Genomic DNA, 56,103 nt, shown 5'->3' with positions numbered 1-56,103 from the left:
CCGGGTGGAACGCGTCGCGGAGTGCATGAATAATCTAAAGAATTCGCGCCAAGCCATTGTTGCGTTTGGGCTTTTGGCTGCGCTCGGCATGGCCCCGGCGCAGGTGCAGGGCTTGGCGCTGGAACTGTTCAGCCGCAAGGCCACGGCGGTCGCGACCAATGTGCCGGGGCCGCAGCAACCGCTGTACCTGGCCGGCTGCCGGCTCGACGGGATGATGTTCTGGGTGCCGCAGACCGGCTCGATCGGGATCGGCATTTCGATCCTGAGCTACAACGGGCGCGTGCATTTCGGCCTGATCGCCGACGGCAAGCTGATCCCGGATCCGGACGCGGTGATCCAGCGCTTCGGCAGCGAGTTCGACAAGCTGCTGTATCTGTCGCTGATGGGCAATTGGGACGTCGCCCTCAATGCCGAGGCCGCCGACGCCTTGATGCCCGCGCTGTGACCGCCCGGTCCGCTGATGCGGGCCGCTGTCCGACCGGACTCCGCTGGTACGGACCGCTATCCGACCGCCCCTCGGAGGCGGCCCGCTATCGGGCCAAGCTCGGTGGATGTGGACCTTGGCCGACTGCGGCCTGAATGTGGCCGGTTCTCGTCACTCGTCCGCGACGGGGGCGTGATTAGCTTGTCGGGGCCCCGCAACACAGACGAGGATTCCCCATGAACACCCAGATCAAGCTCGCCCTGGCCGCCGCCAGCATGACCGTGTTGCTCGCCGGTTGCGCCACCGGCGGTGGCGGCTACTACGGCGGCCAGCAGCAACCGTATCCGGGCCAGAACCCGCCGCCGGAACAGCAGGGCGGCATGAACCGCACCCAGAAGGGCGCCCTGATCGGCGCGCTCGCCGGCGTCGCGGCCGGCCTGCTCAGCGGCGACGACGCCACCGAACGCCGCCAGCGCGCTCTGATCGGCGCCGGTGTCGGCGGCCTCGCCGGCGGCGCCATCGGCAACTACCAGGACCGCCAGGAACGCGCGCTGCGCGACCGCATGGCCGGCACCGGCGTCGACGTGGTCCGCCAGGGCGACAACATCACCCTGAACATGCCGAGCAACATCACCTTCGCCTTCAACAGCGCCAACCTCGATCCGCAGTTCTATTCGGTGCTCGACAACGTCGCCAGCACCCTGACCGAGTACAACCAGACCATCGTCGAGGTCGCCGGCCACACCGACAGCATCGGCACCGATGCGGTCAACCAGCGTTTGTCCGAGCAGCGCGCCGCCAGCGTCGGCAATTACCTGATGTCCAAGGGGCTGGTGCGCGACCGTTTCATCCTGACCGGCGCCGGCAAGACCCGTCCGATCGCCAGCAACGAGACCGAAGCCGGACGCGCCCAGAACCGCCGCGTCGAGATCACTCTGGTGCCGGTGCGCTCGTAATCGTCCAGGCCAGGCGCCGCCGCCGAGGCGGTCGCTTCAGCCTTGCCGCATAAAACGAAACGGGCCGCATCGCGGCCCGTTTCTTCGTCTCCGGCCCGGTGTCGCCTCAGCCGGCACGTTCGAACGAGAACAACCTTGCGAGCGGATGCGGCCGGCGCTCGATCGCCGCGCGCAGCAGGCCGGCGCCGATCATGCAGTAGGTGATGCCGTTGCCGCCGTACGCCATCGCGAACTGCACGCGCGGGCCGTATTGCGGGTGCGCGCCGAACCAGGGCAGCCCGTCGGCGGTTTCGGCGAAGGTGCCGGCCCAGGCGAAGGCCGGTTGCAGCTGCAGGCCGGGAAAACGCCGGCCGACCTGGCGCACCAGCTTGCTCGCGCGCGACTCGACCCGGCGGTCGCGCCGCGCCGGCAGGTCGATCGCATCGTCGCAGCCGCCGACCACGAGGCGGCCGTCGCCGGTGCCGCGCAGATACAGATACGGCCGCGCCGATTCCCAGACCAGGGTCTTGCCGAGCCGCCCCAATTGCTCGGGTTCGAGCGGATCGGTGACGAAGGCATAGCTGCTGCGATTGCGCGCCAGGCGTTGCTTGAGCCAGTGCTGGCCCGCGTAGCCGGCCGCGATCACGAGGTGGTCGGCGCGAACGCGCAGGCCCTGTTCGGTGCGCAGTTCGATCGACCGCGAGGTCGCACGCAGTCGCTCGATGCGGGTGCGGTCGTACACGCCGACCCCGCGCCGCTGCAGGCGCGCCAACAAGCGCAAGGTCAATCGATACGGATCGACCGACGCGGCGCAGGCGCTGAGGATCGCGCCCGGCGCCTGCAGCCCGTAGTCGCCGGCCAGTTGTTGCCGGTCGAGCCAACGCAACTGCAGGCCGTGCGCTTGACGCAATGCGGCCTCTTTGCGCAGCAGCGGCAGGTGGCCCGGCTTGCTGGCGAAATACAGGCTTGAGCAGCGACGGAAGTCGACATCGCGCAAGCCGCGTGCGACCGCCTGCAGCGCCGGGATGGCTTCGGCGCAGGCGCGATAGGCGAGGGCGGCCTGGTCCTCGCCGTATTGCCGGCACAGGTCGACCAGATGCGTGTCGATTTCGTATTGCAGCAGGGCGGTGCTCGCGGCGGTGCTGCCCCAACCGGCGTCGCGTTGTTCGAACACGGCGACGTCGTGGCCGTGCGCGGCGAGTTCGTCGGCGATCAGCGCGCCGCTGATGCCGCCGCCGATCACCGCGACCTCGCAGCGCAGGTCTTCGCCCAAGCGTGGAAACGCATGCATGAGACCGTTGCGGATCGCCCAGAACGGGTAGCCGCTTTTCAGGTCCATGGGTAGGCGAGCCGGGGCGACATGCGCCTAGCAGAACCGTTGCGGTGTCGTCGCCGGGTGATCGTGAGATTCACAGCAGGCGATGCAAAGCCGGCGCCGCAGGGCAGGCCGCGCGGAAACTCAGTGACGGACTTCGCTGGCCTCGTGCAGGCCGCCGAATCCCGGCTGCGGCTCGATCGCAAGTTCCTTTTCCAGCTCGACCCGGAACTCCTCGAAGCTCAGGCCGCGTTCGGCCACTTCGGTCTGCGCCGCGGTGCGCAGCGCGGCGGAGCAGCCCAGGCTGACTTCGCGCCCTTCGCCGCGGTGCAGCGATGCGGCGCGTTCGAGCAGGGCGAGGACCCGCGCCGCGCTTTCCGAACCGCCGACGATGCGGCCGCCGAGACCGAGCGTCCATTCGCCCTCGCGACGCACGATGCCGCCGAGCAGACGTCCCTGCGCGTCGCGCAATTCGGCGTGCGGCTCGATGCTAGGGCCGGGCAGGGGCGCGTTGCGGGCCTTGGCGATCTTGCGTTTCTTGGCGTCGCGGCGGGCCTTGGAATTGATCGACATATGCTCCTCGCTCAGCCGGTTCGTCCTGGAAAGATCATAGCCTGTCGACGCGATGAGGCCATAGCGCCGGGGCGGGCGCGACCCGCCCGAGCTTCAGGCCGCAGCCAGGCTGCGGAGCGGGCTTGCGCGGTGGCCTGCAGCCCGGGCCGTACCGGCCCGCTGCGACGGCGCGCCCGGCGCGGTTGGCCGAGCGCGCTCGCTGGCATGCGGGGACCGTCAGGATCGCTGCGCGCTCAGAACCACAGCCGCAGGCCGGCGACCAAGCGGGTGTCTTCGACCTGTTCGCCGGCAGCGCGGCGGTAATCGGCGGTGCCGCCGAAGGCGTGTTCCCAACCGACCCCGACATAGGGCGCGAATCGACGAGTGATCTCGTAGCGCAGGCGCAGCCCGGCCTCGACGCTGCTGAGGCCGGAACCGATGCCGCGTTGCGGATCGTCGCGGCCGGACAGCTCGACTTCGACCAGCGGCTGCAGGATCAGCCGATTGGTCAGCAGCAACTCGTATTCGGCTTCGAGGTTCAAGGCGGTGCGTCCCGACTCGCCGATGTAGGCGGTCGCGGCGACTTCGAACTTGTACGGCGACAGTCCCTGCACGCCGATCGCCGCCCAGCTCTGCGAATCCGCTGGTGCGAAGTCGTGCTTGAGGCCGGCGACCAGATCCCACCATGGCGATATCGCGCGTCCGTACAGGACTTCCAGGTCGGCCGACTCGGTCCGGCCGTGTTCGCGTTCGCCTTCGCTGCGCAGCCACAGGCGATCGGTATCGGTGCCGATCCAGGCTTGGCCCTCCCAGGCATGGGCGCTGCCGTGTTCGACCTCGACCGCCTCCAGGCGGTTGAGCACGAAATAGCTGTTGACCGCCGGGGCGTGGCGCATGTCGTGCGACACCGGCGGAAACGCCGCGGCGCGGTCGGCGTCGGTCGGGGGCGGGATCGGCTCGCGCGGCTCGCTCGCGGGCGGCGCACCGATCGCGCGGGGCATGCCCGAGTGATCCGTCTTCGAATGATCCATCTGCGAGTGGCCCATCGCCGAGTGATCCATCCTGGAATGATCCGCGGGCCGAGACGCGACGGGGGCCTGCGTCGGCGGCCGGTCCTGCGCCGTCGCATGGCCCATCTGCGAGTGATCCATCTGCGAGTGATCCATCGACGAGTGATCCATCGACGAGTGATCCATCGACGAGTGAGTCATCGGCGAGTGAATCATCGACGAATCCGCCGGCACCTTCGCATCGGCCGCGGCGGGCGCGGCCGCGGGCCGGCCGCCGACGGGCTGCGCGGCATGCGCGCGGTGATCGGTACGATCCATCGTCTGGGCGCCGACGCCGCCGGCCCACAGCAAGGCCAGGGTCAGCGCGGAGCCGCGCAAAGCGGTCGAGGTCTTCATTCTTCGACCCTCACTTCGCGCATCATCCCGGCTTCCATGTGATACAGCAGGTGGCAGTGATAGGCCCAGCGCCCGAGCGCATCGGCGCGCACCCGGTAGCTGCGCCGGGTGCCCGGCGGCATGTCGATGGTGTGCTTGCGTACCTGGAACTCGCCTTGCTCGTTCTCCAGGTCGCTCCACAGGCCGTGCAGGTGAATCGGGTGGGTCATCATGGTGTCGTTGATCAGCACGATGCGCAGGCGTTCGCCGTAGGTCATGCGGATCGGTTCGGCGCCTTCGAATTTCTGGCCGTCGAAGGACCAGGCGAATTTCTCCATGTGGCCGGTGAGGTGCAGCTCGATTTCGCGGCCGGGCTCGCGACCGTCGGGGTCGTCGAACAGGCTGCGCAGGTCGGCATAGGTCAGCACCTTGCGGCCGTTGTCGCGCAGGCCGATGCCGGGGTCGTCGAGCTTCGCCGAAGTCGCCATCGCGCGCATGTCGATCAGGCGTTCGTCGCCCGTCGCCGGCTTGCCCGCCGGGCTGCCGTGCGCCGAATGATTCATGCCGGCCATGCCCATGTTCGCGCCGCAGCCGCCTTCCATGCCCTTCATCTGCGACATGCCGTGGCCGCTGCCGTGCATGCCGCCATGCTGCATGCCGCCGTGGCCCATGTCGTCCATGGTCAGCAGCGGACGCGGGTCGTTGCGCGGCACCTCGGCCTGCAGGCCGTCGCGCAGCGCCAGGGTGCCGCGCGCGTGTCCGGTGCGGGCGTTGTCCTGGGCGAATATGGTGTAGGCGTCCTGGCCCGAGGGCTCGACCAATACATCGAAGGTCTCGGCGACGGCGATGCGGAACTCGTCGACCGTGACCGGGTGGATGTACTGGCCGTCGGCGGCGACCACGGTCATCTTCAGGCCGGGGATGCGCACGTCGAAGTAGGTCATCGCCGAGCCGTTGACGAAGCGCAGCAGCACTTTCTCTCCGGGACGGAACAGGCCGGTCCAGTTGCCCGCGGGCGCGACGCCGTTGAGCAGATAGGTATAGGTGTGGCCGTTGACGTCGGACAGGTCGGTCGGGGTCATGCGCATGCGGCCCCATTCGCCGCGGTCGCGCAGGGTCGCGGCGAGGCCGCGCTCGCGCGCATCGCGCATGAAGTCGCCGACCGTGCGCTTGTAGTAGTTGTCGTAGCTCGACATCTTCTTCAAGCGCCGGAACAGCGCGCCCGGGTCGAGGTCGGTCCAGTCCGACAGCAGCACCACGTGCTCGCGATCGAAATGGAAGGGCGCGGCCTCGCGCGGGTCGATCACGATCGCGCCGTACAGGCCGGCCTGTTCCTGGAACAGCGAGTGGCTGTGGTACCAGTAAGTGCCCGACTGGCCGACCCGGAAGCGATAGGTATAGGTCTCGCCGGGATGGATGCCGTCGAAACTGAAACCCGGCACACCGTCCATGTTGGACGGCAGGATCAGGCCGTGCCAGTGGATCGAGGACATGCCCTCGGCCAGGCGGTTGGCGACGCGCAAGGTGACGGTGTCGCCCTCGCGCCAGCGCAGGATCGGCGCCGGCAGGGTGCCGTTGACAGTGATCGCCGGGCGCGTGCGGCCGGTGAAATTGACCGGTGCGGCGCCGATCGAAAGATCGAACTCGGTGCCGCGCAGGGTCTGAGCGGTACCGGCCAGGCCGGTCGAGGCGAATGCGGAATGCCACAGGCCGCTGCCTGCGGCGAGGCCGCCCGCGGCCAGGCCGGTGACGAAGCGGCGGCGGCCGGCATCGATCGGCGCGGCGCCGTCGAAGCGGTTGTATCGGTTCATGGTGTTCTGCCTGTTGGCGGAAGAGTCGCAACGGTGTTGCGAAGCGCGCAATCCGTGCCGGCCGGTCGAACCGGCCAGGAAGAGGCTTGCGCGGTCGGGTGGCGAGCGCGCTCGACGAGCGTCGGGCCACGGGCCGGGCACAGCCCCGGCCGAGCGATTCAGGCGATCGGAGGCCGGATCGGCAGGCTCGACACGCCCTTGGGCGCGGCGGCTTCGACCGGCAAGGCCAGCAAGCTGTCGGACAGCTGCGGCGCTATCGGCAAGGCGATGCGGACGATCGCGACCGCCTGCAGGCAGTCGCACTGGCAGCGGTACTTGCCGCAGCAGTCCTCGTCGGGTGTCGGGTCCGGCGCGGCCGGCGCTTGCGGCTGCGCGGCGAGGGCAGGGGTCTCGTCCATTTCCCCGTCCATCTCATGGCAATCGCCATTCATGGTCATGCCAGGTTCGACGTCCGCCATCGTATCCGGCTGAGCGTTCATCGCCATCGTCGGCCCGGCCATGCTCGTCATACCGGCATGCATGGCATGGGCACCGCCCACCGACATCGCGGCCGCGGCATAGCCGTTGAGGCTGATCGCGACGATCAGCAGCAGGCGCAGCAGGAGCGGGAAATAGGCCATGGAGCGTCGGACCGGAGACGGTACAGGATGGGGCAGGAGGCGCGTCAGTTTCAACGGTTTTCGGTATCGCCGCGTTAACCGTTCGTGAGAGCCGCGGCCGACACGATGGGAAGGTTGCCGCGCGGCGAACCCATAACCTCAGCGGGCGAGGTCGCTGTACTCGGTATACAGCACGCGCTCGACCGTCGCGCCGCCGATGCGGTCGCCGGCCTTGAGCTCGCCGCTGCTCGCCGCGGCGCGGGGTTCGGCGATCACGCGCTCGCCTTCGCCGTGCGGTGTCGCCACCTGCACGACCTGGTCCATGTCGGGCGCGCCTTCGATCCGATGAGCGACGAAGTGCTCGCGGCCGCGGCCGAAAGCGATCCATTGCCGCGGCTGCGGCTTGCGTCCGGGCTCGAAACGGCGGAAGTGCACGATCCGGCCGACCTCGACCTCGATGCCGGTGAGGATCCGCGTCCCGCCGCGTTCGAAATGGCCGCGGTACAGATCCGCCTTGAAACGGCCGTCGCGACGGATGGTATCGGGCAGGACCCATCGTTCGCTCGGCGCCAGGGTGTAGTACTCGCCCGGATGCGAGTTGGCATCGGCGCGGTATCGCTGCAGCGCTGCATCGGGCAGGCCGCCCTCGAAGATCAACTGGTAATCGTGCGGGCGATGGAACATCGGCAGGTGCGAGAGATAGACCACATCGGTGCCGACGACCAGCATGCCGTGGGTGTTCGGTCGGTCGGCGAACTCGCCGGGTTGAGCGATGCGCGCCAGGACGAACTCGTCGTCCACTTCTTGATGGAGGAAATCGCCGAGCCCGGCGCAGACCCGCTGCCATCGCGCCAGGCTCGAGGCATCGAGGGCGAGCGCGCGTTCGTCGGGCTGATAGGCGCTGCCGAGCGGGTAAAACTGGCCGGGTCGGGCGCTCATCTCGATGTGCGCGCCGAGCACGCGCTCGACGCGGTGGCGTTGCGCGAAGGACGCCAGGCGCGCCGCGCTGGCCCGATAGGCGGGCCAGTCGCGTACGGTCAGCAGACCCGGATACAGGCTGTCCCCGCTGAACAGGCTCGCGGTTTGCGCATCGTAGATCGCGATGTGCGCGGGCTCATGGCCCGGCAAGGGCAACACGGTGAGCGCGCGGCCGCCGAGGTCGAAGCCGGCCTCGCCCTCGGGCCAGCGGTCGAGGCCGAAGAACGCGGCGACCTGCTGCGGCCGGGTGCCGACCACCTGGGTGTCGGGACGGTCGCGGAACTGGGCATCGCCATGGACGTGGTCGCGATGAGCGTGGCTGTGCGCGACCACCAGCGGCAGGGTGTCGAGCCGGTGCCGGCGCTGCCACTCGCCGAGCAAGCGATCGACGGTCGCGCGCAGGGGCAGCTCGCTGCCGGCACCGGGTTCCGCGCCGGAGTCGAGCAGCAAGGCCCGTCGATCGCCCGCCAACAGGTACAGGAACGGCGCTTCGAAATTGCTGGTCTTGGACTGGCGCAGGATCCAGAACCCGGGCGCGGCCTCGTGCACCTGCAGGCTGGGTTCGCCGGGCGCGCCATGAACCCAGCGCTCCGGCAGGGTGACCTCGCGCACGGCCGCGTAGCCGGCCGGACCGGCGGTGGCGAGGACGAACAACAGCAGCAGACGGTGCAAGACAGGCATGCGCAGGCGACGGAACGGCGAACCGGCGGGGATTATCCGGTATCGCCGGGTTTCCTGCCGCGGCATGTCTGCCGTCGCCCGTGTACAGATGGGAGGGCAAAGGCTGGTGAACGATGTCGCGGTGAGGCCTTGGAGCCCGCCAGCGCGGGGAGGAGGGGCAGAAGCGAGCAGCCTCGACGCATGTGAACCGCATCATTCGGGCAGCCGACGTTGCTCCCATCGTCACCCCCGCGAAGGCGGGCATCCAGAGACCTTAGAGTCTTATCGCGGCTGGAGCCGATCATGAATCTCGCACGCGTGCCGGCATTCCGTTCAGCGCCTTCCACGAGCTCGGCTGCACGCGGTCAAACAGATGTACGCGCTGATGCCGGGTCCGCCGGCGGCGAACGTCGACGTGCTGATCGACAACATCCATGACCAGGATCGTCGACGGAGAACACCGAGGCGCACCGGTTGTGACGCGCGTCGCAGGCCGGCATTCCCGCCGTGCGACGCGCAGCTGCGCCGGATCGTGTGAAAGCGTGCGCAGTACGCCGCTTTTCATATGCGGCGACGCCGAAAGTGGACGATGCGATCGCAAACCCACCTTGCCAACGCAGGTGGCCCGGCGTACTTTAATCCGCAGCCGGCGACTCGCCGGCGCACGACGATTCCATGACGGGCACGATGCCCGTCATCATTCAGCCAGCCGGCGTTCCTGCCCGCAAGCTCGATCCCATCCAGAGCCTGCAGGTAATCACAGTGAACGTATACCGAGGCGCGGCTTGCGCGTCCCCCCGTGTCCGATCGTCTGCCGCGTCGTCGCGACGGTTCGTTTTCGTCCCTTGCCATGCCGTGTCCATGCGGGCGGGAGGCGGGCGATGAGCGGCGAAACGCTTGCCCTGGCGGCGGTGGAAGCGCCCAGCCACGGCGCACGCTCGCCGGCGACGCCGGCGTTGTTGTCGAGCTATCTGGCGCACGATTCGTTGTTCTCGTCGGCGACGCATCAACTGCATGCGCGCGGCGTGCTGGAAACTCTGGTGCACTCGATCGACGCCGGCCTGGCCAGCGAATCCGAGCGCTTGCTGGCGCGGGTGGCCGTCGATATCGGGCGCCTGCCGTTGATGGGCGCGGTGCCGTTCAGCGCCTCGGAAGCGTCCTGCCTGTGGGTGCCGTCGCAGGCTGCGTTCGCCGTAGGACGTGCGCGTCATCGCGGCGCCGCCTTGAGTTCGCTGCCGCCGGATCAGAAGTCCGCGCCGCGGGTCGAGTCGGTGCCGGCGCCCGCGCAGTTCAAGCGCAACGTCGAGCGCTCCCTCGACCGCATCCACGACGGTGGCATCAGCAAGGTGGTGATGTCGCGCAGCCTGCGCATCGCTGCACGGGTCGACGTGCCGCAGTTGCTCGCGCAATTGCTGACGCGGGCGCCCGGCGCCTACACCTTCGCGATGGATCTGGCCGGCGCGGCCGGGCCGAAGGCCTGTCTGATCGGCTCCAGCCCGGAGCTGCTGCTGTCCAAGCGCGGCACCCGGGTGGTGTCGAACCCGTTGGCCGGTTCGATCCCGCGCGTCGCCGATGCCGAGGAAGACCAGCGCCGTGCGCGCGGCCTGCTCGAATCGGCCAAGGACCGCTACGAGCATGCCCTGGTCGTCGATGCGGTCGCCGCCGCCCTGCGCCCGTACTGCCGGACTCTGCGGGTGCCGAAGACACCGTCGCTGGTGGCGACGCCGACCATGTGGCATCTGTCCAGCGTGGTCGACGGCGAGTTGATCGATCCGAATACGAACTCGCTGCGCCTGGCGCTGGCCTTGCACCCGACCCCGGCGGTCTGCGGCTATCCGACCGAGCCGGCGCGCGGCGTGATCCACGAACTGGAAGGCTACGACCGCGGCCTGTTCACCGGCCTGGTCGGCTGGTGCGACGCCGAAGGCGACGGCGAGTGGGCGGTGACGATCCGCTGCGCCATGGTCGAGGAAGACCGTGCGACGGTGTTCGCCGGCGCCGGCATCGTCGCCGGCTCCGAACCCGATGCCGAACTGGCCGAGACCACCGCCAAGCTCGGCACGATGCTCAATGCGATGGGGCTGGCGCAGGCGGTGGAGGCGAGCGGCGCGGAGGGCAGGGCATGAGCGGCATGGATTTGCTCGAGGGCTGCACGCCGTGGCCGCGGGAGTTCGCCGAGCGTTACCGCGCGCTCGGCTACTGGGCCGGGATCGGCCTGTATCAACGCCTGGCCCAGGTCGTCGCCGAGCACGGCGAGCGCATCGCGGTGGTCTGCGGCGAGCGGCGTTGGAGCTACGCGCAATTCGACGACAAAATCCGTCGCTTCGCCGCCGGCTTGACCCGCCTGGGCATCGGCCCGCGCGACCGGGTCGTGCTGCAACTGCCGAACCTCGGCGAGTACTACGTCGCCTGCTACGCCTTGTTCCGCATCGGCGCGATACCGGTGTTCGCCTTGCTGGCGCATCGCCGCTCGGAGATCGCTTATTTCGTCGAGCACACCCAGGCCCGGGCCTGCGTGATCGCCGACCGCGAAGCCGGTTTCGACTACCGCGAACTGATGCGCGAGGTGCGCGCCTCGCAGCAATGCCTGGACGAGGTGATCGTGGTCGGCGAGGCGCAGGAATTCCACGCCTTCGACTCCTTGTACGACACGCCCATCGAGCAGCCCGGACCGGCCGCGAGCGAGATCGCGTTCCTGCAGCTGTCCGGCGGCAGTACCGGAGTGCCGAAGCTGATTCCGCGCAGCCACGACGATTATCTGTACAGCATCCGCGCCAGCGCCGAGATCTGCGGCCTGGACCGGGACTGCGTGTATCTGTGCGTGCTGCCGTGCGCGCACAATTTTCCGATGAGTTCGCCCGGTGCGCTCGGGGTGTTCGAGGTCGGCGGCCGGGTGGTGCTCGCACGCCAGGCCGAGCCGGATGTCTGCTTCGGCCTGATCGCCGCCGAACGGGTGACCCTGACTTCGCTGGTGCCCTCGCTGGCCCTGGCCTGGCTGGAGTCGCGCGCGCGCGAACGCTACGACCTGTCCAGCCTGCGCAGCATCCAGATCGGCGGTGCGCATTTGGCCGACGAGGTCGCACGACGGGTGCCGGGCGCGTTCGCCTGCCGCCTGCAACAGGTGTTCGGCATGGCCGAAGGCCTGGTCAACTACACCCGCGACGACGATGCCGAGGAACTGGTGCTGAGCACTCAGGGCCGCCCGATCAGCGCCGACGACGAAATCCGCATCGTCGACGACGACGATCGGCCGGTGGCCGAGGGCGAAACCGGCCATCTGCTGACCCGCGGACCGTACACGATCCGCGGCTACTACCGCGCCGAGGCGCATAACGCCCGCGCCTTCACCGAAGACGGTTTCTACCGCACCGGCGACCGTGTGCGGCGCCTGGCCTCGGGGCATCTGATCGTCGAAGGCCGAGCCAAGGATCAGGTCAACCGCGGCGGCGAGAAGATCGCCGCCGAGGAAGTCGAGAGCCATCTGCTCGCGCATCCGGCGGTGTTCGATGCCGCATTGGTGGCGATGCCGGACCGCTGGCTCGGCGAAAAGTCCTGCGCCTTCGTGGTGTTGCGCGAGCCGGCGCCGAGCCCGCGCGAGCTGCAGCGCTTCCTGCGCGACCGCGGCATCGCCGCGTTCAAGATTCCCGACCGCATCGAGCCGATCGAACGCCTGCCGCGCACCGCGGTCGGCAAGATCGACAAGAAACTCCTGCGCATGCGCTTCGTCGCTCCGCCGGACGCCGCCTCGGTTCCCACCCAATCACTTCTCGCCGAAACGCTGTCATGACGATTCCGACCATCGCTGCCTATCCCATGCCGGGCGCCGCCCGGTTGCCCGCCAACCGCGTCGACTGGCGCCCGGACCCGTCCCGCGCGGTGCTGCTGATCCACGACATGCAGGAGTACTTCCTCGCTTTCTACGACCGCGCCCGGGCGCCGGTGCCGGATCTGCTGGCGAACATCCGCGCCTTGCGCGACGCTTGCGACGATGCCGGCGTGCCGGTGGTCTATACCGCGCAGCCGACCGAGCAGAGCGCGCTGCAACGCGGCCTGCTGCAGCCCTGGTGGGGCCCGGGCATCACCGCCAGGCCCGAGCTGGCGCCGGTCGCGCCGGAAATCGCGCCGCGCCCGCAGGACGTGGTGCTGACCAAATGGCGCTACAGCGCCTTCGTTTCCAGCGACCTGCGCGAGCGCATGCGCGAGCAGGGCCGCGACCAGCTGATCGTCTGCGGCGTCTACGCCCACATCGGCTGCATGATGACCGTCGCCGACGCCTTCATGCACGATATCCAGCCGTTCCTGGTCGCCGATGCGGTCGCCGACTTCTCGGCCGAGGAACATGCGCTGGCGCTGGACTATGTGTCGCGCCGTTGCGGCGTGGTGCTCGACCGCGCCGCCTGCATCGACGCGCTCGGCACCGGCCTGGGCCTGCCGCGCAGCCTGATCGCCTTGCGCACCGAGCTGGCGCAGATCATCGAGGTGCCGCTGGCCGAGATCGCCGACTCCGATAATCCATTCGAGGCCGGCCTCGACTCGATCCGCTTGATGACCTTGCTCGAACGCTGGTCGAGCCGCGGCGAGCGCATCGGCCTGGTCGAATTGGCCGAACGCGGCAGCGTCTCGGAATGGTGGCAGTTGATCGAATCGCGACGGGCGGCCTGATGGAACCGAACCGCGATGCCTTGCCGTTGACCGGCCCGCAGTACGGCATGTGGGCCGGGCAACGGCTCGACCCCGACAGCCCCTCGTTCTGGACCGCCGAAGCGATCGAACTGCGCGGCCCGCTGGACCTCGCCGCGCTGGAAACCGCGGTGCGCGAGACCTTGTCGGCCTGCGACGCCCTGCACATGCGTTACCGCGAGCAGGACGGCGAGGTCGTGCAAAGCCTGGACCCGTCCCGGCCGGTGACGATCGCGCGGCTGGATCATTCGCACTGCGAGGAGCCCTGGCGCCAAGCCCGCGCCTGGATGCAGGAGGACCTGCAGCGCAGCGCCGACCTGGCCCGGCGGCCCTTGTTCGCGACGGCGCTGATCGCGCTGGGCGAAGATCGCCACCTGTGGTATCTGCGCGCCCACCATATCGCCCTGGACGGCTTCGCTTATCTGCTGCTGATTCATCGCGTCGCCGAGTTGTATTCGGCGCAGGTCGGCGGGCGGGCGGCGGCGCCGCCACGCGACTGGTCCTTGGCCGCGACCGTCGCCGAGGAGGCCGGCTATCGCACCTCGCCGCGATACCTCGCCGACCGCGATTACTGGACCCAGCGCTTCGGCGACGTCGGCGAGCCGGTCACCCTGGGCCCGAAGTGCGCGCCCGGCGACAGCTCGCATTCGCAACGCAGCCTGTTGGCGCCGGCCGAGTACGCGCGTTGGCAGGCGGCGGCGCGCGGGCTCGGCGTCGATTGGGCGGCCTGGCTGATCGCTTCGATCTTCGCCTGGCTGCATGCGCGCAGCGGCGCCCGCGACCTCAGCCTGGGCCTGTTGGTGATGAACCGGCTCGGCACGCCGGCGCTTGCGGTGCCGTGCATGGCGATGAACGTGGTGCCGCTGCGCCTGCGCATCGACCCGCAGCAGGGTTTCGACGGCCTGGTCCGCGCAGTGGCCGCCGAACTGCGCGCACTGCGCCGCCATCAGCGCTACAACTACGAGTGGATGCGCCGCGACCTCGGCCTGGCCGACGGCCACGCGCAACTCTACGGCCCGGTCGTCAACCTGATGCCGTTCGACCGCGGCTTCGTGTTCGAGGGCCTGCACAGCCGCGCCCATCCGATCTCGGTCGGCTCGGTCGAAGACCTCGACATCACCGTCTCGCCGATGGCCGACGGCATCCGCTTCGACATCGAGGCCAATCCGCGGGCCTACGATGCGACGACCCTGCAGGCGCACCACGCCGCGCTGTGCGAGCTGCTCGATGCGGTGATCGCCGAGCCCGCGATCGCTATCGCGACACTCGCCGGACGGTTCGCCCTGTCGCCCGCGGCGGAGGCGGCATGAGCGCCGCACGCCCGCGCCCGCGCCCGCGCTTGCTGCGGGTGCTGCGCACGGTCGAGCTGACCCCGCAGATGCGCCGCTTCACCCTCGGCGGCGACGACCTGGCCGGGTTCCCGGGCGGCAGCGAAGGCGCGCACATCAAGTTGTGGTTTCCCGATGCGGCCGGCGAGACGCCGCTGCTGCCGGGCATCGGCGAACGAGGCCCGGCCTGGCCCGAGCACGCGCCGCGTCCGCACGTGCGTACCTATACGGTGGCGCGCATCGACCCGGACGCGAACGAAATCGACGTCGACATCGTCCTGCACGGCGACGACGGCCCGGCCTCGCGCTGGGCCCTGCGCGCCAGCGTCGGCGACCCGTTGGGCCTGGCCGGCCCCGGCGGCCCCGATCTGATCCAGGGCCATGCGCAACGTTTTCTGCTGATCGGCGACCCGAGCAGTTATCCGTTGCTGTGCGCGGTGATCGCCAAGTTGCCGGCCACGGCGCAAGTCGATGTGCTGATAGAAGTGCCGGATGCGAGCGAAGTGCAGCCGCTGCCGCCGCACCCGCGCGTGAACGCGCAATGGCTGTCGCGCCACGGCGCCGCCGCCGGTGCGAGCCGCCTGTTGTTGGAGGCGGTGCGCCGGTTGCCCTGGAACGAGGCCGAGAGCGTATCGGTGACCCTGGCCGGCGAAAGCGCCCAGGTGGTGGCGATCCGCGATTTTCTCGCCGCCGAGCGCGGCGTGCCGCGGCGGATGATGTACGCGGTGCCGTACTGGAAAGACCGCTGGGACGAAGACCGTTACCACGACGAACGGCATCGGATCATGGACGCCTTCGACGAGGCCGCGGTTTGAGCGCTGTCGTAGCGAAACCCGGCGACTTCGCCGGCCGCACCGTGCTGGTGACCGGCGCCGCCCAAGGCATCGGCGCGGCGACCGCGCAACGCCTGGCGGGGGAGGGCGCGCGGCTGGCCCTGATCGATCGCGACGCCGATTCGCTGCAGGCCCTGGCCGCACGGTTGCGCGGCCAGGGCGTGCAAGTCCACGCCATCGTTCTCGATCTTGCCGATGTCGCCGCGGTCGATATGGCGGTGGCCGAGATCGAAGCGGGTTTCGGCGGAATCGAACACTTGGCCCATGTCGCCGGCATCCTGCGGGTCGGCGAAACGCTCGAGCTCGACCTCGACGACTGGGAAGCGTGCATGGCGGTCAACGCCCGCGCCGTGTTCGCGACCACCCGGGCGGTCGCGCGGCGAATGGTCGCACGCGGCGGCGGCAGCATCGTCCTGGTCGGCTCGAACGCGGCCTCGGCGCCGCGCTGCGGCATGTCGGCGTATGCCGCGTCCAAGGCGGCGGCGAGCCAGTACTTGCGCTGCCTGGCGCTGGAGCTGGCGCCGAAGGGCGTGCGCTGCAACATCGTCTCGCCGGGCTCGACCGACACCGCGATGCAGCGCGCCTACGTCCGCGACGACGCGGCGCGCCGCGAGATCCTGCATGGCGCCGCCGGTCGTTTCCGCCTGGGCATTCCGCTCGGTCGCATCGCCGACCCCGACGATGTCGCCGAAGCGGTCTGTTTCCTGCTTTCGGACCGGGCGCGGCATATCACCCTGCACGACCTGCGCGTGGACGGCGGCGCCACCTTGGATGCTTGATCTGCGGCAGATGCCTGGGCTGCGGCCGGAGGTCTGAGCTGCAGCGCCAGCGGCCGCCGCGAACGGCCGCTGGGGCCTTCACACCGAACGCATGCGCTCTTGTCGTGGCGATGACGTCGGCCCGACTAGGCTGCCTCGCATGTCCGACGATCTGATCGTGGTGTGCCCGGAAGGCCTGTATTGCCCGCGGGGCGACTTCCATATCGACCCCTGGCGGCCGGTGGCGCGGGCGGTGGTGACCCATGGCCACGGCGATCATGCGCGCGTCGGCATGGGCGAATACCACAGCACCGTCGAGGGTCTGCCGATCCTGCGCTGGCGGCTCGGCGAACAGCATTATCGGGCCCATGCCTATGGCGAGGTGTTCGAGCTGGGCGGTGCGCGGGTCAGTCTGCATCCGGCCGGTCACGTACTCGGATCGGCTCAGGTCAGGATCGAGGCGGGCGGGCAGGTCTGGGTGGTGTCGGGCGACTACAAACGCGAACCCGATCCCACCTGCGCGCCGTTCGAGGTCGTGCCGTGCGACGCGTTCGTCACCGAATCGACCTTCGCCCTGCCGATCTATCGTTGGCCGGATACGGTCGACGTGGTGCGCGACATCCTCGAATGGCGCCAGCGATGCGCCGACCGCGGCGAGGCCGCGGTGGTGTTCTGCTACGCGCTCGGCAAGGCGCAGCGCCTGCTGGCCGAACTCGGGGCACTGGATTCGCGCGTGGTCGCCTTGCACGGCGCCATCGCGAGCGGGGTCGAGGTGTATCGCCAGGCCGGCATCGCGATGGCGCCGACGCGGCTGGTGAGCGAGGACGCGCCACGCCACGACTACGCCGGCGAGCTGATCCTGGCGCCGCCTTCGGCGATGGGCTCGGCCTGGATGCGCCGGTTCCGCCGGGTACAGACCGGTTTCGCCTCGGGCTGGATGCGGATCCGCGGCAATCGCCGCCGCCGCAACGTCGATCGCGGCTTCGTCGTTTCCGATCACGCCGACTGGCCGGCCTTGCTGGCGACGATCCGCGCGACCGGCGCCGGCCGCGTTATCGCCCACCACGGCCGTTCCGAGGCCTTGCTGCGCACCCTCGCCGAACAAGGCCTGCAGGTCGACGCGTTCCGCGGCGCCGCGTTCCCCGGCGAGCACGAGGAGGCCGGCGCATGAAGGGCTTCGCCGCGCTGTATCGCGAACTCGACCGCAGCACCGCGACGACCGACAAGCGCGCCGCGCTGGCCGCGTATTTCGCCGCCGCCGCGCCGCGCGATCTGGCCTGGGCCCTGTGGTTGCTGTCGGGCAACAAGCTCGGCCGCATCGCCAATACACGCGAGCTGCGCGAATGGGTCGCGGCCGAGGCGGCGCTGCCGGCGTGGCTGGTCGACGAGAGCTACGACCAGGTCGGCGACCTCGCCGAAACCCTGACCCTGCTGCTCGACGACCCGCCGAGCCGCGTCGACGACACCCCCTTGCACGAATGGATCGAGCAACGGCTCGCGCCGGTCGCCGGCGCCGATCCCGAGTCGCGGCGCGAAGCGGTGGTCGCCGGCTGGCGGGTGCTGCCGGCCGACGAGCGTTTCGTCTTCAACAAGCTGCTCACCGGGGCCTTGCGGGTCGGCGTTTCGCAGCGCCTGGTGCAGCAGACCCTGGCCGAATGGTCGGGAGTCGACATCGCCCTGATCGCCCAGCGCATGCTCGGCGCGTGGCAGCCCTCGCCGGGTTTCGTCGAACAGCTGCTGTCGAAGCAGGCACGTGCGGAAGACCGCCTGCAGCCGTATCCGTTCTTCCTGGCCTCGCCGCTGGAACAACCGGTCGAAGCCCTTGGCGCGCTTGCGGATTGGCTATTGGAATGGAAATGGGACGGTATCCGTCTGCAGTTGCTGCGCCGCCGCGGCGAGACGGTGCTGTGGTCGCGCGGCGAAGAACGGCTCGACGGCCGGTTTCCCGAGATCGAAGCCTCGGCGCGGCGGCTTGCGCGCGACTGCGTCGTCGACGGCGAGCTGCTCGGCTGGAACGAGAGCGAGGACAGTCCCTTGCCGTTCACCGCGCTGCAGACCCGCATCCAGCGGCGCAAGCCCGGGCCCAAGGTGCTGGCGTCCACGCCGGTGCGGGTCCTGGCTTACGACCTGCTGGAACTGGACGGCGAGGATTGGCGCCCGCGGCCGTTGGCCGAGCGCCGCGCGGCGCTGGCCGAGCTCCTGGACGCCCTTGGCGACCCTGCGATCGCGCTGTCGACCGAACTCGCCGCAGCGGACTGGAGCGAAGCCGCAGCGGTGCGCGAACGCGCACGCGGGCTCGGAGTCGAGGGACTGATGCTGAAGCGGCGCGGATCCGCCTACCAGAGCGGCCGCCGCCGCGGCGACTGGTGGAAGTGGAAGATCGATCCGCTGACCATCGATGCGGTGTTGATCTATGCCCAGTCCGGGCATGGCCGGCGCAGCACCTTGTACACCGACTACACCTTCGCGTTGTGGGACCGGGGCGCGCTGGTGCCGGTGGCGAAGGCCTATTCCGGCCTCGACGACCAGGAAATCCTGGCCCTGGACCGTTGGATCCGCGCGCATACCCTCGAGCGCTTCGGGCCGGTGCGTTCGGTGCCGCCGCAGCACGTGTTCGAACTCGGGTTCGAGGCGGTCAACCGCTCGACCCGGCATAAGTCCGGCATCGCCGTGCGCTTTCCGCGGATCCTGCGCTGGCGCCACGACAAGACGCCGGCGCAGGCCGACGATCTCGCCGCGCTCAAGGCTTTGGCGCGTTGAGGGGCAATTCGCCGGAGCGGTACAGCACTTGGCAGCGCTCGCAGTAGAAGCTGCGCCGTCGGCTGCGCCCGAGGTCGCGCAGCTGCAGGGCGCCGCCGCAACCTGGACAGCGTTCGCGCGTGTGCACCTGCCAACTGCGCGACAAAGTGCACTCGAAACCGTAATCGCGGGTTTCCGCGACCCCGGCGGCCAGCTTGCGCGAGGGCAGGGCGCCGACGCGCGACAGCGGATGCACGCGAACCCGGTACAGGACCTCGTTCTTGATGATGTTGCCGGCCCCGGAAAGCACGGTCTGATCGAGCATCGCTTCGCAGGCGTAACGATCGGGGTCGGCGCGCAGCTTGCGGCGTGCCGCGGCGGCGTCCCAGGCTTCGCTCATGACGTCGGCGGCCCAGTCGCAGACTGCGTCGAGCTCACCCTCGACGTACTTCACCGAGCAGGCATAGAAATGCGGTTCGTCGCGGGCGAAATACAGGGACAAACGCGGCTTCTGCGACTTGGGCCGGCCGATCGAACAGCTGCCGAACAGCAGCAGATGCACGCGCAGGCTGAACCCGGAAAACTCGATCAACAGGTGCTTGCCCCAACTGCGGATATCGAGGATCCGGCGGCCGCGCATGCGCTCGATGTCGATCGGCGCGTCTCCAGCGACCTTGCGCACGGTCTTGTGCACATAGGGCGCCAGCAGTTCGCGCAGAATGATGATCGACGGTCCTTCATGCATCGGCGGCGCTCGTGCACAAGGCCTGGAAATCCAGGGCGTCGCCGACGGCGTGACCGGCGGCGGTGTTGTCGAAGATGCACCAGGTCTCGGCACTGCGGCGACGGCTACCGCAAGCCGCCTCGGCCATGCCGCGCAGCCGCGGCTCGTCATAGCCGCTGTAGTAGATGCGCGGCGAGCCGTGCCAGCGCCAATAGCGGACATCGCCGACCTCACTGGGCATGGCTGCCTCGACGCGCGGTTGCGGCGGGTCGACGCCGGCGCGGGCCACCTCGTGCCGCTGCAGCAATTCGCTCGCGGCCGGCTCGAACCAACTGCGGTGGCGCGGCTCGCACACCACCGACGCCGCGGTGCGACGTTCGAGCATGGCGAAGAAACGCGCCGCGACCGCCGCGTCGAATGCCAGGCTCGGCGGCAACTGCACCAGCAATACGCCGAGCTTGTCGCGCAGGCCGGAGACTTCGTCGATGAAAGCGCTGAGCGGCTCGGCGACGCCACGCAGGCCGGCGTCGTGGGTGATGCTGCGCGGCAGCTTGGCGCTGAAGCGGAAATCGTCGGGAACGGTATCGCCCCAGCGCTCATAGGTGCTGCGCCGGTGCGGACGGTAGAACGAGGAATTGATCTCGACCGCGTCGAAGCGCGTCGCATACATCGCAAGCACGCTGTCGCCACCGCCGAAGCGGGGTTTCACCGCCGCCGACAGCGCCCAGCCGGCGCAACCGACGCGCACGCGGGAAGCGCCGGAGTCGGTCATGACGGGAGGGTCGTACTAGGGCAGGTCATATCGAAAACAGCCTTATCGCTCGTGTCGCCGGGTTGCCAGATCCCGATCCTCGCGGGGGCGGCGTGGCATGCACGTGAATGCCGGGTTCTTCACGCCGCGTCGCTGTGCGCTTAACGCCTGACCGGCGAGGCTGGAAGAAACTGCGGAGACGCGCATGAAGCACAAGCGGTTTCGATTCGGCGAAGGCTTTCGTGTGGCCTTCGGCCTGCGCCGGGTGCAGGCCGCGGAAATGGTGATCGCGCCAGGCGACGCCGAAGGCGATGCCGACAATCGTCATCGCGGCGCGGATCAATGGTTGTACGTGGTGTCCGGGCGGGGCTTGGCGATCGTCGAGGGGCGACGCCAGCCGCTGGCCGCAGGCAGTTTGTTGTTGATCGAGCGCGGCGAACGCCACGAGATCCGCAATGTCGGCCGGACTTTGCTGAAGACGGTCAACTTCTACAGTCCGCCGGCCTACGACCAGGACGAGGAGCCCCTGCCGGCCGGCGAGCCCTGAGCGCAACCCGCAGGCGCGCCGGCTCGCTAGAACCGGCGCGCGATGCTGCATCCGGCGGCAGGCAGTCCGCCGGCCGCAGCGATCAGGGCACGATGATGCCGCGATCGTCGTCTTCGCCGACCACGCCGCTGTCGGTGGCCCCGTTGTTGTTCCAGACGATGTAGAGGTACTTGCGCTCGCCCGGCGCCGGGTCGCCGTAGTCGCCGTTGTTGGCGAGGAACTTGCGCTGCTTGTTGGCGTACTGCTGGGTGACCTTGCTGGTCACGTCGTTGGTGCTGTTCCAGACGCCGTAACCGGCGAAGCTGATGGTGGCCATGATCTATTCCTCGTTATGCAGACGACTCTCGCTCGCATCCGATGCCGGCGAGCCGCGCCGGCGTCGTCCTGGCCGGCGGCAGGACGGAGCATCCACGCTTGCGCGCGGACTCACCTGCCGGGAACCTTACGGTTTGAGTCGTCAACGCAATCAAGGGCTTGCACGGGCAGGAGCGATCGGCGCCAGTGATCGGAGCCCGGCCGGCGGAAGGACCGAACATCCCGGCTCGTGTCCGGATTCGCCTGCCGGGAACCTTACCGTTCGAGTTCTCGATGCAATCGAGGGGCGGCCGCAAGCGAGCGGCTTCAGAGCGCCAGTTCCAGGCGGAGTTCGTTGTTCAGACGCGCCGACCAGCCGCCCGCGGCCTGGGCGCGCAGGTCGTACAGCCCGGTCGGTGCGACCAGGGCGGCGCGCGTCAACTGGCCGTCTCGGTCGAGTGCGATCAACTGCAGCTTGCGGGTCGGCCAGGCCTCGGCCGCATCGAAGTAATCGCCGAGCGAGTTGGCCGCGCTCAGTTCACCGATGCAGCGGCCCTCTACGACACGGAAGCTGATCTGGCCCTCATAGCGGCGTTCGCCGAGGCGGCCGTGGTAGCGTTTGGCGCCGAGCGGACAAGGCCGGGCTACCAGGCCTTTCGGTCGCGGCCGATGCGGCGCCGCCAACATCATCGCGGTCTGGTCGATCGCCGAGACCCACCGCGCGTTCGACAGCACGCTCGCGGCGAGACCCTGCTGCGGCCACAGCACCAGCGCGCTGCGCGCGCCGTCGGTGGTGCCGGCGTGATGGGCGATACCGGCCCCATCCTGGTCGTGGCCGATGCGCCAACCCAGGCCGAGGCCGTAATCGCGTTCGCGCACCGCCTGGCCGTTGGCGTAGCGGGCCGGCTGCAACATCGCCTGCCAAGTCGCCGGCGAGACGATGCGGCCTTGCAGCAGGCGGCCGCCGAACCGCACCAGCGCTTCGGGCGTGCCAGCCATGCCGCCGCCGGGCCAGGTGTAGCTGAAATCGTTCGGCGGGGCAGGGCGGGGCCCGTCGCCGCCGATCTTGTACAACCGCGATACCTCGCTGCCCAGCCCGTCGGTGTCGGCCTGGATCGCAAGGCCCGGAACGACCTGTTCGGCCAGGTAATCCAGGTAATGCTGGCCGGAGCGGGCTTCGATCACCGCGCCGATCAGGGTATAGCCCCAGGACGAATACCGGTACGCGGTGCCCGGCGTCGACAACAGCTTGCGATCGGCGAAAATGCCGACCGCGTCGCGAGCGGTCGCGTAGTGATGTTGGCCGGCATTCCGATCGCCGAGTTGGTAATGCGGCAGGCCCGACAAATGCGCCGACAGCTGGCGCACGCTGATCGGCGACCAGTCGTTGCGCAGCCACGGCAACATGCCGGAGACTGGCGCATCGAGATCGAGCTTGCCCTGTTCGGCGAGTTTCGCCGCCGCGGTGACCGCCATCAGCTTGGACACGCTGGCCAGGCGGAACACGGTGTCGCGTTCGACCGGCCGCTTCGCGGCGATGTCGCGCAGGCCGCTGCAGCCGGTCCAGACTACCTCGCCATCGCGCCAGACCGCCGCGCCCATTCCCGGCACCCCGTTGGTGGCGATCAACGCATCGAGCAACAGCTGCGAGGTCTTCGCCCCGGGCGTGCTGGTGCCGCTGCCGGCGGCGCAGGTGTCGGCCGCGAGCGCTGCACCGGCCGGCGCGAACGCCAGTCCCAGCGCCAAGGCCAAAGGGAGGAGGGGACGGACGCGGAGGGTTCGAATAACTGGCATGCAGCGATGCTCCTGGGTCGGGGACGTCACTGTAATCGCGCCGAGCGGATCCGGTTCGGCTCTGGGCCGGGCACTGCGGCCAGTCGTGCACGGACTGCGCCGAGTCGGTGGCGACATGCCGCCGCCGCACTCGAACGCGTCATCCGCGGGCGTCGTGCAGCCGCGCCAGCAAAGTATCGATGTAGGTACGGCTGACCCGCAGCGGAGTGCCGTCGCGCAGGCGCAGCATCGCATCGCGGTTGGTCTGCGCCTGCAGTTCGGCGATGCGGTCGATCCGCACGATGGTCGAGCGGTGCACGCGCACGAAGCTGGCCGGATCCAGCCGGCTGGCGAGCTGATGCAGGGGTTCGCGCAACAGATGCACACGGCCGCCGGCATGCAGGCTGGCGTAGTCGCCATCGGCTTCGATCCAGTCGATGTCGGCGGTGGCTACGAACAACGAGCGCCGCCCGACCCGCACCGAAAAGCGCGTGGCCCACGCAGGTTCCGTTGCCGCGCCGGCAGGGCCTTCTACCGCGCCGCCGGCGCGCCAGGCCAGTAGAAGGCGGGCGCGTTCCAGCGCTTCGGCGAAGCGCAGTTCGTCGACCGGCTTGAGCAGATAATCCACCGCGTTGAGCGCGAACGCCTGCACCGCGAACCGGTCGTGCGCGGTCAACAGGATCGCCAGCGGCCGCTGCGCCGGGGGCAGCGCGGCCAGCACCTCGAGTCCGCTCATGCCCGGCATCTGCACATCGATGAGCACCAAGTCCGGCCGGTGCGCCTGCAGCCCGGCCAGCGCGGCAGGGCCATCGGCGTACTCGCCCTCCACTACGATGTCGCCGCAGCGCGCCAGCCGGGCGATCACGCCGCGGCGCGCCAGCGGTTCGTCGTCGACCACCGCCACCCGCATCATGCGGCCGGCTCCGTTCGCAGCGGCAAGGACAGCTCGACGCGATAGCGCCCGTCGGCGGCGACGCCGGCGCTGAGCCGATGATCGCCGGGGTAAAGATTGGCCAGGCGTTCGCCGATGTTGCGCAGGCCGACCGGCTCGGAACGGACCGAGCCGTCGCCGTCGGAACTGCGGTGCGGCGGCGCGGGCAGGTCGTTGCTGACCTGGACTCGCAGCCGGCCCGCCTGCTCGTCGATGCGGATCTCCAGGCGGCCCGGCGCCGTGCGCGCGGCGATGCCGTGACGGATCGCATTCTCGACCAAGGGCTGCAACAGCAAGTACGGTACCTGCGCCGACAACAGACCGGGGCCGAGCTCCCACTTCACCGCCAGGCGCGCGCCGAGGCGCGCTTTCTCGATATCCAGATAAGCCTCGGTCAAGGCGAGCTCATCGGCCAGGGCGACCTCATGCCCGTGCGCGCCGTCCAGCGTGGCGCGCAGGAAATCGCCGAGGCAGGCCAGCATCTGCTGCGCTTCGCGGTTGCGCCCCTCGGCCACGAGCGATGAAATGGCGTTGAGGGTGTTGTGGAGGAAATGCGGCTGCAGCTGATAGCGCAAGGCGCGCAGTTCGGCGTCGCGCAGCAGCGCCTGGGACCTCAGCTGGCGCGCCTGTGCCCGCTGCAGTTCCGCGTAATAGACCGACACCGCATGGATGGCGCAGTAGGCGATCAAAGCCAGCCAGGCGCCCTCGAGACCGCGAAAAACCAGCCACCAATTGAACGCCTGCAGCGACGCGCCCTGGCTCCAGGCCAGCGCCATCACGCTGAGCGCCTTGGTCGACAGCACCATCGCATAGGCGGCCGGCAGCAACACCGCGGCCATCGCCCAGCCGGCCAGGCCGCGCCGCCACAGACTGCGCTGCAACGCCGTCAACGGCAGCATCCACAGCGCCAGCGCCAACAGATACAGGGTCCGCGACACCGACGCCGCGCCATGGTCCAGCAACGGCACCGCCATCAACAGCAGGCCCAGCCCGAGGGGCAGGCCGGCCAACAACGGCAGCCAGAACGGCGGTTCCGTGCGGGGGAGGGGGCTGGGCCCGGCGGTCGGCGCGATCATGGTCCTGGGGCGCTGAGGATCGGCACGATTGCATCCGATCCGGCGGCGTTTAGCCAGCGCCGCGGCACTAAGGTGCGCCGAACCGGTGGCTGGGTGCGGCCGGGCGGTGCCGGACGGGTCAGGTTCGCATCAGCCTGAACAGGCCGAGTCCAAACCGACTTCATGGACGATGCGGCGTTTAGACCCAGGCCAGGATGTGGGTTCCGGGCGGCAGAGTAGCGTCGAAACGGCGCCAACGGCGCCAACGGCGGACCGGCCGCCTCCGAGGTCATAACGCGGGGCGCCCGGACATGCCGAGACGCGCAGTCCGGGCGCCGACGCGGCCCCTTGATCATCACTCGCTTTTTTGCAGCTTGTCGGAATCGGATTCCTGCGCATCCGCGGGCGGGTCCTCGGCCTGGTCGCGGTCGAACTGTTCGCTGACCTTCTGCAATTCGGCGCTGAGCCGGCGATAGCTCTCGATGTAGCCTGCCTTGACCTCCTCCCAAATCTCCCGGGAGCCGTGGCGCAGGCCGCCGGTCCACTCTGCGGCATCGGTGCGAAGACGTCGCAGTTCGTCCATCGCCTCTCGCGAACGCTCGCGTGCGGCCGCGTTGACGCGAGCGGAGCGTTCGTTCATCTGCGCATCCAACCGGTCCATTCGACGATCGGCTTCGGCCAACGACTGCCGCGCGCGCTCGATCGCCTCTTTGCGCCTGTCGACCGAATAGCCGCGAAGGGCAGCCACGGCTTCCTCGACTTCCTTGCGCACCTGTTCGCGCTGCTGTTTCTCGGAGTCGGCGTCCGCCGGTTCGGGCGCCTGTTGCGCGTAGGCCAAAGGCAGCCAGATCGCCATCGATACGGCGAGAAAGGAATGGCGCAAGTTCTTCATGGCAGACTCCCGTTGCTGAAACGCCGGCCGCTAGTTGACCGGCAAGTGGGTGGACGAGGAACCGGCCTTCTTCGGCAGGGTGAGGGTGAGCACACCGCCGTCGTAGGTGGCTTGCGCCGCGGCGCTGTCGATTTCCGTGGGCAGGGTGAACGCGCGATAGGCTTGGCCGCTGTACCGCTCGTTGTAGATTTCCTTGCCTTGGTCGCTCGATTTCTCTCGCTTCACCTCGGCGCGGATGGCGATCTGGTTTCCTTCGATGGAAACGTCGATGTGTTCCTTCTTGACTCCTGGCATGTCGACATTGACGACATAGCGCTTCTCGTCTTCGTTGACGTCCAGGCGCATGTCCATGGTTTTTTCGTACTCGCGGGCCAGCGATCTTCCGCCGAAGGCGCGCAGAAGCTCGTCGAAGTCGGAAAACGGATCCATGCGGTTGATCCGGTCGAACGGGTTCCAGCGGGTGGGCAAAGTCATGGCGGGTTCCTCGGTGAGGTTCTGGGGATATTCGGCAGGGAACGGCCCGTGCCAACGGTGAACCTGCGCGCCGGATCGTCCCGCCGTCTTGACCGAGATCAAGGTTCTTCGCGGTCAGCGGAGAATTGATTCCGGTCAATGCGCCGAGCCTGCATGCCGCCATGGTGGGACCGGCGGCGCTTAGGCGCGGCTTTCGATCCCGCATCGGGGAGCCCGAAATGCAGCGTCGAGCGTTCGATCGTTCGGTCGAACTCGCTGGGCGATGGACCGGGCGGGCCGCTGTCGTCGCTTCTCCGTGCGGACCGTCCGTCGGCCGTTCAGCGGGTGGCCGGCGGACTTCGGCGGTCATGGCAGTCGTTCGCCTGTCCGGCTGCCGCCGTCGCCATTCGTGATGGTTTTCCGAGCCAGAACGCGGTCGATGCACGGCGATAACTTCATACGGAGATCGACATGCCGCCCGTCCCGGAACCGCCGTCGCCGCGCCAGACGCGTTTTGCCGCAAAGCCGCCGCGGTCCGCGCGCTATCCCCTAGCTTTGCTCGTGGTGTTTCTGGCTTGGTGGCTGGTCCTGGCCGTCGCGCCGGTATACCGCCAGGACTGGTGGCTGGAGAACCTGCTGGTCTTCATCGCCGTTCCTGCGCTGGTGGCGAACCATCGCAGGCTGCGCCTGTCCGATACGGCTTACACCTTGCTGTTCGTGTTCTTTGCGCTGCACGAACTCGGCGCTCATTTCACCTATTCGGAGGTGCCCTACGAACGCTGGGCGCAACTCCTGACCGGCCGATCTCCGGGCGAAGCGGTCGAACTGCCGCGCAACCACTACGACCGCCTCGTGCACTTCCTGTATGGAGTGCTGGTGACGCCGGCCGTGATCGAATTGCTCGACGCGCGGGCGCCGCAACGCGGGATCTGGCGCTGGCTCGTGCCTTTGCTATTCATGGTGTCGCATTCGACCGTGTACGAATTGCTGGAGTGGGCGGCCGCGGAGGTTTTCGGCGGCGACCTCGGACTGGCCTATTTGGGCACCCAAGGCGACGTCTGGGATAGCCAGAAGGACTCGGCGCTTGCCGCCGCGGGGGCGTTGATATCGGTGACCTGGTGCAGATCGCGCAGCCGCGACGGCCTATAGCGCCCGCCGCACCGGCCGGTCATGAGCCGGCCGGTCATGAGGATGCAGCGCGCCTTCCGCGCGCCGCCAGCAATGCGAAGTAAAGCAGCGGAATTACCGCCAGCGTCAGTACCGTGCTGATCAGGATGCCGAAGATCAGCGATACCGCAAGACCATTGAAGATCGGATCGTCGAGGATGAAAACACCGCCGAGCATCGCGGCCGCGCCGGTCAACGCGATCGGCTTTGCGCGCACCGCGCAGGCCTCGACGACGGCTTTCTCGGCGCTGCTCCCGTCGGCCATGGCCTGATTGATGAAGTCCACCAACAGGATCGAATTGCGCACGATGATGCCGGCCAGGGCGATCATGCCGATCATCGAAGTCGCGGTGAACTGCGCACCGAGCAGGGCGTGGCCCGGCATCACCCCGATCACGGTCAGCGGGATCGGCGCCATGATGACCAGCGGCACCAGATAGCTGCGGAACTGGGCGACGACCAACAGATAGATCAGGATCATGCCCGCCGCATAGGCAATGCCCATGTCGCGGAAGGTTTCGTAGGTGATCTGCCACTCGCCGTCCCATTTGATCGAGAAATCTGCGGTGTCCTGCGGCTGCGCGATGAAGCTCTGGCCGAGCATAGCCCCGTCGACGCCGGCTGCGCGGAGCTGGCCGACCAGATCGAACATGCCGTACAGCGGGCTGTCCAGTTCGCCGGCTTCGTCGCCGGTCACGTAGACCACCGGCAACAGATCCTTATGATGAATGGCGCCGTCCCAGGGGGCTTGGCGCACGCTCACCAGTTCCGAAACCGGCACCAGTTGCCCGGACCCGCCGCGCACGTGCAGCGCCGACATGCGTTCGGCGCTGGCCTGTTCCGACGCCGGCAGACGCAGGCGCACCGGGCGCGGGTATTTCGAGGCGCCATCGTGCAGATAGGCCGTATCCAGGCCCGATACGGCCACGGCGAGGGCCTGCGCGATGGCAGGCTGAGCGACTGCGAGCCGCGCGGCACGGGTGCGGTCGATCGCGGCGACTTCCCGCATCGCGCCGCTTTCCACACTGGTGTCGACATCGACGATGCCCGCGGTCTCGGCGAAGCGCTTTCCCAGCTCGAGCGCGAGTTCGCGGCTGCGCGCATAGTCGGGCCCGTAAACTTCGGCCACCAGCGGCGAGAGCACCGGCGGTCCCGGAGGCACTTCCACCACTTTCACCGAAGCGCCGTGGCGGGCAGCGATCTCGGCCAGCCCGGGGCGCAACGCGCGGGCGATTTCGTGGCTCTGCCGGTCGCGCTCGTGTTTGTCGATCAGGTTGACTTGCAGGTCGCCGACATTGCTGCCGTTGCGCAGGAAGTATTGGCGAACCAGTCCGTTGAAGTTGATCGGAGCGGCGGTGCCGGCGTATCCCTGGTAATCGACTACTTCCGGCACGGCGTCGAGCGCGCCGGCCAGTTCGGTCAGTACCGCGTTGGTGTCTTCCAGGGTACGGCCTTCGGGCAGGTCCACGATTACCTGCAGCTCCGATTTGTTGTCGAACGGCAGCATCTTCAACACCACCACTTGAAAGGCCGCCAGAGAAGCGGCCACGGCCACCAACACGGCCATGCCGCCGAACAGCAGCCTGCGGCGGCGGCCGCCGCTGCGCCGGTCGAGAAACGGGCCCATGATCCGGCCGAACAGACGATGCAGGCCGCCGTTTTCTCCTGCAGCGTCGCCTGGATGGCGTTCTCCGTCGGAGGCCGCGACATGCCGCGACAGCAGTTTCAGCGAAAGCCAGGGCGTCACCACCAGGGCGATCGCCAACGACAAGAGCATGCCGGCCGAGGCGTTGATCGGAATAGGCCGCATATACGGCCCCATCAGCCCCGACACGAACGCCATCGGCATCAGCGCGGCGATTACCGTGAAGGTGGCGAGTATGGTCGGCCCGCCGACTTCATCCACCGCCGGCGGTATGGCCTCCGGCAAGGTCCTCCGGCGACCGTCCGGCCCAGGGATCGCCATGTGCCGATGGATGTTCTCGACCACTACGATGGCGTCGTCGACCAGGATGCCGATGGAGAAGATCAGTGCGAACAAGGACACCCGGTTGAGCGTGAAGCCCATCGCCCAGGATGCGAACAGGGTGACCGCCAAAGTCAGAACGACCGCGCCGCCGACGACCATCGCCTCGCGCCAGCCCAGTGCGAACAGCACCAGCAGTACCACCGAGCCGGTGGCGAAAACCAACTTCTGGATCAGTTTCTGCGCCTTGTCTGTCGCGGTACGGCCGTAGTCGCGGGTAATGACGATCTGCACGCCGTCCGGAATCAGTTCGCCCTCGAGTTGTTGGATCCGCTCGGAGACGGCGGCGGTGATGTCGGCGGCATTGCTGCCCGGCTTCTTCGCCACGGCGATCGTTACCGCCGGCGCCATGCCGGATGCGGGTCCGTTGCGACCGGCCGGTACGCCGTGCCAAACGTAACGCACGGGTATATCGGCGCCGTCGCGGACCTCGGCGACATCGGCCAGATGCAGCGGACGTCCGCGGTCGAGTCCGATCACCAGCCCGGAGACGGCATCGGCATCGGCGAGGAACTCGCCGGCCGTTACCGGCACCGCACCTTGAGGGCCGACCCGTTCGCCGACGTGCCGCACGGCGCTCGCGGCGTGCAGCGCCTGGCTCAGGTCGGATGCGGTCAGGCCATGGGCGGCCAGCTTGGCCGGATCCAGAGTCACCGCCACCACGCGATCGGGCGCGCCGATGGTGTATACGTCGCGGGTGCCGGCGATACGCTTGATTTCGGTTTCCAGCGTATGCGCGACTTCGGCCAGTTCGGCGGCGCCGCGCCGAGGGTCGTCGGTCCACAGTGTCAGGCTCATCACCGGCACGTCGTCGATGCCCTTGGGCTTGATCAACGGCTGGCCGACGCCGACGCCGGCGGGCATCCAGTCCTGATTGGAGAAGACTTGGTTGTACAGGCGCACAATCGCCGGCTGGCGTTCGACGCCCACCGTATACTCGACCGTCAGCACCGCCATGCCCGGGCGACTGATCGAGTAGATGTGCTTGACGCCCTCTATTTCGGCCAGTTTCTGTTCCAGCGGCGCGCTGACCAACTGTTCGACATCGCGCGCGCTCGCGCCGTCGAACGGAACGAATACGTTCGCCATCGTCACATCGATCTGCGGTTCCTCCTCGCGCGGCGTGATCAGCACGGCGACCAGCCCGAGCAGCAGGCCCAGGATCGCCAGGACCGGGGTCAGAGGATTGGACTGGAACGCGGCGGCGATGCGACCGGACAGTCCGAGCCGGGGAGCCTCAGTCATGGCCCGCTCCCGCTGCGCTCTTGCGCTGCGCGACCAGCGCCAGACCGGCCGCGAGCGGATCGAGTGCGACCTTCTCGCCGAGCTTGAGCCCGGCGACGACTTCGACCTCCTCGCCGATGCGGCGGCCGATCCGCAATTGGCGCAAGGCCAGGCGGCCGCCGGGACTCAGCACGTAGGCGCCGCTGACTTCGCCGCGTTGCACGACCGCCTCGGCGGGGAGGCGCGCCGCGCCGGAATTTCCGGGCAACGCGAACACGACCTTGGCGGTGACGCCCGGTTGAAGCGCTTCGACAACCGGCGGGAGCAGCACGCGCACGGCGACGCTGTGAGCGTTGGGATCGGCGACAGGAAATACGATCACCTGCGCGGCTTCCAGGGTGCGGCCGTCGCTCATCACGACGCGCGCGCGAGGTTCGCCGCGAATCGCCGCTGCGTCGAACTGCGGGACTTGCACCTCGATACGCAGCGTTCCGGGCGCGTACAGCGCCATCAATGCCTGTGCCGGCACAACGCTCTCGCCGGGTTCCACCTCACGGGCGCTGACGATGCCGGCGAAGGGAGCGCGCACCACCGTGTACCGGGACTGCTGTTCGATCTCGGCCAGCCGCGCGAGCGCGGCGTCGCGAGCGGCGAAGGCGCTGTCGCGAGCCGCGCGCGCCTGATCGACCTGGGCGCGCGACACGTATTGGCCGGACGACAGCGCCGCCAGACGGCCGTAATTGGCTTGCGCTTCCACCGCCGCAGCCCGCGCCGCGCGCACCTGCGCGCGAGCGGCATCGGCGGCGGCCTGCTGTTCGACCGCGCTGAGGCGAAGCAGAACCTGGTCCTTTTCGACACGATCGTTCACATCCACTGCGACCGAAGCGACACGTCCGGACGTCTGCGCGGTGAGCGTGGCTTGCTGCACGGCTTCGACCACGCCGTCCCACGCCCGGCTGCGCGTCGTCTCGGCGGCCCGCACCGTGACTGTCGCCAGTGCGGGCAAGGGCGCCATGTCCGGCACCGCCGGCTCGCTGCCGCACGCCGTCAATGCCAGCAACGGGGCGATAGCGAAGGTCAGGAGCGTACGCATCGGGGTGATGTCCGCTTGCAAGGCTATCTGAAGCCGCAGCCGGGAGACTTGCCTTCGCCGACCCCGAGCTTGCGCAGAATCATCGCCGCCGGACAAAAGCCGGTGATGCTGGACTGCAGAAGATTCAAGCCGACGAAGGCGGTCAGCAGCCACCACCACGGCGAAACGAAATGGGTCAGTGCGATGCTGGCGAGGATCGTTACGCCAGCGAAGGCCATGACGGCGCGATCGAGATTCATGACGGTTCTCCCTGAGGGCGGACGAAGGGACGTTAAGGCTGTCGCGACAGTGCCGCGGCGAGATCAGCAGAAGCTAGAGGCGTCGCGCGCCGGTCGATGTCGCGTCGCTCGCCTGTGGTGTTTCCAGTACATGTCGTATCTCGGCGGGCGGTCGCTCATCCGTCCGGCCGATCGACGCTGCCGGGCTTGAGCCGGCCGATGCCGATGGCCTTCATCAGATACTTTTCGTAGATCGGCTCGGAGGTGCCATGGCGCATCTTGTAGAGGAAGTACTTTTCGAAACCGATCTTGGCCAGGTGGACCCATTTGCCGGTCCCGGTCCAGGTCGTGTTGCGCGGCGGGATCTGCGGCAAGGCGACGAACGCCGCGCCGGTATCGCCCATGTCGGCCAGGCACACCGCATTCCAGGTGCCCTCGAAATCTGCGCTTTCGCCGCGCAGCTCGGCAGCGATGTTGCGCACGATGGTGGTGACCATCGACTCGATCATGAAACCGGTTTTGGGTGCGCCGGTGGGAATCGGCGTGGCTTCCACCGGCGCGATCGCCACGCTGACGCCGGCGGCGAAAATGCGCGGATAGCGGGGGCTGCGCTGATGCTTGTCGACCACGACGAAGCCGCGCGGGTTGCACAGGCCTTCGACTGCGGCCACTGCCTCCACGCCCTTGAACGCCGGCAGCAACATGGCCAATTCGAACGGCAACGTGCGCTCGCGCTGCGGCTGCCCCAGCGCGTCGTGTTCGATCACTACCGCTTCGCCCGGCCGAACTTCCTTGATCCTGGCGTTGACGATCCACTGGATGTGCCGTTGCCGCATCTCCGATTCCATCAACCCCTTGGAATCGCCGACCCCGCCCAGGCCCATGTGGCCGACGTAGGGCTCGCTGGTGACGTAGGTCATCGGCACCCGGTCGCGCAGCTTGCGCTTGCGCAGGTCGGCATCGACGATCATGGCGAACTCGTAGGCCGGACCAAAACAACTCGCGCCCTGGACGGCGCCGATCACCATCGGCCCGGGGGCCTTCAGGAACGCCCGATACGCGATCCAGGCTTGTTGCGCGTGCGGCGTCGTGCAGATCGACTGCGTATGCCCGGTCGTCGGGCCGGTGCCGGGGACTTCTTCGAAGGCGAGCCTGGGACCGGTGCAGATCAGCAGATAGTCGTATCCGAAGCGCCCGCCGTCGGCGGTTTCGATTCTGTCGCCATCGGCGTCGATGCGCGTCGCGCGATGCGGCACGAAGGCGATGTCCTTCTTGGCCAGATATCGTCCCGCCGGGAAGGTGAAATCGTCGGCTTCGCGCCGGCCGACGGCCAGCCAGGGGTTGGACGGCGTGAAGCTGAAACGCTCGCCGTCGCCGATCACGGTGATGGCCGTATCCGGCCCCAGGCGTTCGCGCAGCTCGTAGGCTGCGCTCATGCCGGCGAGGCCGGCTCCGAGAATGACGATCTTGGTCATGGCGGGACTCCTTCGCGGCTCATCCTGGACCGTCGCCCGCCGGCCTTATTGATCCTGGTCAATCCGCCCGAGGTTGGACGGCTCCCCGGCGATGTAACGACCGTTCGAACCTCCCGGCCGGGAAGCGGCGAACCACCGGGTGCCGCGAGACGTTCGGCAAGCCGGCTCGCGAGCCGGATGCGTTGTTCGAGCTGAGCCTGGGACGCGACGCCGGGCGCATAACCTCCTTCGTCCGCGACGGACCCCGCGCGGTAGGCTCCGCTTTCGCTTTGCACGATCTGCCAGCGGGGCAGGGGGCCAGACCGCCGATCGGCGCAAGAGGCTTCAGCCCGACAGCAAGGCGGGTATCCGGACCCGGTCGAGGATGGTGCGTGTGGCTCCACCCAGAACGAATTCGCTGATGTGCGGGCGTCCCATGGCGCCCACGACCAACATGTCGGCGCCCGTTTCCGCGCAGCGCTCGAGCAATACCGTGCCGGCATCCTCGCCAGGCCATTGCTCCAGCACGACCTTGACGCCTTGACGGGCCAGATGCGCGGCCATGTCGGTTCCAGGATCGGCTCCGTAGAGCGCCTGGATGCGGGCTTCCGGCACGGTCACCAGATGTACCGCATCGGCTGCGATCAGCAGCGGCATCGCATCGGCAATGGCGCGGGCGGCTTCGCGTCCGCCGTTCCAGCCCACGACGATGCGGCTGCCGATGCGCTCATCGGACCAGTCGTCGGGCACCAGCAGGCAGGGGCGCCCCGAAGCGAAGATCATATCCTCGCAGAGGCTGAGCATGGTGGCCGGCCTGGTCTGGCGCGACGGCGGGCCCAGGACCGCGAGGCTGGCGTGGCGCGCATGCAGCATCAGGCCTTCGCAGGTTTCGTCCTGGGACACCCGCCATTCGCTGGTGAAGCTGCGCCGGGCCGTCAGGCTGTCGAATTCGGCGCGCGCCTGCGCCGATGCGGCGGATGCCGCGGCCAGGTAATCGTCCAGCACGGCCGATATCGCCCGGCCGACGGCAAACGACGCGTGCGGATTCAGCGCCAGCGGTTGCGTCACGAACGTCGCGATCAAGTGCGCCTGCCAACGCTTGGCCAACGCCGCGGCGAAGGCGAGGCGTTGACTGCGCCCCGGATACTGCTCGAGGAAGACCACGAGATCCTTGGGGTTCATGGACGTGCTCCGGTTTGGACGGCCCACTTTGCGGGCCTGCCATCGAACCGCCTTGATCTCGATCAAACCGCGATGGATCGAGTCCGCTCGCCTTCGTGCACGCTCGGCGCTCGGCGCTCGGCGGCGTGGGTCGTGCGGTGCGCCAGACGAAGAACGGCCATGGGCAGCCGAGCACGGCCGCCCACCGAGGCAGGAGAGGGAGGAGGGCCGCCGGACGCGAGGTACGCGATGTACAGGCATGGGCCTGTTGCGGTGGCGCTTACTTGGTCGAGCGTCTCGCTTCCTTTGCCGCACGCTCGATCGTGTCGGCGACCACTTTGGGCTGGGTCATGAAAACCGCATGGCTGGCGGCGACCTTGGTGATGCGCGCTTCGATACGCTCGGCCATATGGACGAGCATGGCCTGGTCGAACGCCTCGTCCTCGGTGGCGATCACGGCCCAGCTGGGCTTCGTGCGCCAAGCGGCCTGCGTCAGTCTGGTCCCGAACACCGACATGTCGATCGGCACCTGGGAGTCGCGCAGGAACGCTGCGTCGGCATCGCTGGTGTCGTGGGCGAAGCCTGCCTTGAACTTGGCGGGGCTGATGAAGCCGTAGCCGTCGCTGCCCGTTTCGATGACGAACTCGGGCGTGGGCGCGAAACCGGCGTATTGCTGGGCGGTGGTTTCGCCGGCGTCCGGCGCGAGCGCGGAGACATAGACCAAGCCTGCCACGTTGTGATGGACGCCGGCTTCGGTGATGACCGTGCCGCCCCAGGAGTGTCCGACGAGAATGGCGGGGCCGTCCTGGCGGTCGAGCACGCGCTGTGTGGCCTTCACATCATCGGCGAGCGAGGTCAACGGGTTCTGCACGATCGATACGCGATAGCCGCGTGCGGTCAGCTCGTCGTAGACGGGGCGCCAGCCTGAGCCGTCGGCGAAGGCGCCGTGCACCAGAACGACATTCTTCACCTGCCCGCTATCGCGGGCTGCGGCATCATGGGCCTGGGCGAAAGGAGAGATGGCAGCCGCCAGAGCGGCTGCGAGCACTGCGGGAATGAGCTTGAGCATGGACGTGTCCTCGGGCGGTGGGCGGTGGCAGTTCGATGTGCGGCGTTGGCCGGCAGGGCTACTTTGCGGGGCGAGCCCGCACCATCGGCGACCCAAAGTCCTGATAACTTGACCGAACGTATTTTTCGGGCGCGAACGGGAACTTGCGCGGATCGAGGGACGAGTCGGCGGGGCAAGAGGGCGTGCTCTCGCGAAACAACCGGGAACCGGGATACACCGATGCGGTGGGCCAGGGTGGTCACACCGTCGGCACGGTGCCGCCGTCGATCGTGTATTCCGTCCCCGATATCGACGCAGCCCGGGAAGAGACCAGGAAGGCGATAAGGTCGGCCACTTCACCCGGCCTGGCCGGGCGTCCCAACGGAATTCCGCCCAGTTCCTTCATGACCAACTGCCTGCCGCCTTCGTAGTCCGTCCCCGCATGGGACGCGACGCGCTCGACCAACGCGACGGAAGCCTCCGTCTCGATCCAGCCCGGCGAGACACGAACCACGCGCACGCCCTTCGGCGTGACTTCCTTGGACAGCGCCTTGCTGTAGGTCGACAACGCTGCCTTGGCAGCGGCATACGCGATCGTGGCGTCCGGCAGCGGCAGCGTGCGCTGGATCGAAGTGACATGCAGGATCACACCCGATCCTTGCGCGACCATCGCGGGGAGCAATGCGCGGTCCAGTCGCACCGCCGACATCAGATTCAGATCGAGCGCCTTCGCCCACTCCGCATCGTCCAGGGCGGCGAAACCACCCGCAGGCGCCGACGATCCCCCTACCACGTTGATCAGGGCATCCAAGCCACCGAGATGGCGCAGTGCCGCTTCCGCCGCTTGGCGAGCGCCTTCGGCCGTGGCGAGGTCGGCCGCCATATAGCGCACATCGTCGATGGGCCGATCCGGCTGCGAGCGCGCAGTCGCCACGATATGGGCGTCGAGCTGGGACAACCGTTCGACTACGGCAGCGCCCACACCGCGCGAGCCGCCTGTCACCAGTACGCGCTTGCCGGCCAACTGGAGGTCGAAGCTCATGGCGCGATCTCCAGCGTGGCGATCTTGCCGCGCTCCAGGGTGAAGCTATAGCGCAGGTCGACCGGACTGCCGGGGAAGTCGCCAGCGACGCGTGCCGTCACGATGTACGTGCGCTCCTGCTTTTCCAGCGTGTGGGGCTCGGCGGTATAGATGTACTTGGCGGATGAGTCGGTCTTCCAGGCTTCGATCGCAGCGAGGCCCGAGTGGGTCTTGCCCTCGTCCAGCACGAGCCCGTCTGTGGTGAAGCAGCGGGCCACCGCTTGCGCGTCGTGGGTGTCGGCATCGAAGTAGGCCGCGATCGGCTCGGGCAGGTTCAGATCGTTCATCGCAATGCTCCGGTTGGGTACACGGAGCAAGGTTGGCCCGTTCTCATAGATAAGAGAATCACCTACTATCTGATCAGGCTATGTAGAGATCGGTGCACAATGCGCGGCTCTGAATTTGCGGAACTCAAGGCCTTCGTGGCGGTCGTCGACCGGGCCAGCTTCGCCCGGGCCGCCGATCACTTGGGACTGTCCCGGTCCGCTGTCAGCCAGATCGTTCGCCAGTTGGAATCCCGCCTGGGGGTTCGTCTGCTGAATCGGACAACGCGCAGCGTCTCGCCGACCGAGCCGGGCCGCCGATTGCATGAGCGCATGGCCCCGATGCTCCGCGACATGGACGCGGCCGTGGCTCAGGCCGTGGGAACGAGCGCGCGTGCCGCCGGAACCCTGCGGATCAACACCCTCAGCATGGCAGCGAAGAAGGTGATAGCGCCGCGATTGGGCCGTTTCGCCAAGGCGCATCCCGATGTGGTACTCGACATCGTGATCGACGACGGGCTGAGCGATATCGCCGGCGAAGGATTCGATGCGGGCATTCGTGTGGGCGGCCGTCTGCAGAAGGACATGGTCGCGGTCCGGCTTACTCCGGACATCGAACTGCTGGCCGTGGCCTCGCCCGACTATCTCGCCAGACACGGCGAACCCAGGACACCTGCCGACCTGAGTCGTCACGCCTGCATCAACTGGCGTTTTCCGGGCAGCGGAAAGGTCGCAGGGTGGGCGTTCAAGAAGAAAGGGAAAGAGGTCGAATTCTTTGGCGATGGCGCGGTGACGTCCAACCATCAGGACATCGTCGTGCCCGCCGCGCTCCAGGGCCTGGGCATCCTCTATGCCTACAACGACGATGGCATTGCGGAGGCGTTGCAGGACGGACGCTTGAAGCGCGTCCTCAGTGACTGGTCGCCGACGGTCCCGGGCTTGTATCTCTACTACTCCAGCAGACGCTACCTGCTTCCCGCACTTCGCGCGTTCATCGACTGCCTGCTTGATCGCGATCTCGGCAGCGAGAGCCCTTCGAAGTCAGGCACCCGTCCCTGACGATCCGGTGGCAGTGCCGATCTCTTCGACGTCTGCATTAGACCCGAAACGGGCATGCGAGGGTCGCCAGGCGGCGAGGGGCGGGGATTAGGGATGTTTATCGGGGGTAGGGCAGTCCCCGATCCATTGGGGTCGTCGGAAAGCTGGTCGGTACCGCTTAGCAGCGGCACTATGCGATGAAGAACGGCATGGGCTCAGGTGAACCGGCGCTGGATGTGATCGGTTCCCTCATCAGTTTCCGACCCGTAACAGGAGCATCGGCCTCCACGCCGGCATCCGCAGGCCACGCGTGGAGCCACAGCCGCCGTGGCGCCTCCTGGATCGCCAGCGTGCTTCCTCATCACACGTCTCGCTGTCAATAGTGCTGTCCGCCGATCCAAGTGGGTCTGCAGCTAGTGGACCGTGATAGAGATGGATAGTTATGGGTGGTTGACCAGTATGAGGAACGGCAGCCGGCGCAGCCGGCGCAACAGGCGGTACCTGCGAGGCACCGGTGGTTTACGCTCGATCTATCACGGCCGCCACGTATCCGTGGGCGATACGCAGCTGGGGCCGCATCTTAGAACATAATATACATTATGCGAAGTGACATATCGGCATGTGACTAGGATTGGGTGCAGCCCCTCCCGTGCTCTCCCTCCTCCCGGCAACGCCTGCGTGGGCCTGGCGGCAGGACTACGAGCGGCGTCGGGTTTGGCCCGCAGCAAGAACGCGGTGCGGAAATCCACGCGGCAACTCGTCAAGGTCGTTGTGGTCGACCTCGCCGAATATCGGGTCAACGGCCTGGCTGTCGGCTAGCGCGACGTCCCGGAGTTGCCGCACTCAATCCAAGGTCCCCACGACCGGGGCCTTCATTTGCAGGCGTCGTAGACGCGATCGTTCCAGGCCCTGCGCCCGTCATAGCCGGTATGCCGGCCTTGTTCGCTATCGAGGTATGCATCGCGTTGACGCTTCATTTGCTCGCAGGCATTGAAGCTGGATGCTCCAGGTCCGATGACCGTGCCCGGTCCCGCGCCATTCCTTGCGCGATGGGCTTGCCGCGCAAGATAGTCCGGATCGACAGCAGGCCGACGTGCGGGGCGAATCTTGCCGTAAGCATCGCTGCTCGTTACTTCCGTGCCCCAGGTCTTGACGTAAGCTTGGCCTGGCGCACACGGCTCCGATTGGTAGCTGACGTCCTTGCCGCTGACGCACTTGTGTATGTCCTGCGCGACAACCGAACGCGCCGACAGCAACAGCAACACTGCAATCCATGCTCGCATAGCGCCCCCCTGCGCTCTCCATTGCCCACAGCCTACAACAAGGCCGGTCCCGGGCAGGTCGTTGAACTACTTCAAATGCGGCCTTTAGCGGGCGGCGGATGACGCGAACGCTGCAAGCCGCTCAGCGTGCTTCGGCAGTCGTCTCGCCGGTGGCCATCGCCATGGCCGCAAACAGCATCCACGTCGTATGCGGGATCCACTGCTCGACCCAGCGCCACTGCTCGGAATCCGGGCCCGGCGCGAAGCTGATGCCGGCGCCGGTAGCGCTGTCCGGGGCGCCGGTAATGCCGTTGGAGATGCCGCCGACGAACATTTCGCCAGCGCTTTCCAGCACGGTCGGCGGGTTCTTCTTGCCGAATCCGTAGAGCATCGAGATGCCGTAGGGGTTGCGGCCCAGGGTCCAGTCGAGCTGGCTTTGCGCGTAGGCGGCTTGGTCGACAGGCAGGCCGTAGCCTGCGGCGCCGTGCTCGGCCAGCTTGCGGCCGCCGACGACCATCGCTGCGCTGAGCGAGGCCAGGCGGGCGCTTTCGCCCTGCCACCAGTAGCCGGTTTCGTTGCGATGCGGAATGAAGAACCCTTCCAGTACGTCGCCGGCGGCCTTGCCGCCCTGCGCGAGTTGGAAGCGCTGGCGGGCATAGCCGTACGGGTTGGCGACGGCGTTGGTGATGCTCAGCTCGTGCTTCAGCGCCGACGCGATGGCATCGAGTACGCGTTGGCGACGTCCCTGCTCCGGTTCGATATCGACATAAGCCGCCAGGCTGATCACCGGCAGGCCGGCTTCGGCGGCGTGGTAGTAAGGACGGCGGCCGCCGTCGCTGACGAAGCCGCCGTCGGCTTGCTGCCGAGCGATTAGGTTGGCGGCACGCTCGCGCGCATCGTCGAGATAACGGGACCGGCCGGTGGCGTTGTGCAATTCGACCAGCGCCATCAACGCGGTGTAGTCGTCGATGATGTTTTCCTTGCCGTCGGCGCCGTACTGCGGGTTGAAGCGGCGCAGATGGGCGTAGGCGCGTTCTGCATCGGCCAGATACTGGGCCCCGTCGAATTCGCCATGGCGGCCGGTTTGTTCGGCCAACATCGAGGCGCGCGCGAGCGCCGCGATGGCCATCCCCCCGCCGGCGCGAAACGCCGAGCGGTACAGCGTGGTGAAGGTGCCGGCCGCACCTTCGTAGCCGGTGACCATGCGTTCGACGCCCGGCGTGCCCCACTGGTCGAACACCGTGGTGTAGAAATAACCTTCCGCATCGAGGATGCGGTGCAGATAGTCCGCGCCCCAGAACGCCTCGTCCTCGACCTGGGCCTGCAGGCCATGGGCGGCGAACAGATCCTTGCGCGCATGCGCGCCGTAGGCCAGCACCCAGGCCGCCATCGAGGCCTGCTGCGGATTGAAATGGTTGGCGTAACCCAGGTGGGACAGGTATTTGCCCTTGTCGCCGCCGGCGTCCTGCCAGCCGCCCCACACGTCGACCTGGCGCGAGGTCTGGAAGATGCGCAGCTTGCGATCGGCCTCGTCCGTGTGACGGCTGCGCTTGAAGTACGCCAGCAGCTGCGCGCCGGTCGTGGCGAAGACCGCGTCGTCGCGCACGGGCACCGGTGACGACAGCGCACGCTGCTCGCCGATACGCACGTCCACTTCGTACTCGCCAGGTTCCTGGACCTCGGAAAAATCGACATCGAAATAGCGCTTGGCCGGGGTCCACTCGGTAAACGGCTGCAGCGGCCGCAGTTCGCCGCGCTTGATCGGCTTGCCGTCGCGCAGCACGGTGTAACTGCCCTCCCCGGCCTTGCCTGCGTATTCGACGACGGCCCGCTTCGGCCCCTGCCGCTCCAGCGCCACCTGGTTGATCTGTACCAGCAACGGCTCCGTGGGCAGGCTCACCGACACCGAGGTCTCCGGCGTCGCCGGGTCGGAGGCGGCGCCGGCCGTGTGCAGCCAACTGGACAGCGCCAGGGCGAGCGCGGCCGTCACTCGAACTCCGGTCTTGCGGGACTTCGGCAAACAGGTCATCGGCACGGTTCCGGATAGACTAGGGCCAGTGCAACTTAGCTACCCCAGCGGCGGCCGTCAATAAATACTTCACATGGATGTATGAATAATGCGAGACCCTCCCCTGCCCAACCGGTTTCGAACCCATGAATAGTGGTCGCGGCGCCACCCAGCAATCCAGCGCCCCCTACAACCGCCGGCTGGTGCTGGATTTCATACGCCAGCATGGCGCGGCCTCGCGCAAGGACATCCAGGAAAAGGTCTCGCTCAGCCCGCAGACGGTCGCCAACATCACCAACGAGCTGGAATCGATCGGCCTGATCGTCTCGCGCCGGCAGAAGGACCTGAAGACGCGCGGCCAGCCGCCGATCGCCTTCGAGATCAATCCCGACGCCGGCCAATCGATCGGCATCAGCCTGGAACCGGGCCGCGCCTCGGGCGCGCTGGTGAATCTGCTGGGCCAGATCGATGCCCGCTGCGAGGTGCAGTTGCAGGGCTGCGATCGCCCGCAGTTGCTGGCCGGCCTGCTCGAACTGGTGGCCAAGCTGCGCCGTCGGGCCAACGGCCGGCTATGGGGCATCGGCGTGGCCCTGCCCGGCCCGCTCGGCGACACCGAACTGAGTTTCGTCGGCCCCACCGCGCTCGAAGGCTGGAAGGACTTGTCGATCCTCGACCAGTTGCAGGAAGCCACCGGCCTGCCTCTGTTCCACAGCGTCGACAGCGTGGCCGGCGCGCTCGGCGAGACCCTGTACGGGGTCGCCAGGCATCTGGACAATTTCTTCTACCTGCACCTCAGCATGGGCCTGGGCGGTTCCTTGATCGTCGGCCGCAACACCTATCGCGGCGCCGACGGCAACGCCACCGAGATCGGCCACGTGCCGGTCGTGCCGGGCGGCACGCCCTGCTACTGCGGCAATCAGGGCTGCCTGGAGCGCTATCTGTCGCTGCATTCGCTGGCCGAGGCGCTGAGCCTGGACGACGGCCAGATCCGCACCCCGGATCTGCTCGACCGCCTGGACGACGCCGACGATCAGCCGCTGCAACGATGGTGCCTGCAGGCCTCGCAGCGGCTGCGCGACGCCATCTGCATGATCGAGAACATGCTCGACCCGCAGACCATCGTCATCGGCGGATCGGCGCCGCAGAAACTGGTGCAGCGCCTGGTCGACCTCGCCCAACCGCTGCATCGCTCGGTACGCGGCCGCCCCGCTCCGGAACTGCCGCGGCTGATGATTTCCCAGCGCGAGGAAGATTGTTCGCTGCTCGGCGCCGCAGTGCTGCCCATCCACGAGTTGCTTTCGCCGCGCCTGGAGGGTCTCCAGAAGGACGAGCTTGGTGAACAGGCGGCCGAATTGCTCGGCCATCGCCCAGTCGTCGGCGGGCGTCGGATTTAATTATACTTCCACTGGATATTTTTATTGACAGGGCGAAATCGGGCTGCCTATAGTCGGCCCATGAAGCTCGATCAGCCCCAGTCCGGTCCACCACAATCCGGCTCGTCCCAATCGGGCTTGTCTCAGTCCGGCTCGTCTCAGTCCGGCTCGTCCGAGTCGAGGCCGGCGCAGGCCGGTCCGCCCGAGCTCGCCCAGCCCGAATACGACCCGCCCCGACTCGTCATCGTCGGCGACGTCAGCGTGGACCTCGTCCTCGGCACCTTGGACGGCTGGCCCAAGATCGGTACCGAGCAACTGCTGCCGCGCAGCGAGCTGCGTGCCGGCGGCTCGGCGGCCAACGCCGCCCTCGCCGCCCGCCACCTCGGCCTCAGCCCGCATCTGATCGGCGCCATCGGCGACGACGACCTGGCCCAGTGGCTGCGGCTGCAACTGACAGGCATCCAGGTGGACCTGCAGACCTGCGCCAGCGACACCACCGTGTCGGTCGGGCTGCTGCACGCGCATGGCGAACGCACTTTCTTCACCAGCTGCGGGCATCTGCAGCACCTGACCCGGGCCTTCGTACTGTCACACCTGCCGCCGGCATCGCCCGGCAGCGTCGCCTTGTTCACCGCCCCGTTCCTGCTGCCGGCGCTGCGCGAGGACTTCAGCCGTCTGCTGGCCGAGGCCTCGGCCAAGGGCTATCGGGTCGCGCTCGATACCGGTTGGCCGCCGGAAGGCTGGACGCCCCAGGTGCACCGGGAGGTCGAAGGCTGGCTGGCCCACTGCGACCATCTGCTGATCAACGAGCTGGAAGCGATGAGCATCGCCGACCGTCGGGATGGCGATCGGGGTCCGGACGGCAGCCCGAGCCTGGAAGACAGCCGAGATCTGGAGCTGGCCGTGCAGCGCGTCGCCGACCTGCTCAAGCCCGGTGCTTATCTGATCGTCAAGCTCGGCGCCGCCGGCGCCCTGGGCCACGTCGACGGACACAGCATTCGCTACGCCGGCGAAGCGGCCCTCGACATCTTCGACACCGTCGGCGCCGGCGACGGCTTCAACACCGGCTATCTGGCGGCGCGCCTGACTCAAACCGGCGCCAACCAAGCCCACCCCAATCAGGCCCACCCCAATCAAGCCGGCGCCCGCCAGGCCAGCACGCATCGAGCCAGCGCGAACCAGACCGGCCTGCGCGATGCGCTCGCCGCCGGTTGCCGCACCGCCAGCGCGATCCTGCCCCGCTTCCCGCGCAAGAGCATCGCCCCCGGCGAGCTCTCGCATTGCCTGCTGCCGCAATCCTGACCCGAAGGCGCGACCATGACGCACCGGCCGATGATCGTCAGTTACATCCTCTTGATCTGGTTCGCGATCTCCTTCATCACCAACCTGATCGGGCCGCTGATGCCGATCGCCATCCAGGATTTCGAGTTGAGCCTGACCATGGCCGGCTTCATGCCGTTCTCGTTCTTCCTGGCCTACGGCCTGATCTCGATTCCGGGCGGCGTGCTGATCGAAGCCCGGGGCGCGCGCTTTACCCTGTTCGCCGCCTTCGCACTGAACTGCATCGGCGCGTTGGCGATCGCGGTGATGCCGGGGTACGTCTCGGTCGTGGCCGGGTTATTCGTCATCGGTCTGGGCATGGCGCTGCTGCAGGTGGTGATCAACCCGCTGATGCGCACGGCCGCCGGCGAGGAGCACTTCGCCTTTTTCTCGGTGATGGCGCAACTCGTGTTCGGTCTGGCCTCGTTCCTCAGCCCGCTGGTATTCAAGTACTACATGCAGCGCCCGGGCGTGGACGGGCAGCCGCTGGCCTGGCTGACGTTCTACTGGTACTTCAGCGCCGCCTTCGTGCTGCTGGTCCTGCTCAACTACAGGTTGCCGCTGCCCGCGGTCGCATTGAAGGAGGACGAGCGCACCGGCAGCCGCGAGGCCTACCGCAGCCTGCTGCGACGCCGCGACGTGCGGCTGTTCTTCCTCGCCATCGTCGCCTACGTCGGCACCGAGCAGTCCCTGGCCAACTGGATGTCGCAGTTCCTGCACAGCTATCACGGCATGTCGGCCACCGACCAGGGCGCCATCGCGGTCAGCCGCTTCTGGGGCCTGATGTCGCTCGGCTGCCTCGCCGGCCTGGGCTTGCTGAAGCTGATGGATTCGAAGTGGGTACTGGCGATCTTCTCGAGCCTGGCCATCGTCTGCCTGGCGCTCGCGCTCTACGGCCCCGCGGATCTGTCCGCGCTGGCTTTTCCCGCCGTGGGTTTTTTTCTGTCGGTGATGTTCTCGGTGATCTTCTCGCTGGGCTTGAACTCGGTTACCCAGCACCACGGCGCGTTCTCGGGAATCTTGTGCAGCGGCATCCTCGGCGGCGCGATCGTGCCGCTGTTGATCGGCTTCATCGCCGATCACTGGGGTCTGCGCGCGGGCCTGTCGCTGGTCTTCATACCGCTGCTCTACATCCTCAGCGTCGGCGCCTGGGCCAGGCCGCTGGTACGCAACCGCACCGTGTACTCGGCGAAAGACACATCCGCTTCGAACAGGCCCGCTTCGAACACGACTGCCTCGTCCTGAGCGGGCGACGCCATCAGCCACTGCGCGCGGGGCCGCCGGCCCGAGCCGCCGTACAACCAGGAGCCCATGATGAAAAAGCATCCCAGCGATGTTCGACCGACCGGCATCGCCGTCGCGGTGGCCGCAGTATTGATCGGCTGCGCGACCGCACCGGCCATGGCCCAGTCCAGGGCGGCCGGCGAGAGCCAACCGGCCAGCGCCGGACAGGTCGGGGCCGGGCTGGCGGGCGCTGAGCCTGCCGGGGCCAAGCCGGCCGAGCCCGGCGAGGCCCGCACCACGCTCGAGACCGTGCACGTGTCCGCGACCCGCATCGAATCGGATCTGCTGAAAACACCGGTGACCGTCACCGCCGTCACCCAGGAAGCATTGACCCGCGAAGGCATCCGCGACGTGCGCGGCCTGTCCGGCAGCATGCCCAATCTGCAGATCGCCGCCGGCCCGGATTCCGGCGTGCAGGTCAGCATCCGCGGCATCGGCGCCAACAACTTCACCGAGATCGGCGACCCGGCCGTGGGCCTGCACGTGGCCGGCCTGTACTCGCCGCGCCCGCAAGGCGCGTTGGCGCTGATGTTCGACGTGGACCAGGTCGAAGTGCTGCGCGGCCCGCAGGGCACGCTGTTCGGCCGCAACTCCACCGGCGGCAGCATCAACATCATTCCGGCCAAGCCGCGCTTCGACTCGAGCTTCGGCAGCGCCGAGCTCGACGTGGGCAGCTATAACCTGCGCCAGCTCAACCTGATCCAGAACATCGCGGTCAACGACCGCTTCGCCCTGCGACTGTCCGCGACCAAGGTCGAGCGAGACGGCTGGGTCGACCAGCAACAGGACTTCACCGACGTCGATATTCCCGAGCGCGGGTTCATCGCCGACGGCATCCCCGACGTCGATCAGCGCCGCAACGTCAAGGTCGGGCGCGACGAGTACTACTACAACCGCGACGAATGGGCGGTGCGCCTCGCCGCCCGCTTCGCCGTCACCGACGACGTCGAGTGGCTGCTGGCGTACGAAAAATTCCAGAACTCCGGCGCGGGCCAGGTGGGGCTGAAGGATTGCAAGCAGGCTGCCGGCACCCGCTTCGCCTGCCAGGGCGGCAAGTGGGACGTCAAGATCAACGTGCCCGGCAAGACCGACATGTCGATCGATACGGTGCGCTCCAACCTCAACTGGTTCCTCAGCGACAGCAACAGCATCGAATACAGCGTCGCCTTCGCCACCCAGAAGCGCTCGCAGATCGCCGACGACGACGGCGGCTACCACGAGATTCCTTCGCAGGTCACCGCGACCTTGCCGGTACCGCCGGAAGGCGACTGGGGCGTGTGGCCGGTGCGCGACAACACCTCGATCACCCTGGACTCGAAGTACAAGTCGTTCGTGCACGAGCTGCAGTTCAAGCATCAGGGCGAACGCCTGAAGCTGGTGTCCGGCCTGTTCTGGATGCACGAGAAGAATCAGATCAACTACGCCCAGGAAATGCTGGTCAACGCGCCGTTCGGTTACCCGATCAGCCAGTTCTATCACCAGCCCAACCGCCAGATCGACGCCAAGGCGATCTTCTCCCAGGCGGACTGGCGTTTCGCTCCCACCTGGACCGCGACCTTCGGCGCACGCTACAGCCGCGACTCCAAGACCGACCGCGGCGGCCAGGTCTACGGCGGCTGGGACGCCGAATCCACCGCCTACTACAACGGCCTGTACCACCCGGGCACGCCGGGCGAGCCGGGCTTCCGTCCCCACAACGGCCGCGACCTCACCGAGCGCATGGGACCGTTCGGCGGCATCGATGCCTACAAGCTGTGGGGGCCGCCGGCCGAGAACGAACACTCCGAGTCCTGGCGCAAGGTCACTTGGCGCCTGGGCTTGACCAAGGACTTGTCGGACGACGAAATCCTGTTCACCTCGCTGTCCACCGGCTACAAGGCCGGCGGCTTCGGCGACAAGGACGATGCCTGCGGCGGCAAGGTCTGCGTGGACGGCCCGCCCGGCCCGCAATACACCTTTTTCCCGTACCAGCCGGAAACCGTCACCAATTTCGAAATCGGCTACAAGGGGCTGTTGCTGGACAAGCGCCTGAGCCTGTCGGTCACCGCCTTCTACAGCCGCTACAAAGACATGCAGGTGACCGGCGATTTCTATGCCGCCAAAGTGCACGTCAACGAGCCCTGCCCGGACTGGGACCCGACCTGCGACGTGATCAAGAAGTGGCAGACGGTCAACGTCGGCACGGTCAACATCCCCGGTCTGGAACTGGAAGTCGACTACCTGCCCACCCCGAACACGCGCATCGGCGGCTTCTTCTCCTACATCGACAGCAAGATCAAGGACTACCCCACTTTCAGCGACGAATGGAATTGCGGCGTGCGCGAAGAGTTCGGCGCGGTGCCCTGCCCGGAACCCTACAGCGGCCCCGACCCGACCCTGGCCGGCCGCCAGATCTACGACATCACCGGCCATCATCTGCCGATGACGCCGAAGTTCACCGCCGGCGTGAACGTCTCCCACACCTTCAAGTTCGGCAACGGCTATGAGCTGGTGCCCTGGCTCAGCGTGAAGTGGCAGGACAAGATGTATTTCACCCTGCGCAACCTCGACAACGCGCACATCTCCGACGCGCAAGAGGCCTATACGACGGTGGACGCCAGCCTGAGCCTGAAGTCGCCCTCGTTCTGGCGCGCCGAGCTGTACGTGCTCAACGCCACCGACAAGATGACCAAGAACTGGGCCGACGACGCCGGGGGCTTCATCCGCGGCTACTGGAACGATCCGCGCACCGTGGGCCTGCGAGTGCGCCTCGACTATTGATGCGGGCCAGGCCGCAGATCGTCGTGATCACCCTGTGGCGGCTATAGCGAAGCCGAGCCGCCACAGGGTGCTACGCCGGCGATCGCCTATCGCGGCGCCTGCTGCCCGAGGTCCTGGGCCAGCCCGACAAGTATCCCCTCCGGGCCGCGGAGGTAGCAGAGCCGATAGGTGTCGAGGTAGTCGACCACTTTGCCGACGAGCTTCGCGCCGCGTTTGCCGAGGCGGGCGAGCGTGTCGTCGAGGTCCTCGACGGTGAACATGACCCTCAGGTAGCCGAGGGCATTCACCGGCGCGTCGCGGCGATCGGCGACCGCGGGCGGTGCGAGGAATCGCGAGAGCTCGAGCCGGCCGTGACCGTCCGGCGTGCGCATCATGGCGATCTCGACGCGCATGTCGCGCAAGCCGGTGACGCCGTCGGCCCAGTCCCCTTCGATCGGGGCGCGTCCTTCCAACTCCAGGCCGAGTTCGGCGAAAAATTCGATGGCGGCGTCGAGGTCTTCCACCACGATGCCGATATTGTCCATGCGCTTGATGGTCATGACGCCTCCGGAAGGTTCGACCCAGCCCGGCCCGGCCCGGCCGTCGATCAACCCGGCGAGCATAAGTGTTTTGGTCGCGATGGGCGCCCTCCCGCGTCTCGTGCCCGGGACCGCCGAGTCGCCATCGCGCCTGCGATCTCCCGATAATGTCGAACCCGGGTCCGCTCGTTCGTCGTACTGCTGAAGCAAGCAAAACCGAACCGGTGTCTACCAGGAGAGCATCACGATGAGCGTCGTCATTACCGCCTTTGAACGGTCGCCCGACGGCGGCAAGGGCCTGGCGCGCGACACGCGCGTGCGCTGGGCGCTGGAAGAGGTGGGCCAGCCGTACGAGGTGCGCCTGGTGTCGTACCGGGCGATGAAGGAGCCCGCCCATCTGCGCCTGCAGCCGTTCGGCCAGATTCCGACCTATGAGGACGGCGATCTCGCCTTGTTCGAGACCGGCGCGATCGTCCTGCATCTCGCGCAAAGTCATCCGGGTCTGTTGCCGGAGGAGGCCAATGCGCGGGCGCGGGCCATCGGCTGGATGTTCGCCGCGCTCAATACCGTGGAGCCGCCGATCCTCGACCTCGTCGTCGCCAAGTTCCATGAAGGCGACCGGCCCTGGGCCAAGGAACGCCTGCCCCTGGTCGAAGATCGCATTCGCCATCGGCTGGTCCAGCTGTCCGTCCGCCTGGGCAATGCCGACTGGCTCGATGGCGCGTTCAGCGCCGGCGACCTGATGATGGTGTCCGTGCTGCTCAGGCTGCGGCCGTCGGGCATCCTCGACGAATTTCCCGGACTGGCCGCGTATGTCGTGCGCGGCGAAGCACGCCCCGCCTATCGGCGTGCATTCGCCGCGCAATGGGCGGTCAACGCCGCCGCGGCGCGGGCCGGCTGAGGCCGGGTTATCGGCTCGCGCAACTCAGCTCGCGCAACGTCGCCTGGCGCCGGACTATCGACGCGGAACAGGCGATGGCTTCACCGAGGCATTACCCGGCCCGGGCGCCTCGCGGTCGCGACGCAGGATGATGCCGGGTCTGGCGAAGAACAGATCCTTGCGCGAGGCCAGCAGCGCATCGACCTGTTGGCTGTCGCCGGTTACGAAGGCGGTGAGCTCCGGATCCTCATCGTTCGCCTTCGCCGAGCGCAGCAAGCGGTCGAGTTGCCCGGCCGAGGCGATTCGGATCTCTTCCTGATCGCTGCCGGTGTATTGGATGCGGCCGTCCAGATCGCCCGCGGCAATCAATCGCGCCACGCGCCGGGTATCCATTCCGTGGATGGCGATCCGGTCCGCACTCACTGAGTACCGATAGAGCATGAATCCATCGCGCAGTAGCGGCTCTTCGTCTTCGCGGCTGCCGTCCTGCCCGTCTTCCATGCGCTGGCATGAACTCGGTTGGGTGGCGGAAGCGGCGGCGGTCGCGAGGATGTATCCGCCGCCGGCATCGGGCAGATAAGAGAATCGCAGTCCGGTCAGGTCCGAGGGGCAGCGGCCGGTCTCGCGCGAGATCAAGCCGCAGTCTTTGGGCCGGACCTCGAAATGCCCGTTTTCTTCATCGCCGCGTCTGGGCTCCTGCGCCCCTTGTTCCATCGGCTCGCCACTGAACCAGTGACCCACCAGGCGAGGATCGCAGGCCACCGGGGCGCCGCTCGGCGGCGATTCGAACAAGGTGGGCGAGCATCCGCTCAACAGCACGAGAAGCAGGCTCATCCACGGCAGTGGGCGCAGCGACGATAGCGATGCATGCATGAAACGTCCCTCCTTGGGGCAAGTCGAACAGTCCGGCGACCTCGGCATCCCGGCGCGCGCCGAACGGCCGTGCCGATCGGGTCGAGCGGACGGCAGGATACCCCGATACATTGCGGCTCGCTTAGCCCGCCCGTGGGGCTACGGGATCGTTCCGGACGAAGCCGCATGGCGATGCAGGCCAGTTCCCCATTCGTTACGCGCTGCCGTGGCGATGCTCACGTACGGGTAACGCCCGCGGCTTTTAGATGTCGCCCAGGCGCACAGCGCCGACGAGCATGCCGGCACTCGATACGCGAGGCGAGCCGGGTCGCCGCCGCGGCGCATCGCCACTGGCCGGTGGGCGGCAATCCGCTCTTTTGTCGCGAAGCCGGTGCCGCCGCCGTTTCTCCGGAGAATCGCGATGCCCAATCGCAAGAAACAGGATTTCCCGGTGAGCGAGATCCGTCGCTACCTGGAGCCGGGCCCGGTGGTCCTGGTGTCCTCGCGATGGGAAGACCGCACCAACATCATGACGATGGGCTGGCACATGATGCTCGGGTTTTCGCCGGCGCTGTTCGCCTGCTACATCTGGGAGGAGAATTACAGTTTCGAACTGATCCGGCGCAGCCGCGAGTGCGCGATCAACCTGCCGACCTCGGACCTGGTCGATACCGTCGCCGCGATCGGCAATTGCAGCGGCGCCGACGGCATCGACAAGTTCGAGAAGTTCGGCCTGACCGCGCAACCGGCCGAGAAAATCCGGGCGCCGCTGATCGCGCAGTGCCATGCCAACTTCGAGTGCAAGCTGGTCGACGACCGCCAGATCGATCAGTACGGATTGTTTATCTGGCAGGTCGTGAAGGCCCATGTGGCGGCCTCTCCGAAACGCCCGAAGACCCTTCACTATCGGGGCGACGCCGAGTTCATGGTGTCCGGCGCCCACCTCAGCCGGCTCAACAGGTTCAAGCCTGAAAACCTGTAGCTCGCGCGCACTGCGATGCAGCAGTGCCGCGCCGGCCACCGTTCAGCCGGCGAATACCGCAGGAAGCGAATGCGGCACCGTCGCCGGGCGGCGATGCTGGCGCTATTTCAAGCGCTTGAGCAGCTCCTGCGCCACGCCGATCGCCGAGGCCGGGTTCTGGCCGGTGATCAGCTCGCGATCGATCACGATGTTGGCGGCCCACGGCGCGGAGTTGCTGCGGTAGCGCACCCCGGCCTGCTGCAAGGCGGTCTGCGGATAGAACTGCATCTCGCCGCCGCCGAGTTGCGGCTTGGCCTGCTCTTCTTCCTGGTTGCTGATCACGGTGACCTGGTAGCCGCTGTAGATCCACTGCGGCCGGCGCCGGGCCTGGCCGGCGGCCATCGAGGCCGCGTAGCCGGCGGCATCGGGCAAGGTCGACAGCAACGCGATCGGCCCGTGGCAGACCAGGGCGGTGGTCTTGTTGTGCGCGTGGAAGTCGGCCAGCAAGCGTCCCAGCGCGGGGCTCTTGAGCAGGTCCTGCATCGGCGCGTGGCCGCCGGGGATGTAGACCGCATCGAACCGGTCGTAGCCCAATTGTTCGATCCGCGCCAGGCTCAGCACCGGCGAGTTCTCCCTGGAGGTCAACTTCAACCGCTCGAGCAGGTTCTGATGCGCCTGCAGGTCGGCCGCATCGTTGCCGAAGTACATGGGGTCGACGGATTTCGCATCGACGGTCGGCGCCTGTCCCGTCGGCGTGGCGAAGGTGATCCGGTGGCCGGCATCGAGCAGCAGCTTGACCGGCTGCATCAGTTCGTTGAGGTAGAAACCGGTCGGAAAGACCTTGCCGTCCTTCAGTTCGAGGCGATCGGCATCGGACAACACGACCAGCACGTCGCCGGCCTGGGCCGAGCCGGCCGCGAGAAACAAGGCGGTCGCGATGGCGAGGCTGTGGAGGGATTTCATGATGAGTTCCTGGTGGATTCGGTCTGGTGGACTTCGGTTCGGACGAAGGTCGGGTTCATTGCGCCAGCAGGGCATCGCGCAGGGCCGCCCCTACCCCGCTGGCCGACTGCGGGTTCTGGCCGGTGATCAGGCGCCCGTCGACGACCACCTTGGCGTTCCAGTCCGGCGCGGGGCGATGGCGCGCGCCGCGCTGCTCCAGGGTGGAGGCCAGCAGGAACGGCACGACCCGCTCGAGCTGCACTGCGCGTTCTTCGCTGTCGGTGAAGGCGCTGACGTTCTTGCCGGCTACCAGATAGGCACCGTCGCCGAGCGTGACGTCGACCAACGCGGCCGGGCCGTGGCAGACCGCGGCGACCGGGCCGCCGGCCTCGAAGATCTCGCGGACGACGCGTTGCACATCGGCGTTGCCGGGAAAGTCCCACATCGCGCCGTGACCGCCGGCGAAGAAGATGCCGGCATAGCGCGAGGCGTCGACCTCGCGCAGGCGCCGGGTGTGGCGCACCGCCTCGCGGAACTCGGGTTGCGCCCAGTAACGCGCGTTGATCGGATCGTCCAGGTTCAGGCCGTCGACCGGCGGCTCGCCGCCCTGGATCGAGGCGAACTCGACCGCTATGCCGGCCGCCTGCAGTTCCGCCAACGGGTGGGTGACCTCGCCGAGGTAGTACCCGGTCGGCTGCCCGGTGCTGCCCTTGATGCCGTGGCTGGTCAATACGAACAACACTGGTTTCAGAGGGGGGACGGAGACGTTCTGGCTCATGGCGGTGACCCTGCGGGAAGGAAGGAGGCCACTGTATTGCGCACTTTCGTGGCGATAAACTGGCTGCCCAGAAAAGCTTTTATTCTCCTGAGGACAAGATGAGCCGGAAATTCGACTACCTCGGGGACGTGGAAGCCTTCATCGCCGTGGTCGACCACGGCTCCTTCACCGCGGGGGCGGTGGCGTTGTCGACCACGCCCTCCGTGCTGAGCCGTGCCCTCGCCCGCCTGGAGGCGCGCCTGGGCCGGCAACTGCTGCAGCGGACCACGCGACGGCTCGGCCTGACCGAGGCCGGCCGCGTCTACCTGGAGCAGGCGCGCTCGGCGTTCGCCCTGCTCGACGAGGCCGAGCGCGAGGTGCAGGGCCAGGAAGGCGAATTGGCCGGGCGGGTGCGGATCAGCGTTCCGACCACCTATGGGCACTATCGGTTGCCGCCGCTGCTGGCGCGGTTCGCCCGGCAATACCCGCAGATCCAGGTGGAACTGAACATCACCAACCGCAACGTCGACCTGGTGGCGGAGGGCTTCGATCTCGCGATCCGCCTGGGCCAGTTGCCCGACAGCGGCCTGGTGGCGCGCAAACTCGAAGACGCGGCCTTGCTGCTGGTCGCAGCGCCGGACTATCTGCAGCGGATGGGACGGCCGCGAACCTTGGAGGACCTGCAGGTGCATTTGTGCCTGCCCTTCGTCATGCCGCGTACCGGCCGCATCGCGCCGTGGGCGTTCCGCGATGGCGAGCGCGACATCGACTGGCTGCCGGGCTCGTCGATCGAAATCTCCGACGATGTATTGGGCGTGGTGTCCTTGGCCGAGCACGGCATCGGGATTTGCCAGAGCTACGACTTCATCGTCCGCGATCGGATCGAACGCGGCCGCCTGGTCGAAGTGCTGCCGCAGTTGCGCGGCCGCTCGCGGCCGTTCTCGGTGGTGTACGCGCCGCACCGGCGTCAATCGGCGGCGGCGCGCGCCATGATCGAGTTGCTGGCCTCGAACGCGGTTCAAGATCGGCCGGCGGCTTGAAGAGACCTGCCGGGCCGGATACGCCAGGCTGCCTCCATAGCGATGCCGGCGTTAACCCGGGGTTGCGCGATCGGACATCGGCGCTCACGCACGAACAACACCGCTGCCTCTTAGATGTCGCCAGGCTTGCAGCGCTGCAACGACGACGACATGAGCACAACGCCCTCCATTCGCACCGAGCTTGCGCAATCGGACGCCGACCGGACTGCCGCCGTCAGGCACGGCCGCACGGTCGTCGACGGCCATGAGATCTTCTACCGCGAAGCGGGCGCCGCCGATGCACCGGTGCTGCTGTTGCCGCATGGTTACCCCTGCTCGTCCTACGAGTTCCGCAACTTCATGCCGGCGCTGGCCGACCGGTGGCGGCTGATCGCGCCGGATTTCCCCGGCTTCGGCTACAGCGGCACGCCCGAGGGCTTCGATTACAGCTTCAACGGCTATGCCCGCTTCCTGGCCGCGTTCGCCGACCGGCTGGGCCTGCAGCGCTACGTGCTGTATCTGCACGATTACGGCTCGCAGATCGGCCTGCGCCTGGCGATCCGGGCGCCGGAAAAGATCGCCGGCTTGATCGTGCAGAACGGCGACATCTACGCCGACACGCTCGGCCCCCAGTACGAAGGCCTGCTGCGCCACTTCGAGCGTCCCAGCGACGAAACCCGGCAGAAGCTCGTCGATGCGGTGAGCGAGGACGGTTATCGCGACGAGTTCCTCAACGGCATCGGTCCCGGCCTCGCGCCGCTCGTGTCTCCCGACTTGTGGAACCTGCATTGGGCCTTGACCACGCCCCGGCGCGCCGAGATCGCGCTGGCGCTGATGGAAGGGCTGAAGGAAAACCTGGACTGGTTTCCGAAATACCAGGCCTATCTGCGCGAACACGCGCCGCCGGCCTTGATCGTGTGGGGCCCGCGCGACGGTTACATGCCCGAAGCGTCGGCGCGCGCCTACCTGCGCGACCTGCCCGACGCCGAACTGCATCTGTTCGACGACGGCGGCCATTGGCTGCTGGAGACGCATCTGGACCGCGTGGTCGCGTTGACCCGCGGCTTTCTGGAGCGCCTGCCGCGCTGGCAACGCTGACGCAACGCTGAGCGCCTCCACAGAACTGCCTCTCGCGCTGGCCGTCGAGATCCACGCAAGCGCCGATCGACGATGCGCGCCTCATTCGCTGGTGCGATGCGGCGCACCGCAACAGCAAAGGCAACGGCTCTCGGGTAGGAGCGACGCAAGTCGCGACCGCGTTGCCACGGCCTCGCCTCGATGGCCTGATCTCGTGTAGGAGCGACGTGAGTCGCGACTACGCCGAACGGTCTCGCAGCGCCTCCTTCCCGCAAGATCGACATCGCGCCGTCAGAAGAACCCTGCCGGCATCGGCGGAGTGGCGTCGTCGAGGAAGGGCACGGTCGCGGCCACGATGGTTTCGGCTTCCGCCATGATGCCGATGTGGGAGGTGCCGGGCAGGATCAGCAGCCGGGCCGGCGGCGGGGCCGACAGGAAGCCTTGCGCCGCCAACGCGGGCGCGCCGCCGCCGCGCATGCGGAACATCTCCACGCCGTGCTCGGGGCCCATGATGTCGTAGTCGCCCATGACGATCATGGTCTTGTGCTTCAGCGCCTTCATGTCGTCGCTCCAGTCGAACGGCGTGGCGTCCAGCGCTTTCAGCTTCTCGACCAGCCGCGGAAAATCCTCGCGCCGCGGCGCGAGCCGGTCGTATTCCTTCCGGATCGGGCTGTCGTCGAACACCGCCGGCGTGATCTGCTCGATGCCCGCCAACACTTCCTTGTAGAGCGCATCCAGGCGGGTACCCGCCGATGCGGTGACCAGTTTCGCGACCTTGGCCGGGTGCCGGACGGCGAGCTGGATCGCCGCGCCCCCGCCCATCGAATAGCCGAACACGTCGGCCTGCTTCACTCCGGCTGCGTCGAGCACGGCGGCGGCGTCGTCGGCCAAGGCTTCGTA

51 protein-coding genes (2 of these 51 running past the window's edge) are annotated in these 56,103 nt (G+C 67.8%); 22 read left to right on the top strand and 29 right to left on the bottom strand.

All coding sequences use genetic code 11. The features are described from left to right. Both AC6CH2_RS02885 and AC6CH2_RS02880 read left to right on the top strand, forming a co-directional pair. Positions 1-445, top strand: the final stretch of a protein-coding gene (locus AC6CH2_RS02885; RefSeq protein WP_435393862.1) for a WS/DGAT/MGAT family O-acyltransferase. It extends 1,022 nt beyond the left edge of the window; 445 of the gene's 1,467 nt are visible here — the last part of the coding sequence; its start codon lies beyond the left edge, outside the window; its stop codon occupies positions 443-445. A gap of 215 nt (positions 446-660) precedes the next feature. After that, positions 661-1,380: a YiaD family glycine zipper/OmpA-like lipoprotein gene (locus AC6CH2_RS02880; RefSeq protein WP_435393861.1), complete on the top strand. Its 720-nt coding sequence runs from the start codon at positions 661-663 to the stop codon at positions 1,378-1,380. A 106-nt stretch (positions 1,381-1,486) separates the two neighbouring features. On the opposite strand, the gene AC6CH2_RS02875 is transcribed toward AC6CH2_RS02880, so the two are convergent. The 6 genes from AC6CH2_RS02875 to AC6CH2_RS02850 form a co-directional block, all read right to left on the bottom strand. Then, positions 1,487-2,698, bottom strand: a complete 1,212-nt coding sequence (locus AC6CH2_RS02875) for an NAD(P)/FAD-dependent oxidoreductase (protein WP_498267857.1) — start codon at positions 2,696-2,698, stop codon at positions 1,487-1,489. A 120-nt stretch (positions 2,699-2,818) separates the two neighbouring features. Next, positions 2,819-3,247, bottom strand: coding sequence for a hypothetical protein (locus AC6CH2_RS02870; RefSeq protein ID WP_498267856.1), 429 nt, complete (start codon positions 3,245-3,247; stop codon positions 2,819-2,821). A gap of 233 nt (positions 3,248-3,480) precedes the next feature. Then, a complete protein-coding gene (locus AC6CH2_RS02865) occupies positions 3,481-4,632 on the bottom strand; it encodes a copper resistance protein B (protein ID WP_498267855.1) in 1,152 nt (383 codons plus the stop codon). After that, positions 4,629-6,422, bottom strand: coding sequence for a copper resistance system multicopper oxidase (locus AC6CH2_RS02860; protein WP_498267854.1), 1,794 nt, complete (start codon positions 6,420-6,422; stop codon positions 4,629-4,631). The genes AC6CH2_RS02865 and AC6CH2_RS02860 overlap by 4 nt, the downstream gene beginning before the upstream one ends. Before the next feature lie 158 nt (positions 6,423-6,580). Further along, on the bottom strand, positions 6,581-7,096 hold the full coding sequence (locus AC6CH2_RS02855; RefSeq protein WP_498267853.1) for a CopL family metal-binding regulatory protein: 516 nt from the start codon (positions 7,094-7,096) through the stop codon (positions 6,581-6,583). A gap of 84 nt (positions 7,097-7,180) precedes the next feature. Further along, positions 7,181-8,680 carry an MBL fold metallo-hydrolase gene (locus tag AC6CH2_RS02850; RefSeq protein ID WP_498267852.1) on the bottom strand — a complete coding sequence of 500 codons (1,500 nt, stop codon included), beginning with the start codon at positions 8,678-8,680 and terminating at the stop codon, positions 7,181-7,183. A gap of 352 nt (positions 8,681-9,032) precedes the next feature. On the opposite strand from AC6CH2_RS02850, the gene AC6CH2_RS02845 reads away from it, so the two are divergent. From AC6CH2_RS02845 to AC6CH2_RS02805, 9 genes are all read left to right on the top strand, one after another. Continuing rightward, entirely contained in the window at positions 9,033-9,197 is a 165-nt protein-coding gene (locus tag AC6CH2_RS02845) for a hypothetical protein (protein WP_498267851.1), read from the top strand. 343 nt (positions 9,198-9,540) lie between these two features. After that, on the top strand, positions 9,541-10,785 hold the full coding sequence (locus AC6CH2_RS02840; protein WP_498267850.1) for an isochorismate synthase: 1,245 nt from the start codon (positions 9,541-9,543) through the stop codon (positions 10,783-10,785). Beyond that, the gene (locus AC6CH2_RS02835) at positions 10,782-12,446 is read left to right on the top strand and encodes a (2,3-dihydroxybenzoyl)adenylate synthase (protein ID WP_498267849.1); all 1,665 of its coding nucleotides are present in this window, start codon (positions 10,782-10,784) and stop codon (positions 12,444-12,446) included. The genes AC6CH2_RS02840 and AC6CH2_RS02835 overlap by 4 nt, the downstream gene beginning before the upstream one ends. After that, a complete protein-coding gene (locus tag AC6CH2_RS02830) occupies positions 12,443-13,321 on the top strand; it encodes an isochorismatase family protein (RefSeq protein ID WP_498267848.1) in 879 nt (292 codons plus the stop codon). Before AC6CH2_RS02835 ends, AC6CH2_RS02830 begins: the two co-directional genes overlap by 4 nt. Then, positions 13,321-14,649: a condensation domain-containing protein gene (locus AC6CH2_RS02825; RefSeq protein WP_498267847.1), complete on the top strand. Its 1,329-nt coding sequence runs from the start codon at positions 13,321-13,323 to the stop codon at positions 14,647-14,649. Before AC6CH2_RS02830 ends, AC6CH2_RS02825 begins: the two co-directional genes overlap by 1 nt. After that, positions 14,646-15,482, top strand: coding sequence for a siderophore-interacting protein (locus tag AC6CH2_RS02820; RefSeq protein ID WP_498267846.1), 837 nt, complete (start codon positions 14,646-14,648; stop codon positions 15,480-15,482). Before AC6CH2_RS02825 ends, AC6CH2_RS02820 begins: the two co-directional genes overlap by 4 nt. After that, complete coding sequence (locus AC6CH2_RS02815) at positions 15,479-16,279, top strand: 2,3-dihydro-2,3-dihydroxybenzoate dehydrogenase (RefSeq protein WP_498267845.1); 801 nt, start codon at positions 15,479-15,481, stop codon at positions 16,277-16,279. The genes AC6CH2_RS02820 and AC6CH2_RS02815 overlap by 4 nt, the downstream gene beginning before the upstream one ends. A gap of 139 nt (positions 16,280-16,418) precedes the next feature. Continuing rightward, on the top strand, positions 16,419-17,429 hold the full coding sequence (locus AC6CH2_RS02810; RefSeq protein ID WP_498267844.1) for a ligase-associated DNA damage response exonuclease: 1,011 nt from the start codon (positions 16,419-16,421) through the stop codon (positions 17,427-17,429). Continuing rightward, the gene (locus AC6CH2_RS02805; RefSeq protein ID WP_498267843.1) at positions 17,426-19,018 is read left to right on the top strand and encodes an ATP-dependent DNA ligase; all 1,593 of its coding nucleotides are present in this window, start codon (positions 17,426-17,428) and stop codon (positions 19,016-19,018) included. Before AC6CH2_RS02810 ends, AC6CH2_RS02805 begins: the two co-directional genes overlap by 4 nt. On the opposite strand, the gene AC6CH2_RS02800 is transcribed toward AC6CH2_RS02805, so the two are convergent. Together AC6CH2_RS02800 and AC6CH2_RS02795 are read right to left on the bottom strand one after the other, a co-directional pair. Next, the gene (locus AC6CH2_RS02800; RefSeq protein WP_498267842.1) at positions 18,999-19,742 is read right to left on the bottom strand and encodes a DNA-formamidopyrimidine glycosylase family protein; all 744 of its coding nucleotides are present in this window, start codon (positions 19,740-19,742) and stop codon (positions 18,999-19,001) included. The two genes, AC6CH2_RS02805 and AC6CH2_RS02800, sit on opposite strands and share 20 nt — an antisense overlap. Beyond that, positions 19,735-20,493 carry a DUF72 domain-containing protein gene (locus AC6CH2_RS02795; RefSeq protein ID WP_498267841.1) on the bottom strand — a complete coding sequence of 253 codons (759 nt, stop codon included), beginning with the start codon at positions 20,491-20,493 and terminating at the stop codon, positions 19,735-19,737. Before AC6CH2_RS02795 ends, AC6CH2_RS02800 begins: the two co-directional genes overlap by 8 nt. A 184-nt stretch (positions 20,494-20,677) precedes the next feature. On the opposite strand from AC6CH2_RS02795, the gene AC6CH2_RS02790 reads away from it, so the two are divergent. Further along, positions 20,678-21,019, top strand: a complete 342-nt coding sequence (locus AC6CH2_RS02790) for a cupin domain-containing protein (RefSeq protein ID WP_498267840.1) — start codon at positions 20,678-20,680, stop codon at positions 21,017-21,019. A gap of 82 nt (positions 21,020-21,101) precedes the next feature. Here the strand turns inward: AC6CH2_RS02790 and AC6CH2_RS02785 are convergent, their stop codons facing one another. The 6 genes from AC6CH2_RS02785 to AC6CH2_RS02760 form a co-directional block, all read right to left on the bottom strand. Further along, positions 21,102-21,335, bottom strand: coding sequence for a hypothetical protein (locus AC6CH2_RS02785; protein WP_498267839.1), 234 nt, complete (start codon positions 21,333-21,335; stop codon positions 21,102-21,104). A 305-nt stretch (positions 21,336-21,640) separates the two neighbouring features. Further along, positions 21,641-23,107, bottom strand: a complete 1,467-nt coding sequence (locus tag AC6CH2_RS02780) for a serine hydrolase domain-containing protein (RefSeq protein ID WP_498267838.1) — start codon at positions 23,105-23,107, stop codon at positions 21,641-21,643. A gap of 139 nt (positions 23,108-23,246) precedes the next feature. Then, a complete protein-coding gene (locus tag AC6CH2_RS02775; protein ID WP_498267837.1) occupies positions 23,247-23,999 on the bottom strand; it encodes a LytR/AlgR family response regulator transcription factor in 753 nt (250 codons plus the stop codon). Beyond that, positions 23,996-25,027: a sensor histidine kinase gene (locus AC6CH2_RS02770; RefSeq protein ID WP_498267836.1), complete on the bottom strand. Its 1,032-nt coding sequence runs from the start codon at positions 25,025-25,027 to the stop codon at positions 23,996-23,998. Before AC6CH2_RS02770 ends, AC6CH2_RS02775 begins: the two co-directional genes overlap by 4 nt. A gap of 400 nt (positions 25,028-25,427) precedes the next feature. Continuing rightward, positions 25,428-25,964 (bottom strand): hypothetical protein, encoded by a 537-nt coding sequence (locus tag AC6CH2_RS02765; RefSeq protein WP_498267835.1) that lies wholly within the window; start codon positions 25,962-25,964, stop codon positions 25,428-25,430. A 30-nt stretch (positions 25,965-25,994) separates the two neighbouring features. Beyond that, positions 25,995-26,438, bottom strand: a complete 444-nt coding sequence (locus AC6CH2_RS02760) for an Hsp20/alpha crystallin family protein (RefSeq protein ID WP_498267834.1) — start codon at positions 26,436-26,438, stop codon at positions 25,995-25,997. Between the two features lie 450 nt (positions 26,439-26,888). Between AC6CH2_RS02760 and AC6CH2_RS02755 the strand changes: the two genes are divergently transcribed. Continuing rightward, entirely contained in the window at positions 26,889-27,566 is a 678-nt protein-coding gene (locus AC6CH2_RS02755; RefSeq protein WP_498267833.1) for a DUF2238 domain-containing protein, read from the top strand. 34 nt (positions 27,567-27,600) lie between these two features. Here AC6CH2_RS02755 and AC6CH2_RS02750 read toward each other — a convergent pair whose 3' ends face one another. The 8 genes from AC6CH2_RS02750 to AC6CH2_RS02715 form a co-directional block, all read right to left on the bottom strand. Then, complete coding sequence (locus AC6CH2_RS02750) at positions 27,601-30,855, bottom strand: efflux RND transporter permease subunit (RefSeq protein ID WP_498267832.1); 3,255 nt, start codon at positions 30,853-30,855, stop codon at positions 27,601-27,603. Then, complete coding sequence (locus tag AC6CH2_RS02745) at positions 30,848-31,927, bottom strand: efflux RND transporter periplasmic adaptor subunit (RefSeq protein WP_498267831.1); 1,080 nt, start codon at positions 31,925-31,927, stop codon at positions 30,848-30,850. The genes AC6CH2_RS02750 and AC6CH2_RS02745 overlap by 8 nt, the downstream gene beginning before the upstream one ends. Before the next feature lie 23 nt (positions 31,928-31,950). Then, entirely contained in the window at positions 31,951-32,166 is a 216-nt protein-coding gene (locus AC6CH2_RS02740) for a YgaP family membrane protein (protein WP_498267830.1), read from the bottom strand. 155 nt (positions 32,167-32,321) lie between these two features. Beyond that, positions 32,322-33,620: an NAD(P)/FAD-dependent oxidoreductase gene (locus tag AC6CH2_RS02735; RefSeq protein WP_498267829.1), complete on the bottom strand. Its 1,299-nt coding sequence runs from the start codon at positions 33,618-33,620 to the stop codon at positions 32,322-32,324. 324 nt (positions 33,621-33,944) lie between these two features. Next, positions 33,945-34,781, bottom strand: coding sequence for a universal stress protein (locus AC6CH2_RS02730; protein WP_498267828.1), 837 nt, complete (start codon positions 34,779-34,781; stop codon positions 33,945-33,947). A gap of 259 nt (positions 34,782-35,040) precedes the next feature. Next, positions 35,041-35,829, bottom strand: a complete 789-nt coding sequence (locus tag AC6CH2_RS02725) for an alpha/beta fold hydrolase (protein WP_498267827.1) — start codon at positions 35,827-35,829, stop codon at positions 35,041-35,043. Between the two features lie 238 nt (positions 35,830-36,067). After that, entirely contained in the window at positions 36,068-36,850 is a 783-nt protein-coding gene (locus tag AC6CH2_RS02720; RefSeq protein WP_498267826.1) for an SDR family oxidoreductase, read from the bottom strand. Next, positions 36,847-37,176: a nuclear transport factor 2 family protein gene (locus AC6CH2_RS02715; RefSeq protein WP_498267825.1), complete on the bottom strand. Its 330-nt coding sequence runs from the start codon at positions 37,174-37,176 to the stop codon at positions 36,847-36,849. Before AC6CH2_RS02715 ends, AC6CH2_RS02720 begins: the two co-directional genes overlap by 4 nt. Positions 37,177-37,275: 99 nt before the next feature. On the opposite strand from AC6CH2_RS02715, the gene AC6CH2_RS02710 reads away from it, so the two are divergent. After that, positions 37,276-38,211, top strand: coding sequence for a LysR family transcriptional regulator (locus AC6CH2_RS02710; protein ID WP_498267824.1), 936 nt, complete (start codon positions 37,276-37,278; stop codon positions 38,209-38,211). An 851-nt stretch (positions 38,212-39,062) separates the two neighbouring features. Here the strand turns inward: AC6CH2_RS02710 and AC6CH2_RS02705 are convergent. Together AC6CH2_RS02705 and AC6CH2_RS02700 are read right to left on the bottom strand one after the other, a co-directional pair. Then, a complete protein-coding gene (locus AC6CH2_RS02705; RefSeq protein WP_498267823.1) occupies positions 39,063-39,473 on the bottom strand; it encodes a hypothetical protein in 411 nt (136 codons plus the stop codon). Positions 39,474-39,594: 121 nt separating this feature from the next. Continuing rightward, positions 39,595-41,481, bottom strand: coding sequence for a glycoside hydrolase family 9 protein (locus AC6CH2_RS02700; protein ID WP_498267822.1), 1,887 nt, complete (start codon positions 41,479-41,481; stop codon positions 39,595-39,597). A gap of 125 nt (positions 41,482-41,606) precedes the next feature. Here AC6CH2_RS02700 and AC6CH2_RS02695 point away from each other — a divergent pair, with 125 nt between their 5' ends. The 4 genes from AC6CH2_RS02695 to AC6CH2_RS02680 all read left to right on the top strand — a co-directional run bounded on the left by AC6CH2_RS02695 (position 41,607) and on the right by AC6CH2_RS02680 (position 48,197). After that, positions 41,607-42,854: an ROK family transcriptional regulator gene (locus AC6CH2_RS02695; RefSeq protein ID WP_498267821.1), complete on the top strand. Its 1,248-nt coding sequence runs from the start codon at positions 41,607-41,609 to the stop codon at positions 42,852-42,854. Positions 42,855-42,971: 117 nt separating this feature from the next. Continuing rightward, complete coding sequence (locus tag AC6CH2_RS02690; RefSeq protein ID WP_498267820.1) at positions 42,972-44,135, top strand: carbohydrate kinase family protein; 1,164 nt, start codon at positions 42,972-42,974, stop codon at positions 44,133-44,135. A 15-nt stretch (positions 44,136-44,150) separates the two neighbouring features. Then, positions 44,151-45,398 (top strand): MFS transporter, encoded by a 1,248-nt coding sequence (locus AC6CH2_RS02685; protein WP_498267819.1) that lies wholly within the window; start codon positions 44,151-44,153, stop codon positions 45,396-45,398. A 69-nt stretch (positions 45,399-45,467) separates the two neighbouring features. Then, positions 45,468-48,197: a TonB-dependent receptor gene (locus tag AC6CH2_RS02680; protein ID WP_498267818.1), complete on the top strand. Its 2,730-nt coding sequence runs from the start codon at positions 45,468-45,470 to the stop codon at positions 48,195-48,197. An 86-nt stretch (positions 48,198-48,283) separates the two neighbouring features. On the opposite strand, the gene AC6CH2_RS02675 is transcribed toward AC6CH2_RS02680, so the two are convergent. Beyond that, the gene (locus tag AC6CH2_RS02675) at positions 48,284-48,736 is read right to left on the bottom strand and encodes a VOC family protein (protein ID WP_498267817.1); all 453 of its coding nucleotides are present in this window, start codon (positions 48,734-48,736) and stop codon (positions 48,284-48,286) included. Positions 48,737-48,962: 226 nt separating this feature from the next. Here AC6CH2_RS02675 and AC6CH2_RS02670 point away from each other — a divergent pair, with 226 nt between their 5' ends. Then, complete coding sequence (locus tag AC6CH2_RS02670; RefSeq protein ID WP_498267816.1) at positions 48,963-49,616, top strand: glutathione S-transferase family protein; 654 nt, start codon at positions 48,963-48,965, stop codon at positions 49,614-49,616. Between the two features lie 54 nt (positions 49,617-49,670). Here the strand turns inward: AC6CH2_RS02670 and AC6CH2_RS02665 are convergent, their stop codons facing one another. Beyond that, positions 49,671-50,468 carry a hypothetical protein gene (locus AC6CH2_RS02665; protein ID WP_498267815.1) on the bottom strand — a complete coding sequence of 266 codons (798 nt, stop codon included), beginning with the start codon at positions 50,466-50,468 and terminating at the stop codon, positions 49,671-49,673. A gap of 400 nt (positions 50,469-50,868) precedes the next feature. Here AC6CH2_RS02665 and AC6CH2_RS02660 point away from each other — a divergent pair, with 400 nt between their 5' ends. Beyond that, positions 50,869-51,429 (top strand): flavin reductase family protein, encoded by a 561-nt coding sequence (locus tag AC6CH2_RS02660; protein ID WP_498267814.1) that lies wholly within the window; start codon positions 50,869-50,871, stop codon positions 51,427-51,429. A gap of 102 nt (positions 51,430-51,531) precedes the next feature. On the opposite strand, the gene AC6CH2_RS02655 is transcribed toward AC6CH2_RS02660, so the two are convergent. After that, on the bottom strand, positions 51,532-52,371 hold the full coding sequence (locus AC6CH2_RS02655) for a type 1 glutamine amidotransferase domain-containing protein (RefSeq protein WP_498267813.1): 840 nt from the start codon (positions 52,369-52,371) through the stop codon (positions 51,532-51,534). Positions 52,372-52,426: 55 nt separating this feature from the next. After that, positions 52,427-53,128: a type 1 glutamine amidotransferase domain-containing protein gene (locus AC6CH2_RS02650; protein ID WP_498267812.1), complete on the bottom strand. Its 702-nt coding sequence runs from the start codon at positions 53,126-53,128 to the stop codon at positions 52,427-52,429. Between the two features lie 98 nt (positions 53,129-53,226). On the opposite strand from AC6CH2_RS02650, the gene AC6CH2_RS02645 reads away from it, so the two are divergent. Both AC6CH2_RS02645 and AC6CH2_RS02640 read left to right on the top strand, forming a co-directional pair. Beyond that, positions 53,227-54,147, top strand: coding sequence for a LysR family transcriptional regulator (locus tag AC6CH2_RS02645; RefSeq protein ID WP_498267811.1), 921 nt, complete (start codon positions 53,227-53,229; stop codon positions 54,145-54,147). Between the two features lie 150 nt (positions 54,148-54,297). Continuing rightward, on the top strand, positions 54,298-55,224 hold the full coding sequence (locus AC6CH2_RS02640) for an alpha/beta fold hydrolase (protein ID WP_498267810.1): 927 nt from the start codon (positions 54,298-54,300) through the stop codon (positions 55,222-55,224). Positions 55,225-55,494: 270 nt separating this feature from the next. Here AC6CH2_RS02640 and AC6CH2_RS02635 read toward each other — a convergent pair whose 3' ends face one another. Further along, a protein-coding gene (locus tag AC6CH2_RS02635; protein ID WP_498267809.1) for an alpha/beta fold hydrolase crosses the window boundary here: on the bottom strand, positions 55,495-56,103 show its 3' portion. It continues 351 nt past the right edge of the window; the window shows 609 of its 960 coding nt (coding positions 352-960); its start codon lies off the right edge, out of view; its stop codon occupies positions 55,495-55,497.

It is taken from the genome of Lysobacter sp. GQ73, from assembly GCF_059758755.1.
The sequence above is the reverse complement of the archived record's forward strand: the minus strand, read 5'-3'. Positions and strand labels throughout refer to the sequence as shown.

What these genes read in the sequence shown, in the direction of transcription:
- AC6CH2_RS02880 (WP_435393861.1), top strand. Translation starts at nt 661, where the DNA reads ATGAACACCCAGATCAAGCTCGCCCTGGCCGCCGCCAGCATGACCGTG.
- AC6CH2_RS02875 (WP_498267857.1), bottom strand. Translation starts at nt 2,698, where the DNA reads ATGGACCTGAAAAGCGGCTACCCGTTCTGGGCGATCCGCAACGGTCTC.
- AC6CH2_RS02870 (WP_498267856.1), bottom strand. Translation starts at nt 3,247, where the DNA reads ATGTCGATCAATTCCAAGGCCCGCCGCGACGCCAAGAAACGCAAGATC.
- AC6CH2_RS02865 (WP_498267855.1), bottom strand. Translation starts at nt 4,632, where the DNA reads ATGAAGACCTCGACCGCTTTGCGCGGCTCCGCGCTGACCCTGGCCTTG.
- AC6CH2_RS02860 (WP_498267854.1), bottom strand. Translation starts at nt 6,422, where the DNA reads ATGAACCGATACAACCGCTTCGACGGCGCCGCGCCGATCGATGCCGGC.
- AC6CH2_RS02850 (WP_498267852.1), bottom strand. Translation starts at nt 8,680, where the DNA reads ATGCCTGTCTTGCACCGTCTGCTGCTGTTGTTCGTCCTCGCCACCGCC.
- AC6CH2_RS02845 (WP_498267851.1), top strand. Translation starts at nt 9,033, where the DNA reads ATGTACGCGCTGATGCCGGGTCCGCCGGCGGCGAACGTCGACGTGCTG.
- AC6CH2_RS02840 (WP_498267850.1), top strand. Translation starts at nt 9,541, where the DNA reads ATGAGCGGCGAAACGCTTGCCCTGGCGGCGGTGGAAGCGCCCAGCCAC.
- AC6CH2_RS02835 (WP_498267849.1), top strand. Translation starts at nt 10,782, where the DNA reads ATGAGCGGCATGGATTTGCTCGAGGGCTGCACGCCGTGGCCGCGGGAG.
- AC6CH2_RS02830 (WP_498267848.1), top strand. Translation starts at nt 12,443, where the DNA reads ATGACGATTCCGACCATCGCTGCCTATCCCATGCCGGGCGCCGCCCGG.
- AC6CH2_RS02825 (WP_498267847.1), top strand. Translation starts at nt 13,321, where the DNA reads ATGGAACCGAACCGCGATGCCTTGCCGTTGACCGGCCCGCAGTACGGC.
- AC6CH2_RS02820 (WP_498267846.1), top strand. Translation starts at nt 14,646, where the DNA reads ATGAGCGCCGCACGCCCGCGCCCGCGCCCGCGCTTGCTGCGGGTGCTG.
- AC6CH2_RS02810 (WP_498267844.1), top strand. Translation starts at nt 16,419, where the DNA reads ATGTCCGACGATCTGATCGTGGTGTGCCCGGAAGGCCTGTATTGCCCG.
- AC6CH2_RS02805 (WP_498267843.1), top strand. Translation starts at nt 17,426, where the DNA reads ATGAAGGGCTTCGCCGCGCTGTATCGCGAACTCGACCGCAGCACCGCG.
- AC6CH2_RS02800 (WP_498267842.1), bottom strand. Translation starts at nt 19,742, where the DNA reads ATGCATGAAGGACCGTCGATCATCATTCTGCGCGAACTGCTGGCGCCC.
- AC6CH2_RS02795 (WP_498267841.1), bottom strand. Translation starts at nt 20,493, where the DNA reads ATGACCGACTCCGGCGCTTCCCGCGTGCGCGTCGGTTGCGCCGGCTGG.
- AC6CH2_RS02790 (WP_498267840.1), top strand. Translation starts at nt 20,678, where the DNA reads ATGAAGCACAAGCGGTTTCGATTCGGCGAAGGCTTTCGTGTGGCCTTC.
- AC6CH2_RS02785 (WP_498267839.1), bottom strand. Translation starts at nt 21,335, where the DNA reads ATGGCCACCATCAGCTTCGCCGGTTACGGCGTCTGGAACAGCACCAAC.
- AC6CH2_RS02780 (WP_498267838.1), bottom strand. Translation starts at nt 23,107, where the DNA reads ATGCCAGTTATTCGAACCCTCCGCGTCCGTCCCCTCCTCCCTTTGGCC.
- AC6CH2_RS02775 (WP_498267837.1), bottom strand. Translation starts at nt 23,999, where the DNA reads ATGATGCGGGTGGCGGTGGTCGACGACGAACCGCTGGCGCGCCGCGGC.
- AC6CH2_RS02765 (WP_498267835.1), bottom strand. Translation starts at nt 25,964, where the DNA reads ATGAAGAACTTGCGCCATTCCTTTCTCGCCGTATCGATGGCGATCTGG.
- AC6CH2_RS02760 (WP_498267834.1), bottom strand. Translation starts at nt 26,438, where the DNA reads ATGACTTTGCCCACCCGCTGGAACCCGTTCGACCGGATCAACCGCATG.
- AC6CH2_RS02755 (WP_498267833.1), top strand. Translation starts at nt 26,889, where the DNA reads ATGCCGCCCGTCCCGGAACCGCCGTCGCCGCGCCAGACGCGTTTTGCC.
- AC6CH2_RS02750 (WP_498267832.1), bottom strand. Translation starts at nt 30,855, where the DNA reads ATGACTGAGGCTCCCCGGCTCGGACTGTCCGGTCGCATCGCCGCCGCG.
- AC6CH2_RS02745 (WP_498267831.1), bottom strand. Translation starts at nt 31,927, where the DNA reads ATGCGTACGCTCCTGACCTTCGCTATCGCCCCGTTGCTGGCATTGACG.
- AC6CH2_RS02740 (WP_498267830.1), bottom strand. Translation starts at nt 32,166, where the DNA reads ATGAATCTCGATCGCGCCGTCATGGCCTTCGCTGGCGTAACGATCCTC.
- AC6CH2_RS02735 (WP_498267829.1), bottom strand. Translation starts at nt 33,620, where the DNA reads ATGACCAAGATCGTCATTCTCGGAGCCGGCCTCGCCGGCATGAGCGCA.
- AC6CH2_RS02730 (WP_498267828.1), bottom strand. Translation starts at nt 34,781, where the DNA reads ATGAACCCCAAGGATCTCGTGGTCTTCCTCGAGCAGTATCCGGGGCGC.
- AC6CH2_RS02725 (WP_498267827.1), bottom strand. Translation starts at nt 35,829, where the DNA reads ATGCTCAAGCTCATTCCCGCAGTGCTCGCAGCCGCTCTGGCGGCTGCC.
- AC6CH2_RS02720 (WP_498267826.1), bottom strand. Translation starts at nt 36,850, where the DNA reads ATGAGCTTCGACCTCCAGTTGGCCGGCAAGCGCGTACTGGTGACAGGC.
- AC6CH2_RS02715 (WP_498267825.1), bottom strand. Translation starts at nt 37,176, where the DNA reads ATGAACGATCTGAACCTGCCCGAGCCGATCGCGGCCTACTTCGATGCC.
- AC6CH2_RS02710 (WP_498267824.1), top strand. Translation starts at nt 37,276, where the DNA reads ATGCGCGGCTCTGAATTTGCGGAACTCAAGGCCTTCGTGGCGGTCGTC.
- AC6CH2_RS02705 (WP_498267823.1), bottom strand. Translation starts at nt 39,473, where the DNA reads ATGCGAGCATGGATTGCAGTGTTGCTGTTGCTGTCGGCGCGTTCGGTT.
- AC6CH2_RS02700 (WP_498267822.1), bottom strand. Translation starts at nt 41,481, where the DNA reads ATGACCTGTTTGCCGAAGTCCCGCAAGACCGGAGTTCGAGTGACGGCC.
- AC6CH2_RS02695 (WP_498267821.1), top strand. Translation starts at nt 41,607, where the DNA reads ATGAATAGTGGTCGCGGCGCCACCCAGCAATCCAGCGCCCCCTACAAC.
- AC6CH2_RS02685 (WP_498267819.1), top strand. Translation starts at nt 44,151, where the DNA reads ATGACGCACCGGCCGATGATCGTCAGTTACATCCTCTTGATCTGGTTC.
- AC6CH2_RS02680 (WP_498267818.1), top strand. Translation starts at nt 45,468, where the DNA reads ATGAAAAAGCATCCCAGCGATGTTCGACCGACCGGCATCGCCGTCGCG.
- AC6CH2_RS02675 (WP_498267817.1), bottom strand. Translation starts at nt 48,736, where the DNA reads ATGACCATCAAGCGCATGGACAATATCGGCATCGTGGTGGAAGACCTC.
- AC6CH2_RS02670 (WP_498267816.1), top strand. Translation starts at nt 48,963, where the DNA reads ATGAGCGTCGTCATTACCGCCTTTGAACGGTCGCCCGACGGCGGCAAG.
- AC6CH2_RS02665 (WP_498267815.1), bottom strand. Translation starts at nt 50,468, where the DNA reads ATGCATGCATCGCTATCGTCGCTGCGCCCACTGCCGTGGATGAGCCTG.
- AC6CH2_RS02660 (WP_498267814.1), top strand. Translation starts at nt 50,869, where the DNA reads ATGCCCAATCGCAAGAAACAGGATTTCCCGGTGAGCGAGATCCGTCGC.
- AC6CH2_RS02655 (WP_498267813.1), bottom strand. Translation starts at nt 52,371, where the DNA reads ATGAAATCCCTCCACAGCCTCGCCATCGCGACCGCCTTGTTTCTCGCG.
- AC6CH2_RS02650 (WP_498267812.1), bottom strand. Translation starts at nt 53,128, where the DNA reads ATGAGCCAGAACGTCTCCGTCCCCCCTCTGAAACCAGTGTTGTTCGTA.
- AC6CH2_RS02645 (WP_498267811.1), top strand. Translation starts at nt 53,227, where the DNA reads ATGAGCCGGAAATTCGACTACCTCGGGGACGTGGAAGCCTTCATCGCC.
- AC6CH2_RS02640 (WP_498267810.1), top strand. Translation starts at nt 54,298, where the DNA reads ATGAGCACAACGCCCTCCATTCGCACCGAGCTTGCGCAATCGGACGCC.